General features: G+C 43.3%; 56 protein-coding genes (1 of these 56 running past the window's edge). 23 read left to right on the top strand and 33 right to left on the bottom strand.

The window, feature by feature from the left end:
* On the bottom strand, nt 1–850 hold the start of the coding sequence (locus tag JO154_RS17520) for a transferrin receptor-like dimerization domain-containing protein (protein ID WP_291947880.1). It extends 1,364 nt beyond the left edge of the window; the window shows 850 of its 2,214 coding nt (coding positions 1–850); it begins with the start codon at nt 848–850; its stop codon lies off the left edge, out of view.
* A 232-nt stretch (nt 851–1,082) separates the two neighbouring features.
* Between JO154_RS17520 and JO154_RS17525 the strand changes: the two genes are divergently transcribed.
* Entirely contained in the window at nt 1,083–1,427 is a 345-nt protein-coding gene (locus JO154_RS17525) for a carboxymuconolactone decarboxylase family protein (RefSeq protein WP_291947882.1), read from the top strand.
* A gap of 65 nt (nt 1,428–1,492) precedes the next feature.
* Nucleotides 1,493–2,527 carry a 2-oxoacid:ferredoxin oxidoreductase subunit beta gene (locus tag JO154_RS17530; protein WP_291947885.1) on the top strand — a complete coding sequence of 345 codons (1,035 nt, stop codon included), beginning with the start codon at nt 1,493–1,495 and terminating at the stop codon, nt 2,525–2,527.
* Between the two features lie 175 nt (nt 2,528–2,702).
* On the opposite strand, the gene JO154_RS17535 is transcribed toward JO154_RS17530, so the two are convergent.
* On the bottom strand, nt 2,703–3,341 hold the full coding sequence (locus tag JO154_RS17535; protein ID WP_291947887.1) for a LysE family transporter: 639 nt from the start codon (nt 3,339–3,341) through the stop codon (nt 2,703–2,705).
* Nucleotides 3,342–3,369: 28 nt separating this feature from the next.
* Nucleotides 3,370–4,908, bottom strand: a complete 1,539-nt coding sequence (locus JO154_RS17540; protein ID WP_291947889.1) for a GH3 auxin-responsive promoter family protein — start codon at nt 4,906–4,908, stop codon at nt 3,370–3,372.
* Nucleotides 4,909–5,029: 121 nt separating this feature from the next.
* Here JO154_RS17540 and JO154_RS17545 point away from each other — a divergent pair, with 121 nt between their 5' ends.
* Both JO154_RS17545 and thiL read left to right on the top strand, forming a co-directional pair.
* Complete coding sequence (locus JO154_RS17545) at nt 5,030–5,800, top strand: inositol monophosphatase family protein (RefSeq protein ID WP_291947891.1); 771 nt, start codon at nt 5,030–5,032, stop codon at nt 5,798–5,800.
* 2 nt (nt 5,801–5,802) lie between these two features.
* Nucleotides 5,803–6,837: a thiamine-phosphate kinase gene (gene thiL / locus JO154_RS17550; RefSeq protein WP_291947893.1), complete on the top strand. Its 1,035-nt coding sequence runs from the start codon at nt 5,803–5,805 to the stop codon at nt 6,835–6,837.
* Between the two features lie 60 nt (nt 6,838–6,897).
* Here thiL and JO154_RS17555 read toward each other — a convergent pair whose 3' ends face one another.
* The 6 genes from JO154_RS17555 to JO154_RS17580 form a co-directional block, all read right to left on the bottom strand.
* Nucleotides 6,898–8,562: a glycosyltransferase family 39 protein gene (locus JO154_RS17555; protein ID WP_291947895.1), complete on the bottom strand. Its 1,665-nt coding sequence runs from the start codon at nt 8,560–8,562 to the stop codon at nt 6,898–6,900.
* 33 nt (nt 8,563–8,595) lie between these two features.
* Nucleotides 8,596–9,693, bottom strand: a complete 1,098-nt coding sequence (gene nagA / locus JO154_RS17560; RefSeq protein WP_291947897.1) for an N-acetylglucosamine-6-phosphate deacetylase — start codon at nt 9,691–9,693, stop codon at nt 8,596–8,598.
* An 11-nt stretch (nt 9,694–9,704) separates the two neighbouring features.
* A complete protein-coding gene (locus JO154_RS17565) occupies nt 9,705–10,097 on the bottom strand; it encodes a VOC family protein (RefSeq protein ID WP_291947899.1) in 393 nt (130 codons plus the stop codon).
* A gap of 7 nt (nt 10,098–10,104) precedes the next feature.
* Nucleotides 10,105–10,902: an amidohydrolase gene (locus JO154_RS17570; protein ID WP_291947901.1), complete on the bottom strand. Its 798-nt coding sequence runs from the start codon at nt 10,900–10,902 to the stop codon at nt 10,105–10,107.
* Between the two features lie 62 nt (nt 10,903–10,964).
* A complete protein-coding gene (locus tag JO154_RS17575; protein ID WP_291947903.1) occupies nt 10,965–11,426 on the bottom strand; it encodes a regulatory protein RecX in 462 nt (153 codons plus the stop codon).
* Between the two features lie 9 nt (nt 11,427–11,435).
* Entirely contained in the window at nt 11,436–13,784 is a 2,349-nt protein-coding gene (locus JO154_RS17580; RefSeq protein ID WP_291947905.1) for an ATP-dependent helicase, read from the bottom strand.
* Nucleotides 13,785–13,802: 18 nt separating this feature from the next.
* Here JO154_RS17580 and JO154_RS17585 point away from each other — a divergent pair, with 18 nt between their 5' ends.
* Complete coding sequence (locus JO154_RS17585) at nt 13,803–13,937, top strand: hypothetical protein (protein ID WP_291947907.1); 135 nt, start codon at nt 13,803–13,805, stop codon at nt 13,935–13,937.
* A 191-nt stretch (nt 13,938–14,128) separates the two neighbouring features.
* Here JO154_RS17585 and JO154_RS17590 read toward each other — a convergent pair whose 3' ends face one another.
* The 9 genes from JO154_RS17590 to JO154_RS17630 form a co-directional block, all read right to left on the bottom strand.
* The gene (locus JO154_RS17590; RefSeq protein ID WP_111591376.1) at nt 14,129–14,629 is read right to left on the bottom strand and encodes an RNA polymerase sigma factor; all 501 of its coding nucleotides are present in this window, start codon (nt 14,627–14,629) and stop codon (nt 14,129–14,131) included.
* Between the two features lie 281 nt (nt 14,630–14,910).
* The gene (locus tag JO154_RS17595) at nt 14,911–15,441 is read right to left on the bottom strand and encodes an HdeD family acid-resistance protein (RefSeq protein WP_291947910.1); all 531 of its coding nucleotides are present in this window, start codon (nt 15,439–15,441) and stop codon (nt 14,911–14,913) included.
* 607 nt (nt 15,442–16,048) lie between these two features.
* Complete coding sequence (locus tag JO154_RS17600; protein ID WP_291947912.1) at nt 16,049–17,578, bottom strand: M28 family peptidase; 1,530 nt, start codon at nt 17,576–17,578, stop codon at nt 16,049–16,051.
* A gap of 105 nt (nt 17,579–17,683) precedes the next feature.
* On the bottom strand, nt 17,684–18,142 hold the full coding sequence (rpiB, locus tag JO154_RS17605) for a ribose 5-phosphate isomerase B (RefSeq protein WP_291947914.1): 459 nt from the start codon (nt 18,140–18,142) through the stop codon (nt 17,684–17,686).
* A 54-nt stretch (nt 18,143–18,196) separates the two neighbouring features.
* Entirely contained in the window at nt 18,197–19,057 is an 861-nt protein-coding gene (tatC, locus tag JO154_RS17610; RefSeq protein WP_291947916.1) for a twin-arginine translocase subunit TatC, read from the bottom strand.
* A gap of 613 nt (nt 19,058–19,670) precedes the next feature.
* Nucleotides 19,671–20,933 (bottom strand): hemolysin family protein, encoded by a 1,263-nt coding sequence (locus JO154_RS17615; protein WP_291947918.1) that lies wholly within the window; start codon nt 20,931–20,933, stop codon nt 19,671–19,673.
* Nucleotides 20,934–20,975: 42 nt separating this feature from the next.
* Nucleotides 20,976–21,545, bottom strand: coding sequence for a guanylate kinase (gene gmk / locus JO154_RS17620; protein ID WP_291947919.1), 570 nt, complete (start codon nt 21,543–21,545; stop codon nt 20,976–20,978).
* A 93-nt stretch (nt 21,546–21,638) separates the two neighbouring features.
* Entirely contained in the window at nt 21,639–22,946 is a 1,308-nt protein-coding gene (gene murA, locus JO154_RS17625; RefSeq protein WP_291947921.1) for a UDP-N-acetylglucosamine 1-carboxyvinyltransferase, read from the bottom strand.
* On the bottom strand, nt 22,946–23,656 hold the full coding sequence (locus JO154_RS17630) for a DUF4290 domain-containing protein (RefSeq protein ID WP_291947923.1): 711 nt from the start codon (nt 23,654–23,656) through the stop codon (nt 22,946–22,948). Before JO154_RS17630 ends, murA begins: the two co-directional genes overlap by 1 nt.
* A 208-nt stretch (nt 23,657–23,864) precedes the next feature.
* On the opposite strand from JO154_RS17630, the gene JO154_RS17635 reads away from it, so the two are divergent.
* On the top strand, nt 23,865–24,572 hold the full coding sequence (locus tag JO154_RS17635) for an alpha/beta hydrolase (protein WP_291947925.1): 708 nt from the start codon (nt 23,865–23,867) through the stop codon (nt 24,570–24,572).
* 3 nt (nt 24,573–24,575) lie between these two features.
* Here the strand turns inward: JO154_RS17635 and JO154_RS17640 are convergent, their stop codons facing one another.
* Together JO154_RS17640 and JO154_RS17645 are read right to left on the bottom strand one after the other, a co-directional pair.
* Nucleotides 24,576–25,508 carry a tryptophan 2,3-dioxygenase family protein gene (locus tag JO154_RS17640; protein ID WP_291947926.1) on the bottom strand — a complete coding sequence of 311 codons (933 nt, stop codon included), beginning with the start codon at nt 25,506–25,508 and terminating at the stop codon, nt 24,576–24,578.
* A gap of 52 nt (nt 25,509–25,560) precedes the next feature.
* Nucleotides 25,561–26,028 carry an Lrp/AsnC ligand binding domain-containing protein gene (locus JO154_RS17645; protein ID WP_029465139.1) on the bottom strand — a complete coding sequence of 156 codons (468 nt, stop codon included), beginning with the start codon at nt 26,026–26,028 and terminating at the stop codon, nt 25,561–25,563.
* Nucleotides 26,029–26,556: 528 nt separating this feature from the next.
* Here JO154_RS17645 and trmB point away from each other — a divergent pair.
* The 9 genes from trmB to JO154_RS17690 all read left to right on the top strand — a co-directional run bounded on the left by trmB (nt 26,557) and on the right by JO154_RS17690 (nt 33,328).
* Nucleotides 26,557–27,264: a tRNA (guanosine(46)-N7)-methyltransferase TrmB gene (gene trmB / locus JO154_RS17650; protein WP_291947928.1), complete on the top strand. Its 708-nt coding sequence runs from the start codon at nt 26,557–26,559 to the stop codon at nt 27,262–27,264.
* Complete coding sequence (locus tag JO154_RS17655) at nt 27,236–27,445, top strand: DUF5522 domain-containing protein (protein ID WP_291947930.1); 210 nt, start codon at nt 27,236–27,238, stop codon at nt 27,443–27,445. The genes trmB and JO154_RS17655 overlap by 29 nt, the downstream gene beginning before the upstream one ends.
* A 132-nt stretch (nt 27,446–27,577) precedes the next feature.
* Complete coding sequence (locus JO154_RS17660; protein ID WP_291947933.1) at nt 27,578–28,021, top strand: IPExxxVDY family protein; 444 nt, start codon at nt 27,578–27,580, stop codon at nt 28,019–28,021.
* A 72-nt stretch (nt 28,022–28,093) separates the two neighbouring features.
* A complete protein-coding gene (locus JO154_RS17665; RefSeq protein ID WP_291947935.1) occupies nt 28,094–28,324 on the top strand; it encodes a 4a-hydroxytetrahydrobiopterin dehydratase in 231 nt (76 codons plus the stop codon).
* A 19-nt stretch (nt 28,325–28,343) separates the two neighbouring features.
* Nucleotides 28,344–30,431, top strand: coding sequence for a histidine kinase (locus tag JO154_RS17670; protein WP_291947937.1), 2,088 nt, complete (start codon nt 28,344–28,346; stop codon nt 30,429–30,431).
* A gap of 30 nt (nt 30,432–30,461) precedes the next feature.
* On the top strand, nt 30,462–31,208 hold the full coding sequence (locus JO154_RS17675) for a LytTR family DNA-binding domain-containing protein (protein ID WP_291947938.1): 747 nt from the start codon (nt 30,462–30,464) through the stop codon (nt 31,206–31,208).
* A gap of 295 nt (nt 31,209–31,503) precedes the next feature.
* Nucleotides 31,504–32,109 carry an outer membrane beta-barrel protein gene (locus tag JO154_RS17680; RefSeq protein WP_291947940.1) on the top strand — a complete coding sequence of 202 codons (606 nt, stop codon included), beginning with the start codon at nt 31,504–31,506 and terminating at the stop codon, nt 32,107–32,109.
* Nucleotides 32,110–32,290: 181 nt separating this feature from the next.
* Nucleotides 32,291–32,758, top strand: coding sequence for a hypothetical protein (locus JO154_RS17685; RefSeq protein ID WP_291947942.1), 468 nt, complete (start codon nt 32,291–32,293; stop codon nt 32,756–32,758).
* Nucleotides 32,759–32,803: 45 nt separating this feature from the next.
* Nucleotides 32,804–33,328 carry a hypothetical protein gene (locus JO154_RS17690; RefSeq protein ID WP_291947944.1) on the top strand — a complete coding sequence of 175 codons (525 nt, stop codon included), beginning with the start codon at nt 32,804–32,806 and terminating at the stop codon, nt 33,326–33,328.
* 78 nt (nt 33,329–33,406) lie between these two features.
* On the opposite strand, the gene rho is transcribed toward JO154_RS17690, so the two are convergent.
* Nucleotides 33,407–35,152 (bottom strand): transcription termination factor Rho, encoded by a 1,746-nt coding sequence (rho, locus tag JO154_RS17695; RefSeq protein WP_366935592.1) that lies wholly within the window; start codon nt 35,150–35,152, stop codon nt 33,407–33,409.
* A 465-nt stretch (nt 35,153–35,617) separates the two neighbouring features.
* Between rho and asnS the strand changes: the two genes are divergently transcribed.
* Nucleotides 35,618–37,057 (top strand): asparagine--tRNA ligase, encoded by a 1,440-nt coding sequence (gene asnS / locus JO154_RS17700; protein ID WP_291947946.1) that lies wholly within the window; start codon nt 35,618–35,620, stop codon nt 37,055–37,057.
* Nucleotides 37,058–37,123: 66 nt separating this feature from the next.
* On the opposite strand, the gene JO154_RS17705 is transcribed toward asnS, so the two are convergent.
* The gene (locus JO154_RS17705; RefSeq protein WP_291947948.1) at nt 37,124–37,831 is read right to left on the bottom strand and encodes a hypothetical protein; all 708 of its coding nucleotides are present in this window, start codon (nt 37,829–37,831) and stop codon (nt 37,124–37,126) included.
* Between the two features lie 124 nt (nt 37,832–37,955).
* Here JO154_RS17705 and JO154_RS17710 point away from each other — a divergent pair, with 124 nt between their 5' ends.
* The 3 genes from JO154_RS17710 to chrA all read left to right on the top strand — a co-directional run bounded on the left by JO154_RS17710 (nt 37,956) and on the right by chrA (nt 41,096).
* Complete coding sequence (locus tag JO154_RS17710; RefSeq protein WP_291947950.1) at nt 37,956–38,486, top strand: biopolymer transporter ExbD; 531 nt, start codon at nt 37,956–37,958, stop codon at nt 38,484–38,486.
* 98 nt (nt 38,487–38,584) lie between these two features.
* On the top strand, nt 38,585–39,541 hold the full coding sequence (locus JO154_RS17715) for a 2-oxoglutarate and iron-dependent oxygenase domain-containing protein (RefSeq protein WP_291947953.1): 957 nt from the start codon (nt 38,585–38,587) through the stop codon (nt 39,539–39,541).
* 358 nt (nt 39,542–39,899) lie between these two features.
* The gene (gene chrA, locus JO154_RS17720; protein ID WP_291947955.1) at nt 39,900–41,096 is read left to right on the top strand and encodes a chromate efflux transporter; all 1,197 of its coding nucleotides are present in this window, start codon (nt 39,900–39,902) and stop codon (nt 41,094–41,096) included.
* Here chrA and JO154_RS17725 read toward each other — a convergent pair.
* From JO154_RS17725 to JO154_RS17735, 3 genes are read right to left on the bottom strand one after another with little or no spacing between them, the layout of a single operon-like run.
* Nucleotides 41,085–42,425 (bottom strand): sigma-54 dependent transcriptional regulator, encoded by a 1,341-nt coding sequence (locus JO154_RS17725; protein ID WP_291947956.1) that lies wholly within the window; start codon nt 42,423–42,425, stop codon nt 41,085–41,087. The two genes, chrA and JO154_RS17725, sit on opposite strands and share 12 nt — an antisense overlap.
* A gap of 47 nt (nt 42,426–42,472) precedes the next feature.
* Complete coding sequence (locus JO154_RS17730; protein ID WP_291947957.1) at nt 42,473–43,063, bottom strand: DNA polymerase ligase N-terminal domain-containing protein; 591 nt, start codon at nt 43,061–43,063, stop codon at nt 42,473–42,475.
* Nucleotides 43,060–43,839, bottom strand: a complete 780-nt coding sequence (locus JO154_RS17735) for a Ku protein (protein WP_291947959.1) — start codon at nt 43,837–43,839, stop codon at nt 43,060–43,062. The genes JO154_RS17730 and JO154_RS17735 overlap by 4 nt, the downstream gene beginning before the upstream one ends.
* 109 nt (nt 43,840–43,948) lie before the next feature.
* Here JO154_RS17735 and JO154_RS17740 point away from each other — a divergent pair, with 109 nt between their 5' ends.
* Nucleotides 43,949–44,293, top strand: coding sequence for a hypothetical protein (locus JO154_RS17740; RefSeq protein ID WP_291947961.1), 345 nt, complete (start codon nt 43,949–43,951; stop codon nt 44,291–44,293).
* Between the two features lie 72 nt (nt 44,294–44,365).
* Here JO154_RS17740 and JO154_RS17745 read toward each other — a convergent pair whose 3' ends face one another.
* Complete coding sequence (locus JO154_RS17745; RefSeq protein ID WP_291947964.1) at nt 44,366–44,581, bottom strand: hypothetical protein; 216 nt, start codon at nt 44,579–44,581, stop codon at nt 44,366–44,368.
* 219 nt (nt 44,582–44,800) lie between these two features.
* On the opposite strand from JO154_RS17745, the gene JO154_RS17750 reads away from it, so the two are divergent.
* Both JO154_RS17750 and JO154_RS17755 read left to right on the top strand, forming a co-directional pair.
* The gene (locus tag JO154_RS17750) at nt 44,801–46,264 is read left to right on the top strand and encodes a sensor histidine kinase (protein WP_291947966.1); all 1,464 of its coding nucleotides are present in this window, start codon (nt 44,801–44,803) and stop codon (nt 46,262–46,264) included.
* Nucleotides 46,265–46,328: 64 nt separating this feature from the next.
* Nucleotides 46,329–47,768, top strand: a complete 1,440-nt coding sequence (locus JO154_RS17755) for a hybrid sensor histidine kinase/response regulator (protein WP_291947967.1) — start codon at nt 46,329–46,331, stop codon at nt 47,766–47,768.
* Between the two features lie 13 nt (nt 47,769–47,781).
* Here the strand turns inward: JO154_RS17755 and JO154_RS17760 are convergent, their stop codons facing one another.
* The 3 genes from JO154_RS17760 to JO154_RS17770 all read right to left on the bottom strand — a co-directional run bounded on the left by JO154_RS17760 (nt 47,782) and on the right by JO154_RS17770 (nt 51,920).
* Nucleotides 47,782–49,215 (bottom strand): sigma-54 dependent transcriptional regulator, encoded by a 1,434-nt coding sequence (locus JO154_RS17760; RefSeq protein WP_291947969.1) that lies wholly within the window; start codon nt 49,213–49,215, stop codon nt 47,782–47,784.
* 61 nt (nt 49,216–49,276) lie between these two features.
* A complete protein-coding gene (locus JO154_RS17765; protein ID WP_291947971.1) occupies nt 49,277–49,702 on the bottom strand; it encodes a response regulator transcription factor in 426 nt (141 codons plus the stop codon).
* Complete coding sequence (locus tag JO154_RS17770) at nt 49,647–51,920, bottom strand: glycosyltransferase (protein ID WP_291947973.1); 2,274 nt, start codon at nt 51,918–51,920, stop codon at nt 49,647–49,649. Before JO154_RS17770 ends, JO154_RS17765 begins: the two co-directional genes overlap by 56 nt.
* Before the next feature lie 469 nt (nt 51,921–52,389).
* Here JO154_RS17770 and JO154_RS17775 point away from each other — a divergent pair, with 469 nt between their 5' ends.
* Nucleotides 52,390–52,674: a hypothetical protein gene (locus JO154_RS17775; RefSeq protein WP_291947975.1), complete on the top strand. Its 285-nt coding sequence runs from the start codon at nt 52,390–52,392 to the stop codon at nt 52,672–52,674.
* 140 nt (nt 52,675–52,814) lie between these two features.
* Here JO154_RS17775 and JO154_RS17780 read toward each other — a convergent pair whose 3' ends face one another.
* The 4 genes from JO154_RS17780 to JO154_RS17795 all read right to left on the bottom strand — a co-directional run bounded on the left by JO154_RS17780 (nt 52,815) and on the right by JO154_RS17795 (nt 57,595).
* Nucleotides 52,815–53,837 carry an NAD(P)H-dependent glycerol-3-phosphate dehydrogenase gene (locus tag JO154_RS17780; protein ID WP_291947977.1) on the bottom strand — a complete coding sequence of 341 codons (1,023 nt, stop codon included), beginning with the start codon at nt 53,835–53,837 and terminating at the stop codon, nt 52,815–52,817.
* A gap of 102 nt (nt 53,838–53,939) precedes the next feature.
* Complete coding sequence (locus JO154_RS17785) at nt 53,940–55,301, bottom strand: efflux RND transporter periplasmic adaptor subunit (RefSeq protein WP_291947980.1); 1,362 nt, start codon at nt 55,299–55,301, stop codon at nt 53,940–53,942.
* Nucleotides 55,302–55,325: 24 nt separating this feature from the next.
* Nucleotides 55,326–56,780 (bottom strand): TolC family protein, encoded by a 1,455-nt coding sequence (locus tag JO154_RS17790; RefSeq protein WP_291947981.1) that lies wholly within the window; start codon nt 56,778–56,780, stop codon nt 55,326–55,328.
* Nucleotides 56,781–56,929: 149 nt separating this feature from the next.
* The gene (locus JO154_RS17795; protein ID WP_291947983.1) at nt 56,930–57,595 is read right to left on the bottom strand and encodes an ABC transporter ATP-binding protein; all 666 of its coding nucleotides are present in this window, start codon (nt 57,593–57,595) and stop codon (nt 56,930–56,932) included.
* Between the last annotated feature and the right edge of the window lie 76 nt (nt 57,596–57,671).

Consider the following 57,671-nt stretch of genomic DNA (forward strand, 5'->3'; position numbering starts at 1 on the left):
ATGGAGCCGCATCATGGTAACTGATGGGCAGTACCGGTATCTTCAACAAATTGGTGGCCTCCTCGCGCGAGATACGCTTGGCATCCGCGGTAGCGCCGACGTTAGGTGTTAACGGGTCTCCCGGATAAATTACCATATCCATGATCGATCCTCGTTGTACGCCATATTCATTTTTAAATGCTCCCTTCGGATATACATCACCGGCGAAATAACCGTCATCCTTGGGATCTGAGTAAATAAGACAGCCGATAGCTCCATGCTCCTGGGCTACTTTAGGCTTTGTGCCCCTCCAGGAATGACCATATTTCGCAATAACTATTTTCCCTTTTACGCTGATGCCCAGGCGATCCAGGTAATCGTAATCTTCCGGCAGGCCATAGTTGACAAATACCAGCTCTCCGCGAACATCCCCATCGGCACTCCAGCAGTTATAAGTAGGTAGTTGCCCGTCCTGGCCGGAGGTCGCATCTTCCTTTAATGCCGGTTCTTTCAACAAGGCCTTATATGGCTTGGCGCCTCCCAGCTCTAGCACACGTTCTTGGGGAATCGGGAATAATACCTGGTAGGTCACCAAGGAGGCGTCCCAGCCATAGCTGATAAACCTACGACGGATTTCTTCCGCCACCGCCTTACCCCTGGCGGAACTGATATGATGCGGATACGCAGATAATTCTTTTATGGTAGCCCCAATATTGGCGCTGCTGAGATGCTTGTCAAACTGTTCTTCCAGTTTTAATTGGCTGGCAGCAAGACTATCCGGGAACCCCGACAGTTTTTTGCTCTGGGCGCTGGCTAGGCCGCTGATCAGTAGGCAGACTGTCAGCAAGCGGTTGAAGGGAGAATTGGTCATAATAGATTCAGATCTGTTGGTTGAAGAGATTATTCATTAAGATACAAATAGTCTATCATTTCAATGGACTTTTTTCAGGCCGAAATCACCAGCATAACTTTTTGTTATGATGGATAAATACAGGTTATAGGGCAAATAGTCTACTTACCCAGTAGATTAGTCTATATTTGTAAATCCTTTCATAGCTTTAGAGCTGAATAAATATTTATCACATTATAAAACAGCATATTATATGGGAAAAGGAATAGAGGAGTTTAATGATTACCGAGCGAAGATGAACGAAGTGATACTGGGTAAGCAGAACAAGGTGATAAACCGCCTGTTCAACCTGGATACCAACACATATGCTGAAGGGGCACTGAGCACGAAGACGAAGGAAATGCTCGGGCTGGTGGCATCTATGGTGCTTCGATGTGATGACTGTATCAAATATCATCTGGGGAAATGCCATGAGCAAGGCATCACAACAGATGAAATGTATGAAATCTTTGCTGTAGCCAATATCGTGGGAGGTACCATTGTAATCCCGCATACCCGTAGGGCTGCAGAGTATTGGGAAGAATTGATAGCGCAGTGATAATTTATTTACAGCGATCTGTTGTAACTTTACAATCTATATAAATATATCTTTAATTCGATCAAATGTCAACAGCAACTATAGCTCCGCAGACCTTAACGGCAAAAGACTTTGCGACAGACCAGGAAGTACGCTGGTGCCCTGGATGCGGCGACTACTCTATATTAAAACAGGTGCAGACCATCATGCCTTCACTGGGAGTACCCCGTGAAAACATTGTAATAGTGTCCGGCATTGGATGTTCTTCCCGTTTCCCATACTACATGAATACTTACGGCATGCACTCGATCCATGGTCGTGCTACTGCCATTGCTTCGGGGCTGAAAGCTGCCCGTCCAGAGCTGAGCGTATGGATTGTAACAGGTGATGGAGACGGATTGTCTATCGGTGGTAACCACACTATTCACCTGCTTCGCCGTAATTTCGATGTGAATATAATGCTCTTTAACAACCAGATTTATGGTTTGACAAAAGGACAATATTCACCTACTTCAGAAGAAAATAAAGTCACTAAATCCACTCCTTTCGGTAGTATCGACCATCCATTCAACCCAATGGCCTTGGCCCTGGGTGCGGATGCCACCTTTATTGCCCGCAGTATGGACCGTGATCCCAAACACCTGCAGGAAATGCTGAAACGCAGCCACGCCCACAAAGGCGCGTCTTTCCTGGAGATATACCAAAACTGTAACATCTTCAACGATGGTGCATTCGAAGTATTCACAGAAAAATCCAGTAAACAGGATGAAACCATCTTCGTTGAACAGGGCCAGCCACTCATCTTTGGCGCCCAGAAGAATAAAGGGGTTCGCCTGGATGGTTTAAAACCAGTGGTAGTAGAATTGGGAGACGAATATTCCGCCAGCGATCTGTGGATCCACGATGAAAACGATTTCTACAAAGCACAACTGCTGACACGCATGTTCGATGATCCTCGTATTGAAGGACATTTGCCTCGTCCTTTCGGTGTGTTCTATCAGGCACATCGTCCTACTTACGAAGACATCATGTCCTTCCAGTTATCCGATATCCTGGAGAAAAAAGGTCCTGGGAACCTGGATAAACTCTTCGCCGGGAACGAAACCTGGACTATTAAATGATGCTGCTTTATTCATAATACCCAAGGTCCTGTAACTTCGGTTACAGGGCCTTTTTAAGGGCGCTTGCCCATATAAATGCCTGTGTCCCTGCCAGTGAGCAGGGACAACGAAAAAAATTAAAAAAGGGATTGACGTGCAGACGTCAATCCCTTTTTTTTGATAAAATATGTCTCTTTTAATGACTTAATGGTCCTACATGGAACAGCACTTGGTATAACAACACCATCCCAAAAACGATCATACTGGCGCCAGCAATTTTGTTTAGCCAGCTAACGTTGGTCAGCGTTAGTTTATGCCTGATCTTATCTGCTACAAAAACTTTCATGATATCTGCCGATAAAACCAAAATCAGACAAGTACCATACATTACAATCCGGTAAGATACTGCCGTTGCTGCTGAAGCTATACATACGGGCAGCCAGAAAATAATAACGCCCGGATTCAAGGTATTCATCAGAAAGCCCGCCAACCAGATCTTAAGGTAATCATGGGTCCGGAACATTTCCGGCTTTTCCTCTCCAGTACTGATTTTCACCTTCTTGAACAACAAACCGTATAATCCCATGCAAATCAGCAGTATACCGCCGCAGATCCCAATGACACGGTTATGCCCTTCCAATCTGGATATAAATGAAGTGGAAAGGTTTCCCACTGTTACATACATAATATCGCTGAAAGACACCCCCAACGCAAAGCTGATGCCTGCCTTAAAGCCGTTATTAATGCTGTATTTAATAATCGCGAAGATCACGGGGCCTACCGATAGCGATAGGAATAGTCCTAGCCCCAGACCGGCTACAATTGCTGCTATCATGCTTTAAAATTCCTGGTCCTGTTTGTATTTACTGCTTAACGGTTTTTCCTACAAGGAATTTCTCCCAGTCTTTCAGCTTTTCGCCTTTCATGACGCGGGGGAATTTGTTCATAGCCCCTTCCTTGCCTTTGCAACGGAGGTAGTCGATGAACACATCGTTCGGCATTACTTCTACAAACACATCTTTCAGGGCGGAGGTTCTCTCCACAGCATAGTCGTCATTCACTTCGGCGAGGGTCTGATCAATGATCTCCCTTACCTTTTCTGCATCTACATTCCCATTATCTGTTCCGATATACCAGCGGTGAGCAAACAGATTCTCATAAGGGAATCCCGCCACCGTAAACTCTCTGATGGTAATACCCATTTTCTTCTGCACATTATCGATCGCCTTGTTCATGTTGTCGATACTCATATGTTCCCCACAAAGAGAGAGGAATTGCTTAGTACGACCCACAATCACGATCTCGTGCTCCTTCACAGAAGTAAACTTCACTACATCCCCGATGAGGTAACGCCATGCGCCTGCACAAGTGGAAAGCATTACGGCATATTCCACATCTTCCACCACCTCGTTGATCATGTAAGATTTAGGATTAGGCTTCACTTCTCCTTCTGCATCGAAGTTCTCCTCATTAAAAGGTATAAATTCAAAGAAAATACCTGCGTTCAGTACCAGTTTGATACCTTTTGTTCCCGGACGAGCCTGGAAGCCAAAAGAACCCTCGGAAGCCATATAGGTTTCAATGAAGGTAATCGGCTTTCCGAGCAGCTTCTGGAAGCTTTCTCGGTATGGTTCAAAGGATACCCCACCATGAATATAAATCGCCAAATTTGGCCAGATTTCATGGATGTGCTTGACGCCATGGTATTTAATGATTTCTTCCAGCACAATCTGTACCCAGGCCGGTACACCACAAACGGTGCCCACATCCCATTGAGGAGCCTTACGCACAATCAGCTTAATACGCTGTTCCCAATTAGGTTTGCGGGAAATTTTGCCTCCTGGCTTATAGAAACGACGAAACCAACGGGGGATATTCTTGGCCTGAATGCCACTCATATCTCCCTCGTAATAATCACCTTTCTCATACAGGGAAGTAGTTCCCCCCAACATCAATATTCCTTTTTCGTAAGATCTAGGCGGAATATTAAAGTTAGCCATGGAATACAACTGCTTCACCCCCACTTTCTTCACGGTTTTCAACATATCACGGGTAACAGGTATATGTTTACTAGCTGACTCTGAAGTTCCTGAGCTCAGTGCAAAATATTTGATTTTCTCAGGCCAGCTGACATTCTCTTCGCCCTCCAGGCATTTGTACCACCATTCCTTATGCATCTTCGTATAGTTGTGCACAGGTATTTTGTCCTTATACAGCCCTATGAAGTTAGGGTTGTCCAGGATGTCCTGGAACTGATAGTGGCGTCCGAATTCAGTGTCTTTGGCCTTCTCCAACAACCGATGCAACACCTGCAGTTGGTACTGCCTCGGTGTGCCTAATTTAAATGTGAACTTTTTCCTGATCCTCAGCGACCTGGAAATAAGATTTCCTATAATGGCCATTAATTTCTCTATTAAACTGCAAAAATATCGAATATTATTACGATTTGCGAATAACCGCTTCGTGGGACGGACTAGCTACATTATCTGCTACAATTTCGTAATTCATATTTACCTTTGCCGCATGTTAAAAGCAACATTGCTCAAAGCTACTGAAGCCGGGGGAAAAATACTGCAACAATATTTTAACGGCCCTTTTGAGGTGAGCTCCAAAAGCTCCCTGAACGACCTCGTTACAGAGGCAGATAAAAAGTCGGAACAAGCGATTATTGAAGTGATTCACAACGCCTTCCCAGACCACTTCATCCTCAGTGAGGAAGCGGGTGCCATCCCTTCCAGCTCCAATATTAAATGGATCATCGACCCTATCGATGGTACCGTGAATTTCGCTAACGGAGTACCCCTCTGCTGCGTCTCTATTGGCGTGGAAAAAGATGGTGAAATGATTCTCGGCGCAGTCTATAATCCTTTCATGAACGAACTTTTCGTGGCAGAAAAAGGCAAAGGCGCTACCCTGAACGATAAACCAATCCACGTTTCCGGCAACGGCAACTTCGCGCAATGCCTGCTGGTGACAGGTTTCCCTTATAAATGGGAAGAATCCGCCAACAATCCCCTCGTCATCTTCGAACGTATTATAAAACAGGGACTGCCAGTACGCCGCCTCGGCTCTGCTGCCATAGACCTTTGCTGGGTTGCCTGCGGCCGCTTTGATGGGTTCTATGAACACCATCTCCAGGCCTGGGACTCCGCTGCAGGCTTCCTCATCGTGGAAGAGGCCGGCGGTAAAGTGACCGATTTCAGCGGTGGCAGATACTCCCCTTATCAAAAAACTATATTGGCCACTAACGGCCATATTCACCAGGCCCTTCAGGACCTCGTAAACGGAAAATAGCTATGGAACAGGAAAGAACAGAAATTAATGACCTCGGTGAGTTTGGTCTGATAGACTTCCTTACCCGGAATATTGAAATACAAAATGCCAGCACAGTATTGGGTGTAGGCGATGATGCGGCTGTTATTGACCACTTCGGCAAACAAACCGTTATCAGTACGGATATGCTGGTGGAAGGTATCCACTTCGATCTCATGTACGTGCCCCTCAAACACCTGGGCTATAAATCTGTGGTAGTAAATATCTCGGATATCTACGCTATGGGCGCTACTCCTACCCAAATCACCATGAGCATCGCTTTCTCCAACCGCTTTTCAGTGGAAGCACTGAATGAGTTCTACGAGGGCGTATATGCTGCTTGTGAAAAATATGGAGTGGATTTAGTGGGTGGCGACACCAGTAACTCTCAGAAAGGTTTGATTATCAGCGTTACAGCTATCGGTGAGGTAGCCCCTGATCAGTTTATCAAACGCTCCACCGCTCAAAAAGGAGACCTCCTCTGCGTGAGTGGCGACCTCGGCGCTGCCTATCTGGGTTTGACCCTACTGGAAAGAGAGAAACGCATCTACCTAGACAGCCCAACCGTAAATCCTGATCTGGAAAACCAGACCTATATCATTGGCCGCCAACTGAAACCGGAAGCCAGAAAGGATATCATCGAATTCCTCCAGGAAAGCGATATTAAACCCACTGCCATGATGGATGTAAGCGATGGCCTCAGCTCTGAAATCCTGCATATTGCCAAACAAAGCAACCTAGGGGTAGTACTCTATGAGGAAAAAATCCCGATTGCCCAGGAAAGCAAGGAAATTGCCCTGAAATTTGGCTTAGACCCTACTGCTGCTGCATTGAGTGGTGGTGAGGATTATGAGCTGCTGTTCACCATGAAACAGGAAGATTATGATAAAATCGTCCTGAATGAACAGATTAGCGTAATCGGCTACATGGCGGATATCAGCGAAGGTGCGCATATCATCACCAAAGGTGGTAACAAATTCAAACTCGTTTCCCAGGGCTGGAACGCCTTCCAGCAATAATCCTGCGGCGAAAATATTTGCACAAAAAAGCCCGACGAATTCGTCGGGCTTTTTTAATATCTATTCTACCGTCACTTGTATCACCTGGCTATTATGCGTTGGTGGTAGCGGATCTGAAAACACACTGCACTTCAACTGATAATGCCCCGGTTGATTTGGCATAATCACCTCCATGGTGGTTAATCTCCGCGTGATGGCTTTTGCAAGCGTTACTTTAGTACGTACCGGTGCATAGGCGGAATCCTTGGTAGTAAAACCGTATCCCAATACCGGCTCATTGTTCCAATTGATAGGAACTGATTGAAAATAGTTATTCTCCGGCTGCAAGACAAGCGTATAATGTTCCCCTCTTCTCACTTTCAGTTGATGAGCGGCCGGTTTCAGTTGGATCAGATTATAAGAATAATAAGCACTGTCCCGATAATAATCCCAAGTACCAATGCTGGTCTTAATACTGTCTGTTATAGGGAGATTCGAGCCAAACACGAGCACTTCTTTTCCCCACAACTGCTTTTCCGTATCCCAGAAATTATATTGACTCCTGCGGGAATAGCGGGAATTAAGACTGTAAGAAAGATGACCAGTATAGAACATATATTTCGAAGGCAACTGATAGCTGTTTAGGAAGACAACAGGTCTTTCGCCAGCCACCGCCGCTATTTTCCCAGTCCATTCTTTATTGTTATGGATCTCCGGACGTATTTCCACCCCTGGCATGAAATCCCAGATCATATACACCCTTGTAACCAAGACTAGCAACAGCGTAACCGGTAAAGTATATAGGAAGACACGGCCTTTCCAGCCCTTACGCTTAATCGTTTGATGCGCCAGAATGACCGCTGGTGTAAATAACATCACTGTCCAATTGGCTTCTACTCTCCCTTTGAAAGTACTGATCATAAAAAACACCAACACCCCTATCAGAGAGAATTTCAGCGCTCTTTCGAAGGTGTGTTGTATAGGACAGATGCAGGCATAATAAATCACCAACCACCCTAGCAATGGCCCAAATAGCAATAATTGTCCTCCCAAGTAATCCAGGGTAAAACTAATATCATAACTGGAGGCATTTCTTTCTACCAGGTGATACTGCAATGACGGGAACCCATGCGTATACTGCCATATGATATGCGGCATGAATAACACGGTAGTCAGTATACAGGCTACATAAAACTTGAATACACGGAGCAGATTCAAGTTAGACAGCACGGTAAAGAATACCAACAATACCCCATGGTATTTGCTGTAAAACATCAATGCCATGGCGATTCCTAACAGGATGGTATTTTTCCAGCTTTGTTCGTCCACAAATACTTTGTATGCCCAGAAATATAAGGAGGCAAAGAAAATCAGGGGAACATCAGGCACTGCCAGCATACCACCTATTTGCATGGCCCCCATAGAGCCTATAATCAGGTAGTATAGCCGGTTATCTTCCTTACTAAGCAATTTGGCGGTTACCCAGAGCGTGAGGGTATTAATCATCACAATCAGCAATCGCACACCTAGCTCATTATGAAAAATACCATAACCGATTTTTATCAGCAGGGCAATCATAGGAGGATGGTCAAAGTACCCCCAATCCAAATGGCGAGAATATACCCAGTAATAGGCTTCATCATCCCACAATTCGGAGAAACACGCCTGCAACAGGCCCAGCACCAGCCAGCCCAGTAAAAAAAGATTTCTATATTGATTCTTTGAAAAGAAATGTGGTATGCCCATGCGCGACCTAAAAGTTTGACGCGAAGATACTCATTAAGCGTAAACGACTGTTTCTCCGTCTTTAGGTATCACCAGGAAGGCTGCCCGACAACCAGGTGCGATTCGCCCGATTTCCTGTTCCATTCCCAGGGCCATCGCCGGATACAGCGACCCCATACGGATGGCTTCCCGCATACTGCAAATATTATGTTTTGCACAGTTGCGTACTGCTTGTAGCATTGTCAGGCGAGAGCCAGATAATACCCCGGTACCACTGACAAATCTATCTTTTTCTTTCAGGTAGATGTAATGCCCTTCTTTATTCTCTTCTACCGCGTCTGTAATGAGATAGAGGCGGTTTCCCATTATTTTCTTACTGATACGTATCGTCGCAAAATCCACATGCACACCATCCGCCACGATACTGGCAAATACGCCCGGATGATCGTAGATAGCCCCCACGAGGCCAGGAGCCCGACTTTCCAACGGCGACATGGCATTGAACAAATGGGTGGCATGGTGGATACCATTTTCAAATGCCGTATAGGCTTCCGCGTAAGTAGCGTTACTATGCCCTGCATACACGATGATACCTGCATCCTGCAACTGCTTTACCAGCCTTGGATCACAGCACTCTGGCGCGAGGGTTACGAGTCTCACTACATCACTACCATTCTCCAAAATCCAGTCTATATCTTCCTGTGTAGGTTGTTTGATGAATTCGGGGAGATGCGCCCCTTTCTTAGCTGGATTGATGAAAGGCCCCTCCAAGTGAAGCCCCAACACACCTTTTCTCCCCTGCTGCCAGTACTGGCGCACTGCACGCATAGCTTCCAGCATAATTTCCGGGGCAATCGTAGCAACAGTAGGCATAATGAAGGCAGCCCCACCTTGCTTACTATATTCATAAGTGGCTGTCAGCGATTCCACGCTAGGATACATAGAAAATATCTGACCATTGCCGCCATATATCTGTAAATCAACCAACGCCGGCGCCATATATGCTCCATCTAGGTCAATGATCTCATGATCTTCCGGCACATCTTCTACGGGTAAGATATTAGTAATCAACCCATTGTCGGTAGACACGGCATGACCTTTCAATACTTCCTCTCCGGTAAATACAGTGGCATTAACATATGAAGTGGGCATATCTGGTATTTTTAGCGTGATACTTCGTATAACTCTAAAGGTAGCCCATCGGGATCAGCAAAAAAAGTAAAACGTTGATTTGTGTGAGGATCAATTCGTACAGGCTCTGGGGTAATACCTTTGCTTTGAAGGTCCGCCACTGCTTTATCAATATCAGTAACGGAGAAAGCCAGGTGTCGTAGGCCCTGTGCCTCTGGCCTGCTTACGCGGGCAGGTGGATCAGGGAAAGAAAACAATTCAATTACATATTGATCTCCGATGGCAAGATCCAGTTTCCAGGAATCTCTTTCTTCTCGGTAAACCTCTCTGATAATACGCAACCCAAGCACATCCCGATAAAATGCTTTACTACGTTCGTAATTAGCGCAAATGATCGCGATGTGATGGATGCCGTTTAATATCATGATATGATTAGTCTAAAATAGTGAAAACGTCAGCGTCTTTGAGGAAAGGAATATTCTTTCTTACTTCATTCAGACGCTCACGGGAAAGGGTATACGTAAATATATCCTGGTCGTGTGCTTTTTCGTAAATGATTTCTCCCATTGGATCAATCAGGCTGGTATCGCCGCTATGGTAGATATTATTGCCATCATTACCTACGCGATTTACACCAATTACGTAACATTGATTTTCGATAGCGCGGGCACGGAGCAAGGTTTTCCAAGCGGTATTGCGTCTTTCGGGCCAATTGGCAACATATACCAGCACATCATACGCCGGTTCACCGGTTTCTGACTGAATGGTATTGCGGGCCCATACCGGGAAACGCAGGTCAAAGCAGATATTTAAATTGATTTTCCAGCCTTTTACAGAACCAATCAAACGCTTGCTGCCAGCAGTATAATGTTCATGCTCTCCAGCATATCCGAAGAGATGACGTTTATCGTAAGTGCCATATGTGCCATTAGGCAACATCCAAACAAGACGATTAACATAATGGCCATTTTCTTCAATCATCAGGCTACCCGCGAGAATGATGTTCTTTTCAGCAGACTTCTTTTTCATCCATTGAAAGGCACTGCCGTCCATTGTCTGTGCAAGGTTTTCAGGCACCATGCTGAAACCGGTACTGAACATCTCCGGTAAAAAAACCACTTCCGTCCGTTCTCCTATGCTGTTGATTTTTTCATCGAACATGCGCAGGTTAGCGTCAATATCTTCCCAGGCTAAATCGGACTGAATAAGTGTTACTTTTAAATCTGACATTGTTGAAAATTATAACTACAAATTTACATCCTGCCGCTTTAGAAACTTTTTAAATTATCCCTTTACAACTCCGGATTATTTGCGATTTGTTCAAGCGCCTCACTAATAAGATCCTGTTCATATCCTCGTTGCAGCAGGTATTGTATCGTTTTGAACTTCCTTTTCAGCGGAACTTCCCCACGGAGCGAATGGTATTTTTTCTCTACCTGTTGCTGTAACGCGGCGGTATAATCCTCCTCATCAATTTCCTCCATTCCCTTACGAATACAGTAGGAAGATACCTGTTTTTGCTTCAGTCCAGCCTGTATTTTCTTGCGGCCCCATTGCTTCATCCTGAATTTTCCGCCGGCATAGGCGCGGGCAAATCTTTCTTCATTGAGAAAGTTTTCAGCGATGAGCGCAGCGATGGCCTCTTCTACTTCAGCCCCACGCATGCCCAGTTCCAGGGCTCTGTACTTCACTTCCGAATGACATCTTTCCTGATAGGCACAATACTGCCTCAGTTTCTCCAATGCTTGCGACATGCCTGAAAGTTAACGTACGATACGCAGTTTGGCGTAGTTGAGCATGATTTTCTTCTCTCCGCCGCCTTTAGGGAAAACGACCGAGGCAATACGGTTATTAGGCGCGCCTTCCATTGCCTGAATGGTACCAAAACCGAATTTCTGGTGTTCTACCTGCATACCTGGTTCCATTTCTGCCGGATCATCTGGCGCAAATCCAGGTGTAGGCACATGCGTAGACGCAGCTCCTGAAGAAACTGGCTTAGGTGCAGGACGCGGTTGTGAATTTTGATTTTGTGGAGACGCGGGCGCCTTTTTCTGCATTCTGTCGAACATATTGCTGCCACCGGCTCCCCATCCGCCGCCATTACCGTTGCTACTACCAAAGGCATTACGAATAGCGCCTCCGCCAGCATAGCTGCGGTCAATGAATTTCTCCGGCATTTCCTCCAGGAAACGACTTGGTTCATTCTGCACCAAGTTCCCAAAGCGATAACGACTATTCGCATAAGTCAGCCACAGACGCGCTTTGGCGCGGGTGATGGCTACATAGAACAGGCGTCTTTCTTCTTCCAGTTCTTCCCTGGTATTGATAGACATCCCACTTGGGAACAGGGTTTCTTCCAGGCCCACGGTAAATACTACTGGGAACTCCAGCCCTTTGGCCGCGTGGATAGTCATCAGTTTTACCACATCACTGTCCTCATTTCCTCCCTGGTCGGCATCTGTCAGCAGGGTAATCTGTTGCAGGTAAGAACCCAAGCTCTTATCAAGCAGTTCCCCTTCTTCATCAGGAGTTTCGGTAAATTCCTTGATGGAGTTCAGCAATTCCTGTACGTTTTCGTAACGAGCCAGGCCTTCTGTGGTTTTATCGTTGAAGAGTTCTTTTACGATGTTGGTAGATTTACCCACATTTACCGCGATATCGTAGGCATTGTGTTTTCCCAGCATGGCTTGGAAACTACGGATCATGGTAACGAATCCGTCGATCGCTTCCAGGGTACCGCCTTTGAATCCGAATTCCCTAGCGCGTTCCAGCACTTCCCACATAGTGATATTGTGTTCATTGCTGAAAACAACGGTTTTTTCGATCGTTGTTTTACCGATACCACGCACAGGATAGTTGATTACACGTTTCAGACTTTCTTCATCGCGGGTATTCATGGTAATACGGAGGTAAGCCACGAAATCCTTGATTTCCTTACGTTGATAGAAGGAAACGCCGCCGTAAATGCGGTAAGGGATGGCTTTTCTACGCAGACTTTCCTCAAACGAACGGGATTGCGCATTGGTACGATAGAGGATTACGAAATCGCGGTTATCGTAGTGGTTACGGAGTTTCTGCTCCGCGATGGTATCCGCTACGAATTTACCTTCCTCGTTATCAGTCATGGTACGTACCAGTTTGATGGTATCGCCATCCTGGTTGTCTGTCCAGAGGTTTTTCTCGATCTGGCCTTTGTTATGGGCGATCACCTCATTGGCCACATTCAGGATGGATTTGGTACTGCGATAGTTCTGTTCCAGTTTTACTACGCGAGCATCCTCATAGTCTTTTTCAAACTGCAGGATGTTCTGGATGGTAGCGCCACGGAAGGAGTAGATACTCTGGGCATCATCTCCCACTACGCAAATATTTTCATGCACGGCACCGAGTAATTTGATGATTTCGTACTGGGCAGGGTTGGTATCCTGGTACTCATCGATCATGATGTAGCGGAACTTGTGCTGGTATTTATGGAGTACTTCGGGGAAGCTTTTCAGGAGCACATACATTTTGAACAGGAGATCATCGAAGTCCATAGCGCCGTTTTTAAAACAGCGTTTGGCGTACATATCGTAGATTTTTCCGATGAGGGGTCTGTTGGCCCGCATATCTTCCTGTTGCACGGAATAGTCGTGCTGATATTCTTCTGGTCCCATCAGGCTGTTTTTGGCAGCGGAGATGCGATTATATACGAAGTTGGGTTTATAGTGTTTATCATCAAGGTTCAGTTCATTGATGATGGTTTTGAGCACGCTCTTAGCGTCGTCGGTATCGTAGATGGTAAAATCGTTGGGATAACCGAGGCGATGGGCTTCAGCGCGGAGAAGGCGGGCAAACACGGAGTGGAAGGTACCGATATAGAGGTTACGGGCTTCGTTGCTACCGAGGATTTTCTCCACACGTTCTTTCATTTCGCGTGCGGCCTTATTGGTAAAGGTGAGCGACAGGATATTGAAGGCGTCTACGCCGTTTTGCATGAGGTGGGCAATGCGGGTAGTAAGTACCTTGGTTTTGCCGGAACCGGCACCAGCCACGATCATCAGGGGTCCGTTGATATGAATGACTGCTTCGCGTTGCCGTTCGTTCAGCTCATCTAAATAATTTGCCTTCATCACGAAAAAATGCTGTTTATGAAAAGTTTTTGTATGCTAGATCTGAAGGGTGTAAAAGTACAAAAATCCAGTGGAGAGAAAAAGGAAGAGTTAAGGAAACAGGAAGTAAAAGCAGGAATTACACTCCAGATAACTGAAGCCCGCAAACAATAGAACAACATATGGTCACCACTTGCACCTGCGAGGGATGACAGATACAACAACATGGTTTACCGTCTTGTACTTTTTGCTCACTACAGGGTTGTCATAGATGTAGCGGCGATAAAATAAGATATCGAGGTTTGCAGGCTTCCGTTATCGAAAAACATTATATATAACTACGTTACTAGAATGGTTCTAAGCTATCAATGTCTGGTAATACGGGTTTTCAGCATTTTCCTCGCAAAGTGGATCCTGCTTTTTACCGTTCCCAAAGGTTCGTTAAGAATCGCTGCAATCTCATAGTATTTATACCCTTCGAAGTAAAGCAGAAAGGGCTGTTTGAAGATGATCGGTAGATTATACACCGCCATTTGTACATCTTTCACCCGCAGTTCGGATTCTGCGAAATTACCAACGGCAGAAGGCTGATGGCTCAGTAGATAATCACCCACGGCACTATCCAGCAGTCTATATTGACGGTTTCCTCTGCGGTAATTGTTAATAAAGATGTTGCGCATGATGGTATATAGCCAGGCCCGGATATTGGTGCCTGCCAGATACTTATCGCGGTTAGACAAAGCTCTGAACAAGGTTTCTTGGTAAAGATCCTTGGCTGACTCAGAGTCTTTGGTAAGCGTCACTGCGTACGGACGCAGAAAATCGGCGTTTCCTAGTAACAAATTGTTGAATTCGGTGGATGACATAACGGTTAACTTTAAATTTTTCGAAATACGCTACAGTATAGCAGCTCCAACAGGAGCAGGGAGTTAGGTGAAAGACGGACAGAGATGGTAATCGCCGGGGCTCCACCCAGTGCATCTGCCAATCTTTTGTACCAGCAATCGACAGGAGGTATCAACACCCGGTCAGTGGCCAGTACTGGTCCGTTAATCTGGTGTTTTTAGTTTCATAGTGATGCGTTTTAGTTAGAAAATAAGCTTGCATATGGGGCAATCGAAAAATAAAGGGTAAAATCCGCGAAGACTCAGCGCTTACGGAGCCTAAGAGATAAAGAGATCAACATAATTCCTGATACAACAGCGTAAAAACCAAAAATCCAGGTCAGAGTAATGGCGGCAGCCACCGGATTAGATATCAACACAATGCCAAAAAAGATAGTCAGCAGTCCTCCAGCTATATACCAGCCTTCCCCTGTGATTAATTTCCTCAGCCTGATAGCAATTATCATCTCGAACAATCCGGCAATTATAGCCCAGAATGCAACCAGGTATATGAGGGCATTTCCTGTAGCGAATGGATTAATAATGGTGAGGACCCCTAATATTATACCAACAATTCCCGATAATAGAAAGACTCCCCAGTTCTCAGATGTCTTCCGGGCAGCAAGCGCCCCTGCTATAGCAAATGCACCGGCAATTAAGAGATAAGCCCCCAAAAATACTACCAGTGTGGTGAATGTGGCAACTGGCCAGAAAATGGCCAACACACCCAGTATCAGGGCAAATAAACCCCTCAACAGAAAAATCCACCAATAATCGCTATAAAAACTCGGCATGCATTCCTGGTTTATGGTTTCACAATCCGCTGCAAATAATCGGTAGGTATACGCCAGCGTACAATCAGACTTTTTTTCGATAACAATAACAATCCTTTGAATAATCAGAAACCCGGGTACCAGCTCCCTTTTTACTTTACTTGTTGCTTAAAATAGGCCTTCATTGCATCCACACTATGGAGATTTTACCCCATTTTGTATAAAAGCATAATGGCAGGCGTTTTCATATTCAGTAATCTATACATGTAATCAGTGCTGAGGTACCACAATATTTATGACTAGGCACATAAAATCCTCCCTGAAAACATGAATTACTGCTTGAACAACAACAGGTTAGCTCAAAATGTTTAACGGGTGCCCGACTCTCGAAAAAAATCAGCCTGATGACTTACGACTGATAGCTAAAACATGCTAATAGACTCACATACTATAAACAACACATGCGTTGTTTCATTAAGACTAGGACTCTATTATAAATTTATAAAATTTTGTTAAAATAAACAAAACCTTTTGGGTGGCCGTTTATCGCAATTTCTCAGACCTCACACTAACGCATATACGAAAAACGAAGGTTAACCAGTTGGTAAATTCTATTCGTCCACTTTTATTATTTCTCCGCCTTATCCACTTTCAATCGTGCGTCTCTATTTGCAATCTCCCAGGCAGTGTAAAAAACTAATTGCGCCCTGCGCTGTAACAATGGGAAATCTATCTTGTCTACCGTATCTCCGGGCTGGTGATAGTCCCAGTGGGTGCCATTAAAATAGAAAATAACAGGAATATTTTTTTCTGCAAAATGGTAATGGTCCGACCTCCTGTAAAAATCTTCTGGATCATTCGGATCATTATACTTGTAATCTAATTTGAATCTTGTGTTCCTGTTCGATTGTTCATTGATCCCTCGTAGTTCAGAACTCAGCCTGTTATCCCCTATGATATAAATATAATTAGTATCCTGCTCATGTGCGGGATCTATTCGACCAATCATGTCAATATTCAGATCTGTGACCGTTTTTTCAAGAGGATATATCGGATTTGAAGTATAATACCCCGATCCTAACAACCCTTTTTCCTCCCCAGATACCAACATAAATATCATGCTTCTCCGTGGTCCATGCCCTGCTGCTTTCGCTTGGGCAAATGCGCGCGCAATAGCCATCACAGCCGTTGTGCCAGAGCCATCATCATCTGCTCCCGGATATAATACGCCATCTTGTAATCCCAAATGATCATAATGTGCGGTTACAAACACATATTCATCTTTCTTGTCACTGCCTTCTATCATCCCCAGTACATTGGAGGGATGATATACGATACTTTTTTTCGTTAATTCAATATGGATAGGAGCCTTAACATGTGTGGGTACACGAAAATTATTTTTCTTCGGATCATATAAACTGTCCGAATAGGGTTTCCCCAGTAAATCTGCCGCCATAGCGGGTGTGATAAAGTAAATATTAGGGCCGGCGGAAGTTGGGCCAGGCATATACAATCCTGTATGTCTTAATTGCGATTTGTTGAGCAAACGATAATTCCTAGCATGTGGAGATATCATCAGTAATGCTTTTACCCCAACTGACCTGGCGGCTGCTAGTTTGTTGGAGGAGATGCCATACTCTCTTGGAATCCCGGATGGCACGCCTTCCCGGATTAATACTACTTTCCCTTTTACATCAAGGTTTTTATAATCATCCACACGCTCATTTCTCAAGCCGTAACCAGCAAACACCAGATGGTCTGCATCTAGTTGCTCAGATTTGCTATCCAGTAAATCAGTAATAAAATCCTCCCCGAAATGATATTCTTTATCCTTGATACGTATCAAGCCAGTGAGCAATGTGTCTTCATACATATTATAAAACTGCTCCCACTGACCCGCAGCCCCTGGCTGAAGTCCGGCTTCGCGAAATTGAGATATGATATAAGCTGCTGCTTTGGCTTGCCCGCGGGTGGCAGTTTCCCGCCCTTCCATCTGTGGGCCTGCAATAACTCCCAACCTTTGATGTAACCATCCTGTATCTATGAATGAAGCAAATTGTTTGGCAACAGTAGCATCTGTTGGCGCCGGCTGAGCCTGGCAGGAAACAGTCATGATAATACAAAGCAATTTACAAATGGCTACACGGGTACATCTCATGTGGAAGTATATTTTAACTGGGGATCCAGCAGGTATAACACAAAAAAGAGCCGGGAAGTTTCCCGGCTCTTTAAAATACAAAATTTATCATTGTGGCCGCTGTTACTACAGACAAGCCATTTTACGAACTCTATTCTCATGGCGACCGCCTTCAAATGGGGTGTTGATGAATATATCCACCATTTCGTTGGCTACCGGTACATCTACAAACCTAGCTGGTATGCAAAGTACATTGGCATTATTATGCTGACGGGCAAGCCTAGACAGCTCTTCACCCCAGCAGATCGCAGCACGAATGCCCTGGTGTTTGTTGGCCGTAATAGCCACACCATTTGCACTGCCACAAATCAAAATACCAAATGCTGCTTCTTCTCTTTCCACTGCAGTAGACACCGGATGTGCATAATCCGGATAGTCTACAGAATCTTTCGAATAGGTACCGAAATCTTTTACTTTCAGCCCCTTTGCTTCCAGGAATGAAATCACTTCTTCCTTATACTCAAAACCTGCATGGTCTGAGCCGATGGCCACCGGCAGTGCAAGGTTAAAGGCATTTTTTTCCATAACAAGTAAGTTTACAATTGAATGAAGTTGGCTAATTACCTATCTGTTGTGTGATTAGGACCATTCTTCAACTTCTTCTACAGTTTCATTTTTCTTCTCCCTATCGCGGATTGCTTTCGCTGATATAAAGATACTGATTTCATACAGGAGATACAGCGGCGTAAATACAATCAACTGGTCAACGATATCTGGCGGCGTAATAATGGCTGCCAATACCAAGATCACTACCACTGCATGCCTACGGTAACTACGGAGGAATTTAGGCGTAATCAGGCCGAATTTACTCAGGAAGAATACCAGCACAGGCAACTCAAACAGGAAACCCATACCCAGTACAATCTGAGACATCAGATCAAAATAATCTTCTATGAAAAACTGGTTGACCGCTTTAGTGGTCACCGTATAAGACGCCAGGAAGTTAATGGTAAAGGGCGCCATTAGAAAATAGGCAAAGAAGATACCCAGGAAAAACTGGAAGGATACCCAGAAAATAACGCCTCTGGCTCCTTTCAGCTCTCTTTCTTTCAATGCTGGTTTCACAAAGCGCCAGAATTCCCAGAAAATATACGGGAACGCACATACGAAACCAATCATAAATGCCATTCTGAACTGCAACATAATCTGGCCCACCATCTTGTAATTCTGGAAAATCACAGGCACAGGCTTAATACAAAGGGAATCCCCTAGCCCAAAGAAATGTCCGAGGTTACATAACACTCTGTAAGAAGGGAAACTGGCATTGGTTGGCCCAAAGACCACATTGTCCAATATCTCTGTGGTATAGATAAACCCGAAAGTACTAAATACGACTATGGCTAATACGGATCTAACGATATGCCAGCGAAGGTCTTCCAAGTGGTCGAAAAATGACATCTCTGCCTTATCGTTATTCTTCGAGAAAAATTTCTTTAACATGTTTTACTATTCAAACCAGGTTGAAATCGGTGATCAATTCAGGAGCACAAATATAGCAGTTGAACAGAACAAATAACAGAACTCTTTTACGTGCGGAAATAGTAATTGAAGAGGTTTAGGGAGACACGTTTCCCGCAGAGTTTGCAATATGCTATTTAAGAGAAGTGGAGTGTCAAGGTTGAGGTAGGTACAAAAAAAGAGCCAGCCCGAGAAGAATCAAGAGCCGGCCTTTCATCCATTGTTTGTTAACCCCAAAAAAGTTGAATTCGAGAATGTCTTTGGCTTCCAGATCTACTACCTACCTAATTGATGGCAAGCGTTCAGAATAAGTAAGAATCTCTGGTAGCTTTATTTTGTAATACAAAAATAACGAGAAATATTTTATTATCAATGTTGGAACACTTTTTTTACAACCTTTTAACAAAAATCAAATCATAGTGTTACATCAACGACAGCAAATGTATACATTCCGTGTTAAATTCCTACTACTTTTTTAAAAAACGTTTTAGCAATTTTTGTTATTGTGATGTTAACACAAATATTATGAAAATATATAAATAGTTGTAATTTTTGTGATCAACGGTAAAAAACACTGCAAATTCTGCAATTTTCCCTACCCGAGGATCTTCATCTTCACCATTTCTATCCTTGTGTCCGTCACATTCAGTACATCAAACTCATAATCATCTATTATGATACGCTCCTTAATCTTAGGAATAGTTTCATGGTGATTAATGATATACCCTGATAATGTCTCACTTTCATCCTCTGGAAAATCTAATCCGTACTTCTCATTCAAATAATCAAGCTCCAGCCTGCCGGAGAAAATATATTCTTTCTCTGCAATCTGCTTCTCTACAAACTCTTCTTCGTCATGCTCATCTTTGATTTCCCCGAAAATCTCTTCCAGTACGTCCTCTATCGTTACAATACCAGCGGTTCCCCCAAATTCATCCACTACCCAAGCAATACTTTTTCTTTCTTTATTGAACTTACTCAACAGGTCTATCGCACTCATGGTTTCAGGAACTGCCAGTATAGGGTGAATAATGGTTTTAATATCATCTGGTGCTTTAAACATATCCAATTGGTGAATATACCCCAGGATATTGTCTATACTGCCTTCATATATCACTAGCTTAGAGAGTTTCGTTTCCATGAACTTACTTCTCGCCTGCTCTATCGGACTGTCGATCTCCATAGCTTCGATTTCCTTGCGGGGAATCAGACAGCCACGGATCTTCACATGGGCCAGCGACAACGCATTTTCGAAAAGCTCTGTATTTAATTCTTGGTTCTCACTCACATGCTGCTGCGACTGACGAATGAAGTGATCCACATCCACACGGGTGAAAGATTCCCTATTCTCCAGCAAACGCACGTTGAATAAGTATTTCAGCATCCATTCTGCAATAGACACCAGCATATTACCAATAATATACAGTGGCTTGGCGATAATTGATATCGGCAGGGCAAAGAAACTCAGCAATGCCTCCGGACGAGAACGAAAGATCGCCCTTGGAATAAAGTATCCCAAGAAAAGTATTAATAACGAAGCTAACAGTATCTCCAGGAATATCACCAGGGGTTGTATACTGGCAATTTCAGGAGCTGCTACTACGCCCAGCGGCTGAATAGTACCCGCCATCATTATACTGTAGATAACAATGGTAATGGTAAACCCTACCAGACTCGTAGCCAGTAATCGACTGGGATGCTCATTCAGCGCAGCCAGTATTTTGCCGGTAGTCCTACCCTGCTTTTTCTTGAGTTCAATACTGAGTTTGTTCACATTTGCGAACGCAGCCTCAATGCCAGCGAAAAATCCCGCCAATAAAATCAGGAAGACTAAAATAATAATTGTGTATCCGTCCATCGCATCAAAAATAACAAATTAGGAAAACCAACAATCACTGAGCTATTTTATATGTAAAAAATCTGTTACCAAATTTTTTACTTCTTCATAAGCTCTCTCCAGCACATCATTTACAACGATTTTATCAAATTCATGTGAAAAAGAAAGTTCATACCGCGCCTTCGCCAGTCGCTCTTCGAGAGAAGCCTGCGTTTCTGTGCCCCGCTCGCTTAGTCGCTCTCTCAATGCATCAATAGAAGGCGGCTCAATAAAGATAGTCAATGCCTCCTGATGATATTTATCTTTAATCGATAACGCTCCCTTTACATCAATATCTACCATCGGGAATTGTTCATTACTCCAAATCCGTTCCAGTTCGCTTTTCAGCGTGCCGTAATATTTCCCTGCGTATACCATTTCATACTCTGCGAATGCGTTTTCTTCAATTTTCTGATGAAACTCGTCCAAGGTGATGAAATAATAATCTTTTCCGTTTACCTCATTGGCACGGGCTTGTCTCGTGCTGGCAGAGATGGAAAACGCCAACTGTGGCATCGCTGCCAACAGTTTTTTTACGATAGTTGTTTTACCTGCTCCGGATGGCGCAGTGATAATGATAATTTTTCTTTCCATAAATCCTTTCTCAGCTACCCCAAATACAAAACCCAAAAACCAGAACTTGGTTCCTGGTATTTGGGCTCTGTTGGTGTTATGAACTGTAATATTTTAAACGCGTCTGATATCTGCACCCAGCTTTCTGAGTCGCTCATCGATATACTGATAGCCGCGGTCTATTTGGTCAATATTCTGAATAGTGCTCTTTCCTTCTGCGCTGAGGGCTGCAATCAACAGTGATACCCCTGCACGAATATCCGGACTAGACATGGTTATACCACGCAGTGCATGCTGACGGCCAAGGCCAATCACTACTGCACGGTGCGGATCACAGAGTACGATCTGTGCACCCATGTCGATCAGTTTATCCACAAAGAAAAGGCGACTTTCAAACATTTTCTGGTGAATCATCACACTACCTTTCGCCTGTGTTGCCACTACCAGTACGATACTCAGCAAATCCGGCGTAAAGCCCGGCCATGGATGGTCGGACACGGTGAGGATAGATCCATCCAGGAAAGTCTGGATTTCATATGTTTCTTGGGAAGGAATATAAATATCGTTCCCTCTGATTTCAAGATTAATACCCAGTTGACGGAATTTCTCAGGAATAATTCCCAGATGCTCCACTCCTGCGTTTTTGATGGTGATCTCGCTCTTGGTCATCGCAGCCAGTCCAATGAAGGAACCGATTTCGATCATATCTGGCAGCATGGTATGTTCACAACCGCCCAGGTATTTCACCCCTTCGATGGTCAGCATATTGGAACCGATACCTTGAATTTTTGCACCCATGCGAGTCAGCATTTTACAAAGCTGTTGCAGGTAAGGTTCACAAGCTGCGTTATAGATAGTGGTAGTTCCTTCTGCCATTACTGCCGCCATCAGAATGTTGGCAGTACCAGTAACACTTGGTTCGTCCAGGAGCATGTAAGTCCCCTTCAAGCCAGTTGTTTCCAGGCGGAAGAAATTATCATCTGAATCGTATATGAATTTCGCACCCAATCTTTCAAACCCGATGATATGTGTGTCCAATCGGCGACGACCGATTTTATCACCACCTGGTTTAGGGATGAATGCTTTTCCGAATCTTGCCAAGAGAGGTCCGGCAATCATGACAGATCCACGTAAACGACCTGATTTCTTTTTAAATTCTGGGCTTTGGAGATAGTCCAGGTCAATATTATCTGCCTGGAATTCACAGACATCTCTGCTAACACGGTTAATCTTTACACCAGCATCTCCCAGGAGTTCTATCAGGAGATTAACATCAACGATGTCCGGGATATTAGATATGGTTACCTTTTCAGGGGTAAGCATTACTGCACTGATGATCTGTAAAGCCTCATTTTTGGCACCCTGGGGTATAATTTCCCCTTGCAGACGGTTGCCGCCTCTTACTTCAAAAGCACTGCTCACTACTTATTCCTGTTTTTGTTGAATTTGTTACTATGCTTGTTGCTATTTCCTTTGCCGCTACCGCCTTTGAACTTCTGATTCTGCTGGAAGTTCTTGCGTTTACCGCTGCTGGTACGGAAGTGATCACCACCTTGTGAACCGGAGCCTTGTGAGAACTGCTGTGAACTGCTGCTTGCAATAGCACTTGCAGCACCTGGATGGTATTCCAGTTGATTGCCGGTGATAGACGACAACTCTGCACGGATAGCGTCATCATGTACGCTTTCCTTGTGCCAGTTGGTGTAAGCCAGCTTCATGTAATTGGCAACGGTTTGGGTGAAACCTTCTTTCTTTTCAGGGTTTTCTTCCGAAATGGCTTTGTCAATCACCATTTCCAGATTTTTACCAAAGTGACGATTTCTTGGATATTTTTTAGGGTATTCCAGTCTTTCTGGTCTAGCCTTGAGTGTTTCCTTTGTAGGGATGGGGTAAGGCGACTCTACCTTTAGCGCAAAACCGGAGATATTGAATATATGATCCCACAGTTTATGTCTGAAATCCTCCACATTCTTCAGATGTGGATTCAGCGTACCCATCAGCTCTATGACAGCCATAGCATTACGCTGGCGATCCATATCGTCCTCAATGGTAAGCAGAAATTCTACCATTTTCTGGATATTTCTGCCATACTCTTTCATTGTCAGGTGATTACGCGTGGTATTATATTCCATTACTATTGTTTAAAAAGTATTATTTGATGAGGAGACATCTTTAATGAGAGCTGCAAAGCGCTCAAAAGGGAAGAAGTTAATCGGCAACATCATTGCAAACATAATAAAAAAATATGAGGAACATTTCAGATCTAATCTTTGGTCCTGTTAAAATTAGAGAGCTGGTATGCCTCCATTGACGACAGTTATTTTTTTCTTAGTTTTAACTATGCAGCATCAAAAAATCCCCATTCTATTATTACATGGCGCCCTTGGCGCCGCCCCACAGTTTGACTCCCTGAAAGCCTCTCTGGAACCACACTACGATGTTCATACAGTGGAGTTCAGCGGTCATGGCCAGCAGCCTTTTTCACCAGAAGGATTCAGCATTCCTGTATTTGCCGGGGAAGTATTACGATACCTGGAAGAAAAGGAGCTCGATTTTGTACACATCTTTGGGTATAGTATGGGAGGATACGTAGCCCTCTATCTGGCCCGTCACTATCCAGAACGTATTGGCCATATCATTACTCTTGCCACTAAATTCAATTGGAACGAGGCTACTGCGGCTAGGGAAGTGAAACAACTAAATCCAGAACTAATTGAAGAGAAAGTTCCCGCATACGCCCGGGTGCTGGAAGATCGACATAGCGCATCCGACTGGAAAGAAGTGGTTAACATGACAGCGATCCTGATTGCTGAATTAGGACACCAGTCCCTCTTGAAGGCCAACGACTATGCTATGATTGCATCTCCATGCCTGTTAATGATGGGCGACAAAGACAACATGGTATCTTTCCAAGAAACAATTGAGGCTTACAAAGCATTACCGGAAGCGCAAATGGCTATCCTGCCAGATACGATACACCCACTCGAAAAAGCAGATGTACCGTTGTTGGCATATTATATCAGGCGTTTTACCACACAGAAGATATAGTCTCTATTCTTCTCCCATGGCTATTTTGCCCCAATTATCCAGTTCTTCTTCCGTCCATAGTTCCGGGAAGAATACAATGCGCTTGTTTTTCGGAGGCAGGAATTGCTGCCAGTTGGTACCGCCTGTTGCAGCGATATCTTCCGGTTTCTTGTGCAGGTAACGTACGGCAGACTTATAATGCATCAATGGCCAGCGCACATTGATATTCAGGTCATATTCCCGTAACAGTGGCATTACTTCCTTTTGTTCTTCCGGCGACAACTGTTGGTAACGCAACTGTATGTTATTGGTTTCGTAACTGTGGGCTGTTTTCAGGAAAGTTTCCATGTATTTCAGCTCAAACTGGCGCAGGGTAAGGGTTTTCTTCCCAGTAGCCAGTTCAGTAGCACCACTTCTCCAATAAATTTGCCCCAGGACATCGATCAATTCTTTTCCTTTCAACGCCTCCCTTTGTGACTCATAAGCCAAGTTGGTCAGCGAGGTAGAGCAAATTTCAATCATACGAAACTGTCCGCTCTGGAATCCACTGGCAGGCAGTAAAGCCATACGGAATTTCAGGAATTGCTCCTTGTCCATTCCGTCTACCATGATTTCAAAGGAACTGATCAGGCTTTTGAAATAGTTGTTGATACGCTTCAACTGTGTTTTAAAGATATCCACTGTCAGTTCAGGAGCATGACATACCTGCTCAATCGCTTTGAGCGACAGTTTAAAATACAGTTCCGTAATCTGGTGATACATGATAAAGATGCTCTCATCCGGAAACGGCGTGCGGGGATGTTGCAGGTTCAGCAATACATCCAGTTGAATATAGTCCCAATAAGTAAGGTAATCCGCATACAGTAATCCATCCAGGTAGGAGGATAGATTTTGACCCATCGCGGCATATTTTTCTTCGAGCCGTTGAATTTTCTCGGCTATTTCTGTTGTAACCATGGCGAAATTTAGCAATAAAGGCTGAAATGGCAACTACCATTCCTCCCTATTACTATTCCACCACGTTGATAGTACGATAAAAGCTTTCTTCCAGTGAGATAAGGGTTTCAGTTCTTTCAATGCCTTTGATTTTCTGCAATTCATCGTGGAGAATCCGACGGAGCTGGGTAATGTCTTTACAGATAATCTCTGCGAACATACTATATGATCCGGTAGTGTAATTCAGTCGTACCATTTCCGGAATCTTCCGTAATTCTTTGGCCACTGTATCATACATGGAGCTTTTTTCCAGGTAAATTCCAATAAAGGCAATTACATCATATCCAATCATTTTTAAATCTACATGTAATTTAGTACCTTTAACTATACCCAGTTCTTGCAATTTCTTCATCCTAACGTGGATAGTACCACCGGACACAAACAATTTCTTGCCCAGGTCCGCATAGGAGATTTCAGCATTATTCATCATCTCGCTGATAATCTGCAAATCCAGTTTGTCAATATTCAAATTGTGGCTCATTTTTACAATTTGTTTTTGAATGTTTTAAAGTTATATGCAAATATTTAAAAAATATCGAAAATTCAAAAATTTTTCTTAAAAAATTTGCAAGAAACACCCTTTCTCTTTAGATTTGCATCATAATCATTACTCAAAAGACAGTTAAAAAGTAATTGCTATCGTATTGATTATCATACACTTTGTGGGATGATGAAACTGGCAGACATGCCCTCTTGTCTCGGGGGTGGGGATCACAGGATAAACGTAGTATAATTGGGTTGACCACTAATCTTACTTGTGCTATGGCTAACTGCCTCGTGGAGGTTCGAATCCTTCTCCTACAGCTGAATTGGTTTAAAGAGTCCGTGGACTAGGTCCACGGGCTTTTTTTATGCCCTTTTCACGCAAAGGACGCGATGGAGCAAAGGGCGCAAAGATTTGAAATGTATAGGTAGACACGGTTTCCCCCATCATTCTCTTCATATATCTCCTTAGCGGCCTCCTCTCCTTTGCGTCTTTGCGAGAAAACAATCGTACTTTTGCGGCCAAATGGGACAAAAAAAATTACAACGATTCGCTGAAATAGAAACTTTCCCTAATGTGTTAATATACCCGGAAGGGATGCAGGGAAAATGGCATGAATTCTTTCATAACAATCACCCGGTAACACTGGAACTGGCCTGCGGTAAAGGAGACTATACGGTAGGTATGGCCCGCATGTTCCCGGAAAGAAATATTGTAGGCGTAGACCTGAAAGGGAACCGTATCTGGAGAGGCGCCAAAACAGCACTGGACAATAAACTGAACAATGCTGCCTTCCTCCGTACTCAGATCGATAAACTCAATAACTATTTCGCCCCAGGTGAAATAGGTGAAATCTGGATCACTTTCCCGGATCCATTCCTCCGTCAGTCCAAATCCAAGAAAAGACTGACCCATCCTAAATTCCTACAGTTATACCAACCATTGCTGGCTCCAGGCGCTACCATCAACCTGAAAACAGATTCTGCTGAACTCTATGAGTTCACCAAAATGGTGATTGAATATACCGGATGTACCGTACTGGAGAATATTCCTGATGTATATGCCATGCCGGAAGTGCCTGCACTCCTGCAAATCCAGACGCACTACGAAAAAATGCACCTGGCCGATGGTCGAACTATCCGTTATATTAAATTCCAGTTGCCTGCCGCTCCATTGGACTGGCGCAGCATTAACCTGCCCTCCGATGAAGCAGCCGTTAGTGGAGAATATTGATTTCTATTATAACGAACAAGGTTATATGGTCTTTACTGAAAAGTTTCACCTAGACCGCGGTTCCTGCTGTGGTAATGGCTGCAGACATTGCCCATATGATTTCGAAAACGTGCGCGAACCCAAGAAATCCGCACTCCTGGCTAAAAGACAGGAAGATAAAAATACAAAGGACGAGAGATAGTTGCTACCTAAGCAACTATCGTCTCCCTAAATCATTACCCACTCCCGAAAAAACACCCTCCCAAAAACTGAAATGTGCCACTAAGTTCATAGCTTGTGAACCATTGACACGCTTTCCCCATTAACTTTACGTATGACGATACTTAAACTGAAACTGGACCAGGATCAATTGGTGGAAGACTTCTTCGACAGCTCTCACCTGATAGGTATTGCCTCCACTGCCCGCGATTACCAACTCTGCTGGCAGATTAACCGTCATTTGCATACCAACTTCCGGATTAATAACTCCCTGGAAATTACCTTGTCCAAAAAAAGCAGGTCTTATCATTTCCCGGTTTTTGATTTCCATGAAGCTACCAATGCAGTGATTCACTACTGCTATAACAACCACTGCCAAGCCGAATTCCTGCTACCAGAGCTGAAACAAATCCACTATCTCTGGATGATTAAAGGAGACTATTACCAACTTGGCGATGTAAAAAAAATAGTAGAGGAATTACGTAATGTTCCGCAAGTACAATTAGTATCTTTACTAGATATCCGGGAAATAAAAAATAAGATGAACCTCATTTTTTAGACAGGCAGTTTCCAAAATAATTTAACCAGTCCTCATCGAAAAGCTCATCTGTATTATTAAAAATCTCCTCTTATGTGGGAAGAAAAAGATAATCAATTACACCGGGCGTTTACATTCAAGGACTTCCGGGAGGCTTTTGCCTTTATGACGAAAGTGGCGCTGCTGGCCGAAAAGATGGACCACCATCCTTACTGGACCAACGTGTATAACAAGGTGGATATCTATCTGAATACACATTCGGCTGGCTATACTGTTACTGACCGTGATAAAAAAATGGCAGCAACCATAGACCAATTATTATAGATACCTTATACGCCACTTTGTGAAGCGCATTTTGCTAATGCTGCTGGTTTTTTGCTTTACAGCCCCAGCATCCCTTGCCAACAACAGGACATCCCTGCCTGATACACTCACGATTGAAGCATCTACTGCTCCCATCGTAGCAGACATGCGTCCTTATACCACTGCCCTCGAGGACGTTACCGGCTCCATGACGATCAGCCAGGTAATACACCAATCCTTCAGCCCGAATAAGGAAATATATCATGCCAATCCCAGGAATAATAAACGCCAGAATAACTGCTGGTTGCGGTTTATCATTCACAACCCAGGGAACAACATGGCTAGCTGGCTCCTCTTTTCAGGATGGCACGACTTCATGTACTGGTACGTACAAGCCCCCGAGGATACGCCCCAACTCCTCATGCAAACAGGTCTTATGCTCGATCGCGGAGGCGTGGAAAGATGGAACCATTACGCGTTTGCGGCCGAGGTGCCTGCACATTCTACGAGAACTTATTATCTCCATATCATCAATAAATCATTTAATGAAAGTCCGTTAATCCCTACCCTGTACAATACCAGCGCTTTTGTGAAATTCCAGAATACAGCGGAAGAAGGCTTTCGCCGAGACTCCGTTGTGATATTGGTTTTGCTGGGTATGCTGCTAGTGTTCTTCAGCATTTCCCTTATTAATTATATACAACTACCAGATCGTTCCTATCTATACTTCGCTTTATATATAGTGGGATTGATGCTGTTCTTTGCACTACGACTGGAAAGTAAGCCTTATCAACTGTCGTTCTTTCATCGCTGGCCCATGTTGAAATACTACTGGAATATTCCTGCGCTGTTGTTTTGTTTTTACCTGATGTACTTATTGTTTGGTAGTACATTTCTTAATCTGAAATCGCGCTATCCCTTTATGGCACGGGTTTTCACCTGGGTGGCAGCCGCAGTAGGTGGATTGATTATTATATGTATCTATTGCATCGCAGAAGAACAGTATCACCTGCCTACTATTATTTATGGATACGTATACTTTGGTACGCTCCTACCCTTATTAATCATGTTTATCGCACTAGCCAGACGTTCCCAACATCATCCACTGGTGCGCTTTTTCCTACTCGGATCCGTTTGTCTTTACCTGGCATGTTTGGGTTCATTTTTGATTCACGTGCATCCGTTAGGGTTAGTAGGCGCATTGGAAGAATTATCTGCTCCTACCCTATTGCTGATCGGTGGAATCCTGCTACAGGCCATGTTTGTATTGGCAGGACTCAGTTACAGAAATAAGTTGGTGCATATGGAAAGAACCCGTACGCAGGAAATGTTGATCAAACAGCTCAATAAAAATAAAGAGCTACAACGCAAGCTGAATGAGCAACTCGAAGAACTTGTAAAGGAACAGACCACTGAAATCCTTCGTAAAAAACAAGAACTCGAAGAACAAAGAAAGATACAACTGGAAACAGAATACGTTAAGAAACTGACGGAAATAGAACTGAAAGCCATCAGGGCACAGATAAATCCACATTTCATTTTTAACTGTCTGAACTCTATTCAGTTGTTTGTAATGCAGCGCGACTTTGAGTATGCGCAGAAATACCTGTCTGATTTCTCTTACCTGATTCGTAAGACATTGGATTTTTCCAGAAGAAATTTTATTTCGTTGGCGGATGAAATTACTTATCTTAATACCTACCTGGGATTAGAAAGGATGCGTTTTGAAAACCGCATGGAATATGAGGTAGTGGTGGATCCTGGAATTGCTACTGCAGAGCTAGAAATACCAGCCATGTTATTACAGCCATATGTTGAGAATGCCGTTAAGCATGGTATGACTAATCCCAAACAGGCTACAGGCAAGCTATCTGTTAGGTTTCGGCAGGTGGCATCAGATATGTTAGAATGCATCGTCGAAGATAATGGAATAGGTATAAGTAGATCCCGTGCGCTCCGTACACTACCCCAACATCATCAGTCCTCCGGAATGGAAATCAGTCAGAACCGGGCCGACTTGCTGAACAAGATGTACAACACGGAGATCCAAATAGAAATTATTGATAAGTTCCTCAAAGACGATGAAGACAGCGGTACACTCGTTATCATTCTTATCCCTCAGTTGTAAGTCGAGCGATTCAATTTAAAGCACTCTGTTATGATTAAGGCAATTATCATTGATGATGAAAGAAACAGCAGGGATATTATTGCCCTAATGCTGGCTAAATACTGTCCGTTTGTAACGATTGCCGATATGGCTTCTGATTGTGCAGATGGGATAGAGAAGATTCGCCTTCACCAACCGCAGCTTGTTTTCCTGGATCTTGAAATGCCCGACGGTATTGGATTTGACATACTTACAGGTACGCAGGCAGCTATTCCTTTTGAAGCCATATTTGTAACCGCCTTTGAGAAAAAGTTCCTGCATATTATTCGTTTCAGTGAAATAGAACTCATCCTGAAGCCTATTGATAAAGAAAGTTTACTACAAGCTGTAAATGCAGTATCAGCAAGGATTTCCGCGGGGAGTAGCACCAAGCGTTACGAAGTATTGATGCAAAACTTCAATTACAATCAAGCTACGGACTGGCAGATGATTGTTCTGGATCAGGAACAGGCAGAACATATCATATCTATATCTGATATTAACTATTTTGAAGCGGTAGATGAGTTTACTGTTTTTTATATGGGAGACGGCCAGTCCATCAATGCTGCAGCGGGTTTTCGGTATTATTTGGAGCTGTTTGCCGGACTGCGGTTTTATCAGTTAAATAATTCCCAAATGGTGCAACTCGCCGCTGTGAGCCGGATTTCCAGCGATGGTAGTAAGGTAATCTTACGAAATGGGGCCACTTTAGAGATCACGGAAAGAAGAAAAAAAGACCTGATATTACGCTTACAGTGAATATGACACGTTCCTGAGAATACCCCAAAACACTCTCCCAGACATTATTTCCGCACTTTTTGACCCCTGTAAAAGATTAAAATAATACAAGTGCGCGAAGGATACGTAACAATTTCTTAACAAAAAAATTTGGTTGAATCTGTTTTGCTCGTACATTTGACCTGTGAAACGAAAAAGTCAAATAGTCAGGTTTTAATATATAATCTGATTACAGTCAACCAGGATCGGCACGTAGGTATGTAGAAAAATTAAAGTTAGGAAGCACAGTTTTAATGAATATTTAAATTAACGAAAGATGAAAAAGTTGATTGTAATGGCCGCAGTTGCACTGTTCGGCACTCAAGTTGCAAAAGCACAGATCTCTAAAGGCGATATTTTACTGGGTGGTAACGTTAACGTTACAGCTCACTCCGACAAAGCAAAAGACGCTGACAAGAAAAACACTACTACCTCTTTTGGCATCAGCCCTAAAGTAGGTTATGCACTGAACAATAACTGGGTAGTGGGTGTGTTTGCAGGTACCAATTTCGGTTTTGCAAAAGATATTAATGACAACAAAGCAAAAACATTCTCTATTAACCCTGGTATCTTTGTTCGCAACTACCAAATGCTGGGTCAATCCAAATTCGCTTTCTTTGCTGAAGGTAATGCATCTTATGGTTTCGGTAGCACCAAACTCAACGATGTTAAACAAGGCAGCTTCAACTCATTCAATGTGAATGTTCAGCCAGGTATCGCTTACTTCGTAACCAAACGCTTCATGATTGAAGGTATGTTCGGTGGCGCTAGCTACAACTGGAAACAAGACAAAAATGAATTGAGCGGTGCTAAACACAACTACAGCGACTTCAATTTTAACTTCACCAACGAATTCGCACTGGGCGTAAACTTCAAGTTCTAGTAGTTTTCCATGTGACTTTATGTGAAAATTTTATGGTATAAAAAAGCCTTCCTGCAATGCAGGAAGGCTTTTTGTTTTAGGGCCTGCAGGCAATAAATAATCGCTATTTTTTACATAATTTGTAAATTTAAATTTACAAATTATGTAAATTTTCATATCTTTATTACTCAATTTAATTGTCATGTACATTGAAGATAAATTAACAGGCAAACGATTTGAAGTTGAGATTGAGAGAGTTACAGATAATGATTTCAATGTTATAAAAGAATTGGGTAGGTTTGAATTCGATTGGGATGAATTGAGAAATGATATTGTTTATAAGATAGTTCCAGTAGGTACCAATGATATGGAAGGACTTGTTGCTCTAATAGATCATCCTGAAGACGGCTTTTGCTTTATAGAAGTAAAATTAATAGAGTCCGCAAAGGAAAATGTTGGCGCTGATAAGAAGTATGATAGAGTAGCTGGAACGCTCCTCGCCTTCGCTTGTCGGGAAGCTTTTCGCAAAGGTTACTATGGCGCAGTATTTTTAATTCCTAAGACTAATTTGATTTCATACTATATGGAGAAATATGGTTTTAAGGATATAGGAAGAGGTCTCTGGTTGGATCTTGATTCCTCAATCGAATTAATAAGCAGATTTCAGTAAATTAAGTTGAGATTTGGGAAATCAATATAATACAGGAGGTTAATCATGAAGCGCGAAAAAAAAATTAAGAAAATTTCTCTTGATGAAATGGCAGATGCCCACATTTTATCGGAGAAGATAAGTGAAAAAGAAAGAGCCGAAATTCTAAAGGAGTTTGGGGAAGAAAAGAAAAAGTCGCTTTCTAATTTATCCAATGAGCAAAGAATACTTGCAGCAATTCTTCAATTAAGATTTCAAATAGAGGATTATTTAAAAAAGAAAACATATAATAAAGAAGCAACTTTTAGTTTTTTCTTGAAAGAATATATTTCCCGGCTACAATTAAAGAATAAAGATTTCGCAGAGCAAATAGGAATGGAACCCTCTGAGTTAAGCCATCTCTTAAATAATCATAGAAAACCTAATGATAAAATATTAATTCGCTTAGAACTCCATTCCAATAAAAATATCGATGCTATTCTGTGGTATAAGGTTTTAGAAAGAGATAAAGAATATGAATTATTAACTAACTGTAGTCTCCGCGAAGAAGAAAAGCAGTATGTTAAACAATACTTCTCATCTTCCTGGTAGCTATTTACAAATTATCACATCTCATAAAAAAAGCCCGATGCTAACTGCATCGGGCTTTTCAATATCTGTATGTAATGATTAACCATTCATAGAGATGAGGAATTCCTCATTGTTTTTGGTTCCACGCATATGTTGCAGCATGAAGTGCATAGACTCATCTGTGTTCATATCTGCCAGGTGATTGCGGAGGATATGGATACGTTTCAGAGAATCTTTATCCAACAGCAGATCATCACGGCGGGTAGAGGATGCAGATACGTCGATCGCTGGGAAGATACGTTTGTTAGCCAGTTTACGATCCAGCAACAGTTCCATATTACCAGTACCTTTAAACTCTTCGAAGATCACCTCATCCATTTTAGAACCGGTATCGATCAGTGCTGTAGCCAGGATAGTGAGGGAACCGCCGTTTTCAATTTTACGGGCAGCACCGAAGAATTGTTTAGGTTTCTGCATTGCATTTGCTTCCACACCACCGCTTAATACTTTACCAGAAGCTGGAGCTACGGTATTGTGTGCGCGGGCCAGACGGGTGATGGAATCCAGGAGGATTACTACATCATGTCCGCATTCTACCAGGCGTTTTGCTTTCTGGAGTGCGATAGCAGATACTTTTACGTGTTTTTCTGCAGGTTCGTCGAAAGTAGAAGCGATTACTTCTGCTTTTACGCTACGTTCCATATCAGTTACCTCTTCCGGACGCTCATCGATCAATACTACCATCAGGTAGATTTCAGGATGGTTCGTAGCGATAGCGTTGGCTACTTCTTTCAGCAGCATGGTTTTACCCACTTTAGGCTGCGCTACAATCAAACCACGCTGACCTTTACCGATCGGCGTAAACATATCCATGATACGGGTAGAGTAGTTATTGGAAGTAGTAGTCAGGCGCAGTTTCTCGAAAGGAAACAGCGGTGTCAGGTAATCGAAAGGAACGCGGTCGCGCACTTCTTCAGGAGATTTACCATTGATGGTTTCTACTTTCAGCAGTGCGAAATATTTTTCCCCTTCTTTTGGTGGACGGACAGCACCTTTCACAGTGTCGCCGGTTTTGAGACCAAATAATTTTATCTGAGACGGAGATACATAGATATCATCCGGAGAGCTCAAGTAGTTATAGTCGGAAGAACGCAAGAAACCGTAGCCATCAGGCATCATTTCCAGTACGCCTTCGCTGACAATTACGCCATCAAATTCGATATTGAAGGCTGGTTCTTTTTTAATATTTGTGAATTTATTTTTCTGAGTAGTAGTAGCAGCAACAGTATCGTGCTCTTCCGGCATTACAAAGTCGTCATCTTCGTCTTCTTCTTCCTCTTCCTCTTCTTCTACTCTCGCTACTGGCGCCGGTGTTGCCACTGGTGCTTCTTCTTCCTCCTCTTCTTCTTCCTGCATATCTTCCGTGAATGAAGGGATGATAATATCATCATCATCATCAAATGTCAGGGAAGGAATGCTGTCCAGGTCAATCTCGAAATTTTTTATTTTGGATTTTGGAGCTGGTTCGGAGTGTTCTTCGGTATCTTTTGATTTGCCAGTTATCGCTTTTTTCGCTGGTTTCTTTGCTGCTGGTTTCTCTTCTGTGTGGATGGGTTCTTCAACTACGTGTTCGTCTTCTTTCTTTACAGGTTTGCGTTTGCGTGCTTTCTTTTCTTCGCCATTTGCTTGGCTGTCGGCAGAAGCCATTACCGCTTGTTTATCAAGTATCTTGTAGATAAGGTCCTGTTTGTTCAGTTTCTTCGCGTTGGGAACGTCCAGCTTCTCGGCGATGTCAAGAAGCTCTGGAACGAGCATGTCGTTCAATTGTAAGATGTCGTACATCATCTGAGTTGTCAAATTTTAGAAGTCATGTGAGGCGGGTACCACTGCATACCAACACGCACCAATTACAAATAATTGTTTTGAGTCAATAAATTTAATTTGAAATTAAATTTGATAGGGAATGCTTGAGTTCAGGAACTGCTGATGAAGGTGGTAATCTTTGGACTTGATCAGACAGATTGTATTGCAAGATTAAAACATCTTTTATTATTATCCAAAAAAATTTACCCCCCAATTCGCCCGTCTTTCCTTGTTGCGTCGCGGTTGCAGCCGCCTTAGCATCGTGGGAAACAGCCCGTAGCTAGGGCTCCGTATCTCCCTAAACCCGACACTCGTATTATTATATTATCGAGTTTTTTAACATTTTATTGGCTATCCAAGGCTTGCATTTCTGCTACTGATTGCAGGTAGCCGGGCTATGCACTATGAATATTTCCGCTTATTTTTGCATTCCTAAAATTTATCTATATGAGCCAAAGGGTAAAAGTCAAACAGATCCTGTCCGATGACAGGGCAAACTATGAAGTTACAGTAAAGGGTTGGGTGCGTTCTTTCCGCAACAATCAGTTTATAGCTTTGAATGACGGCTCTACTAATAATATTCTCCAGATCGTAATTGACACAGAAAATACAGATCCTACTACCCTGAAACGTATCACTACTGGCGCTTCTATCAGTGCTACTGGTGAAATCATCCCTTCTATGGGTAAAGGTCAACGAGTAGAACTGAAAGCAAGTACCCTGGAAATCCTGGGCGATTGTGATCCGGAAAAATATCCGCTGCAACTGAAAAATAGACCCAGCCTGGAATACCTGCGCGAAATTGCTCACCTGCGTTTCCGCACCAACACTTTCGGCGCTATTTTCCGCCTCCGCAGCTCCCTCGCATTTGCAGTACATAAATTCTTCAACGAAAAAGGATTCCAGTACCTGCACACCCCTATCATCACCGCTTCCGACGCTGAAGGCGCCGGCGAAATGTTCCGCGTAACCACCCTGGACCTCAAAAATCCTCCACGCACAGAAAACGGTGAGATCGACTTTAAAGAAGATTTCTTCGGCCGTTCCACCAACCTCACCGTTTCCGGCCAACTGGAAGGTGAACTCGGTGCGATGGCGCTCAGCGATATCTATACTTTCGGACCTACCTTCCGCGCCGAAAACTCCAATACAGCCAGACACCTGGCGGAATTCTGGATGATCGAACCGGAAATGGCCTTCTATGAACTGGAAGATAACATGAACCTTGCCGAGGAATTCATTAAATACGTTATCAGATACGCACTGGAAAATAACCGCGAAGACCTGGAATTCCTCGCTGGCAGACTTGTGGAAGAAGAAAAACAAAAACCACAGGCAGAACGCAGCGATATGGGCCTGATCGAAAAATTGGAGTTCGTTGTTAACAACGAATTTATGCGCTTGACTTACACCGAAGCCATCTCCATTTTGAAAGACAGCAAGCCTAATAAAAACAAGAAATTCCAATACCTCATCGAAGGTTGGGGCGCTGATCTCCAGAGTGAACACGAAAGATACCTGGTAGAAAAACATTTCAAAAAACCAGTGATCTTAACAGACTATCCGAAAGAAATCAAATCTTTCTACATGAAGCTCAATAGCGACGGCAAAACCGTTAGAGCAATGGATATCCTGTTCCCTGGTATCGGTGAAATCGTAGGTGGTAGCCAACGTGAAGAAGACTACGATAAATTGGTAGGTCGTATGCAGGAAATGGGCGTGCCAGTAGAAGAACTTAGCTGGTTCCTCGATACTCGCCGTTTCGGTACTGCGCCACACGCAGGTTTCGGTCTGGGCTTCGAACGCCTCGTGTTGTTCGTTTCCGGTATGACTAACATCAGAGATGTTATTCCTTTCCCAAGAACACCGAAGAATGCAGAATTCTAATCATTACACTATACTGTAATCATAGCGAAGGGCCGACGATTGTCGGCCCTTCGCTATGTTACTCAGTTAATAAAAAAGAATGTGTGCGAAAAGTGAGTCTAAATGTTGTCTATTTTTAATATTATTTCCCAATTCAAACAAGTCCCAACCGCCAATAAAAGGACTAAAACCAGCGTCAACAAAATGATGCAGGTAGCCCGGAACATATCGCGGCCGTACGTTTCGCGCTTCCAGTACCTGTTGCTCCTTCCATATCTTTTCCAATACTGTGATCAATGATATTGAATCGATTTTATTAACGGAAGGTAACTGGGCCATGCGCTGCATTTGCGTCTTGGTATATATACGGGTTTGAGTACTGCTTTTTAAAACTTTCTTTGTTTGCCGAACTGCTTCATCCCTCGTTGCATAATTTCCAGTTGCTTTGATAATAAAGATACTGGTATCATTTTCAGTCTGGTTAACAATGAGGGCTGGTGCATAATATAACTTCTTCGTTCCTTTCCTCTCTTCCATTACGAAAAAATACCGCTGATTCTCATATATAACCGTATCCACTTTATTCACAGTTCTTTTTCCATTTAATGTGATTAAATCTTCTTTAAAGCCTGTTTCACTCACATTTCTTGGAGTAATCTGCGTTCCGCCGACATACCATGTATTATCATATTTGACTCCATCTGGCATGAAATAATACGTTCCATAAGGAAACCGCTGGGCACCACAATAATTAGCCACGAATAGCAGGACAGCAAACAGAATAGTCTTTTTCATAAGTATAGGTTTGAAATGAGGTTTTACGAAAATATAAAATATCCTTTATGGAATGTTCGCTTTAAATCATCTATTTACTGAAAGCGCTTTCAACCATTTTTCGTTTATTCTAAACTGTTATACAATGGCTGAAATAAATACTACTTCCTCCGGCAGCAACCGGCATGGCAAAAAAAGATCTGTGAAAAAATCTACTCGTGTGGATATGACGCCTATGGTGGATCTTGGGTTCTTGTTGATCACCTTCTTTATGTTGACAACAACTTTATCACAACCTAAAACTTTGAATCTTATCATGCCCACCGATGATGGTAAAACCCGTACCGCTTTGGCTGAATCCAAAGCACTGACTGTGATTCTTGGTCCGGAAAATAAAGTAGCCTGGTATGAAGGTATGGGCAATGATCCACAACGGCCACCAGAACTGCATTACACCAATTTTGCTAATGCCAATGGCATCCGCGATGTCATCATCCATAAAAAAGGAAGGGTGCAAGATCAATTCCATAAAAACGATCTGACAGTGCTGATTAAGGCTGATAAATCTGCCAATTACAAGAACCTCGTGGATATGATGGATGAAATGCTGATTAACCAGATTGATAGATATGCAGTGGTAGACATCACCCCGCAGGAGTCTCAGTATTTCCACTGAGCCACAGGAGCCATTCCGACCGAAATTCCCCGGGAAACCGGAATGGCTCCCATTTGGGCAGGATTTCCTAACTTTACCGCTCCAAAACAATAGATATTATGGGAATTACTCACTCGATCCCTTCCGTAGATCTTGCGGATTTCACCTCAGGCGATGCCAGTCGCAAGGCTGCCTTTGTGCAACAATTGGGAAAAGCTTATGAAGAAGTTGGATTTGTAGCCGTTAAGAATCATGGAATTCCTGATGAGCTGATCGCAGACCTCTACAAATACGTACAGGAGTTCTTCAAACTCCCATTTGATACCAAACACCAATACGAAATTCCGGAATTGGCTGGCCAACGTGGCTACACTTCTTTCGGTAAAGAGCATGCGAAAGGTTATGAAGCACCAGATCTGAAAGAATTCTTCCAGTTCGGTCAAACCGTAGAAGACAACGATCCTACCGCAGAATTTTACCCTGAGAATGTACAGGTGGCTGAAGTACCAGCTTTCACCCCTACATTCTTCAAGGCTTACCGTGGTTTTGAACAGTCTGGCCGTTACCTGCTGCAGGCAATCGCCCTGTACCTGGGTCTGGACGAAAACTATTTCGACAGTAAAATTCACAATGGTAACTCTATCCTGAGAGCCATTCACTACCCTCCTATCACCCAGGAGCCTAAATCTGCTATCAGAGCGGAACAGCATGAGGATATCAACCTGATTACCCTGCTGGTAGGCGCTTCTGCTGATGGTTTACAGATCCTGGACAAGCAAGATAACTGGGTACCTGTGACTTCCCTGCCTGAACAAATTGTAGTAAACGTAGGCGATATGCTGCAACGTCTTACCAATAACAGGCTGAAATCCACTACCCACCGAGTAGTAAACCCTCCTCGCGAAATGTGGAGCACTTCCCGTTTCTCCATTCCTTTCTTCCTGCATCCAAAATCAGATATGAAGTTGGATAGCCTGGAAAGCTGCATCACCAAAGAAAATCCGCTGGCTTATGAGCCTATCACTGCGGGTGAATACCTGGATGAGCGTCTGCGCGAAATTGGTCTGAAAAAATAATCCTGCAATAGTCATTGCTAAAATGAAAAGTCCCGGAAAGCACAACACTTTCCGGGACTTTAACTTTGGCTCTACTAACAGTAGTTGCTATCGCTTTAATGGTTTTTCAACGTTTGGATATGGTTATGGTGATCTCAGTGCTGTAATAATGCACCGTCATATGAGGCTACTCGATTCCAGAATTAAACGGCATGGACAACGGATAAAAGGCCATAATCACTAATACAGCTCCAGTTTATGCAACTACCGTGCCTGTAATATCACCCTAGGTTGGTTTTATTAGCAACACTGTTGTATTTTGTGCTATTTTGTATCTTAAGAATTGAATTCGCAAAGGCTAACCACCGGAACTAAAACTGTGTTTCTACGTCATATTCCATTTCTAAAAGCAGTGCTTTTACATAGCATCACTGCCTACGGTGGCCCGCAGGGGCACCTGGCGATGATGATGAAAACCTTCGTCCAACAACGTAAGGATATCACTGAACAGGAACTAATGGAATATAATGCCTTTTGTCAGTTGCTGCCAGGAGCATCCTCCTCACAAACACTGACCCTCATCGGCTATAAAAGAGGGGGCGTTATGCTCGCCATACTCACCCTCCTGATCTGGATCACACCGGCCTGCCTCCTCATGGGCTGTCTGAGCTTCCTCCTGCAATACTTTGATACAAGCACCCTGCAGACAGACATTTTCAGATATGTACAGCCTATGGCAGTCGGATTCCTAGCCTATGGTGGTATCAAAGCTTTTAAAATCAGTATCCGAAATACGGCTACCTGTTGTATCATGGTGGTGGCGATGGTTTCTGCCTACTTCCTGAAATCACCCTGGACTTTCCCCGTTCTCATTATACTCGGTGGAATCGTTTCTAACTTCAGTAATAAACGTATCCCTGATATCGAAGATAAACCCAGGAAAATCCAATGGGGCAATATTTGGCTCTTCGTACTGCTATTCGTCTTGGCAGGATTCTTTTCTGAGCTTTCCCGTACCCATAACTGGATAACCAGAAGGCCTTTCAACCTCTTTGAGAACTTCTATCGTTTCGGCAGCCTTGTATTTGGCGGAGGCGATATTCTCATCGCGATGATGCTGGAACAGTACGTATTTCGTGCTAAATCACAGTTCCTGAGTGCAGAAGAATTATTGACGGGTGCAGGTATTATGCGAGCGCTACCGGGGCCAACCTTCTCTATTTCTGCCTATGTAGGCGGTATGGCTATGCGTAGCCTGGGACCAGGCTATCAACTGCTGGGATGTATCCTGGCGCCAGTGGCGATCTTCCTCCCCAGCCTTCTCTTGGTGCTATTCTTCTTCCCGATATGGAATAACCTGAAAAAATATGTGGTCATCTATCGCGCCTTGGAAGGGATCAACGCGGTAGTAGTAGGGATTATGTGGGCCGCCACGTTCATTTTGTTGGGCGCTATCCAGATAAATCCTATCAATATTTTGGTCATCATTTCCACACTAGGACTCCTGCTTTTCAGCAAGGTGCCCTCTCCTGTGATCGTATTGACCTGTGTAGCCCTGGGATGGCTACTCCACTGATATGTTATATTCTTTGATCTTATTGTAAAGTGTAGTCAGACCTATATCCAATAGCTCTGCTGCCTTGGTTTTGTTTCCTTTGACATGTGCCAGCACCCGCGCAATATGGTGCTTTTCCACATCTGCGAGTCGCATAGAGGAGGGCTCTCCAAGTCCCTGCTGGAAATCAAAAGGCAATGCGGAGGTATCCAGTGTATCCGTATCCGTGAGGATAGCTGCTCTTTCAATCACATTCTTTAATTCCCGGATATTCCCTTTCCAAGAATGGCGTTGTAGGGCGTCCAGAAAAGCGGGCGTCATGCCGGAGATACGTTTGTTCAACTTAGGAGCTACCTGTTCAATAAACCAGGACGCCAGCAATGGAATGTCCTTACGGCGTTCATTGAGGGAAGGGAGCACTATCTGGAAGGCGCTCAGGCGGTAAAACAGATCCGACCTAAAATGGCCATCATTGATCTCTTTTTCGAGATTACGATTGGTAGCGGCGATGATACGGACATCTGTTTTGGTGGGTTTGGATTCTCCTACTTTGTAGAATTCCTGCGCTTCCAATACACGTAACATTTTGGCCTGTAATTCCACCGCCATCTCCCCTATTTCATCCAGGAAAATGGTACCTCCCCTAGCTTCTTCAAAAAATCCTTTCTTATCCTTTACGGCGCCGGTAAAAGACCCAGCTACGTGACCAAACAATTCGCTTTCCAGGATTTCCTTGCCAAAGGCGCTACAGTTCACGGCTACAAAAGGAGCCTGACTGCGACTACTCCCCTGGTGGATAGCTTGTGCAAATACCTCTTTCCCGGAACCTGTTTCTCCTAGTAGTAAAACGGTCATGTCTGAGAGGGAAACCTTCCGAGCCAATGCTATAGCGGTGTTTATTTCAGGGGAATTTCCGAGGATGCTATCAAAGCTATATTTCCCTCCCAGCTTCTTTTCCAGGTCGCGGATGCGGAACTGTAATACCGCTTTGTCCATCGCCTTACTGACGAGGGGCAGGATGCGATTATTATCATCTCCTTTGGTGATATAGTCGAATGCCCCGTTTTTTATGGCTTGTACGCCATCGGCGATATTGCCGAAAGCCGTTAGCACAATTACTTCTGTCTGTGGATGCTTACCACGGATCGTTTGCACGAGTTCTACCCCATTCCCATCCGGCAGCTTGACATCGGATAATACGACCTGTATATCCTCTTTATCGAGGATTTTCATGGCGCTGCGGATGTTGGCAGCTTCCAGCATGGTATACCCTTCCAGCGCCAACAGGCGGCTCATCAGCTTACGAAGCTGATCTTCATCATCGATGATTAAGATGTGACCTTTAGACATAGTCCTGCAAAGATAGTGGAAAGCCTCATGCAGGTGATTAGGTAAGATTATTTTTTACGAGTAGCCTTGGCCGTTTCCTTTTGACGAAGACCCTGATCTTTTATGCGTTGTGGCGTATAGTCTTCACTGTTATACTCATCAACAGCATACTTATCATTATGCTTAATCAGCAGCCAAGCATTCTGGTCGCTGTTTTTCATCTTTACTAGCGCAAATTCTCCTTTGAGTTTACGCCCTTTTAAAACCACTTTCACACTGCCATCAGCGATCTCTTTCAACATTTGTTTATCGAAGTTTTTGCCGTCATCATTGAGCAGTGTATACGTGCCTTTATCCCAGATGTAGACGGTGCCGGCGCCATAGTTACCTTCCGGGATTTTTCCCTGGAAATCCTTGTAATCGTAAGGATGATCTTCTACTTCCATGGCCAGCCTTTTATCTGTAGGGTTCATAGAAGGGCCTTTGGGTACCGCCCAACTTTTCAGTACTCCATCTGCTTCTAAGCGGAAATCGTAATGCAAGCGAGAAGCCTGATGCCGCTGAACGACAAACACATGTTGCGCAGTGGACGACTTGCCGGCTGTAGGCTCTGGTGTCTCCCTAAAATCTCTTTTCGCTTTATATTTCTCTAATGTCATGATGCACGTTTTTTACCAGTCTTACCCAGACTGGCTTTCAACTGATCAAACAAATCTGTACCCTTGGTATGCACCACCCGAAGTTTCTTTACCACCGGCTTTTTACCACTAGCTTTCGCTTTGATGATCTTCATCAACTCCGCATTGTATTCATCTTTATAAGCAGAAATATCAAACTTCTCTGTGTATTCCTTTACCAATGCAGCGGCCATATCCAGCTCTTTCTTCTGGAGTTTGATATTTTTAGGGAGATTCAAGTCGCTCGAAGAGCGCACCTCCTCTTCAAAACGAAGCTGTTGCAAAAGCAAATAATTTTCCCGCGGACGAATAACCGCCAGATGTTCAGAGGATCGGAGCACAAAGCTACTGAGCCCTGCTTTCCCTGATTTCTCCAACGTTTGACGTAGTAACTCATAAGCTTTTTCCCCACCTTTTGCAGGCTCTAAAAAATAGGGCGATTCAAAGTAGATATCATCAATATCATTCTCTTCCACAAAAGAGGTGATCTCAATAATTTTACTTTTTTTAGGGGCTGCCGCCTCGAAATCCTCATCCTCCAAGACGATATAGGAATCGTTATAGCGATATCCTTTCACAATTTGTTCCCAGGGTACTTCTTTACCTGTGTCTTCATTTACACGTTTGTACCGAATATGCCCCAGATTTTTGCCATCCAGCATATCTAAACTGAGGTGACTATCCTGCGTGGCGCTGTATAATTTCACTGGTATGTTTACCAGCCCGAAACCTATTGCGCCTGACCAGATCGCTCTCATAGTTCATTCGTTTTGGTGTAATAAACATTAACACATAAATAGTACCATCTGTTTTTAGCACAGACGGCATAACATTTGAAATTTATAGGGTTGACCAAAACCTTTATTTATGGAAAAGTCAGAAATGACAACACTTACCAGGGTACTGGAAAAATTGCATGACAGAGGCTTTGATCATGAACTGAAGATGAGCGACCATGGCCGCATGCAGTCTCCAGACACCAGTAAAATCTATCATCCAGAAGATTTACTGATTGTGAAGACATATCGGTTTGAAGGAGAATCAGATCCTTCTGACTCTTCCGTATTATATGTGTTGGAAGATAAGGATGGAGACAAAATGTATATATTGGATGCATATGGGATATATACTACCCATGATGAAAGTGGATTCAATGAATTTATAAAAAAGATTCCCGTAGAAGATCGGGATGAACAAATATTATTTGGATAAACAGTTGTTGAAATGCCAATAAATGCAGGTATTTCACAAGGAATTACCTGCATTTAACTTAAGGAGCAATGCTCATTTAGTCTGTGGATTAGCGGGTTTATGTGGTACCTGGCGTTCTGGTACTTCCGGAGGAATGGGCGATGTTCCTGGGTCTCTTGGAGGCTCCGTGGGTGGTGGTACAGTCACTGGCGGCGTTTCTCTTTCAGGAATTTCTCGCTCAGGTGTTTCAGGTTTTTCTCGTTCAGGAACAGGCTGTGGTTCCTTCTGTCTTTCAGGTATATTTGCCATAGCTTTCATTTTTAATAGGTTTGCTACCAATTGAAAATCAAAGTTTATTCCAGCAATCGCAATAGTGACGCCGGAATACAGTTATGCACATGTAGAAATTATCAATACATCTGTGGAAATCGTTGCTCAACTATTCGTATGAAAACCAATGTCAACTTTTCGCAATCTCATCCAGAATTCTTAACTTCAAAGGCTTACGCAGTAACCAGCAAAGATCTTATGCATTTATCCGTACACAAGAAAATACAGATTGGATTTTTCATTGCGTTCACGGTAATCGTAATAGCATCCATATTCTCTTATCTCGTTGCAAAAAACCTGCTGGATAATGCAGCCAGGCTCAACCATGCGATTGAAGTATCTAAACGCCTGGAAGTAATCACCAAACAAGTAAAGGAAGCTGAAGCGGCTTTAAGAGGCTATAAACTGACCATGGATAGTACCTTTTTGACACCTTCTATGAAAGATCGTAGTCTTCGGATTGAAAGGGAATACCAGATGCTACGCAAGGTTACTGCCGAAAGTAAAATACAACAACTGCACTTGGATACGCTTCGTCAATTACTGAAAGTAAAATATGAACAGTTACTTGCTAGTAATGCAGACGTTGGTACGGGTATGTTCTCCGTGGAGAAAGCGAATGTACTTGCAGGGGAAAATATCATGGATAAAATTGACCATACCGTACAGGAAATGATACATATCGAGGAGAGTCAAGTACATGAAAAATCAGAGTTGTTCAACTTCTTCTCCGGACTATGGGTACCTATGATTTTTATTTCTTCCTTGGTGGCTATTATCATTGGTATCTATTCCTACATTACGCTCACCAAAGAAGTACGGCTGCAACAACATATTGAATCCAAACTTAAATCCTATCAACGCGATTTACAACAGAATATAACCCTGCTCAATAAATCGAATCAGGAACTGGAACAGTTCGCTTATGTAGCTTCACATGACTTGCAGGAGCCATTGCGTAAAATTTCTACTTTCTCAGACAGGTTGCAAATCAAATACAAGGAAAATCTTCCACCAGATGCCACCCAACTGATTGATAGAATGGTGGCTGCTGTGGCGAGGATGCGGGTATTAATCAATGACCTGTTGATATTTTCCAGAGCCGGTCGTATTGTCCCGGAAAGTATTATTTCTGTCAACATGAATAGACTGATGACCGAGGTGATCAGCGACCTGGAAATTCCTCTGGAAGAGAAAAATGCAGGGATTGTTTTTGCCGACCTACCGGAGATAGAAGGCAATCCAACTTCTTTCCATCAATTATTCCAGAATCTGATCGCCAATGCCATCAAATTTGCGCATCCCGACCGTCAGTTACAAATTGAAATCCATAACGATACAGCCACAGGAAAGGAACTTGGCCTTAATAGAGATAGCAACCACCGCGATGAGAAGTATTGTCGCATTACCATTGAAGACAATGGTATTGGGTTCGATCAGGCTTACGCAGAAAGAATATTTCTGATCTTTCAACGCCTCCATGGCATTAGTGAGTATAGTGGTACAGGCATAGGGCTGGCGATCTGCAAAAAGATTGTAGATAGTCATCATGGATTTATTAGTGCACAGGGGTATCCTGATAAAGGGGCCACTTTCACGGTGATTCTCCCGCTCAGGCAGTCTATAAAAAATGAAGAATATATAGAACCGATCAAAGCTTAGCATCGTTATTGCAGTAAATTTCCAATGAAAGTAATCAGAGGAGCGTTAATTACCTATTACAGCGATGAGTGAAATTCCAGTTAACATTTTGATGATTGATGACGACGAAGATGATTTTTTTCTCGTCAATGAACTTTTGCATGATATTTCACCAGGGCAGTATCAACTGGAGTGGGCGTCTACTTTTGAAAAGGGAAAGGCTGCCATCAACCGCAGAGAACATGATGTTTACTTGGTTGATTACAGATTAGGCCCTTTTACAGGACTAGATATCCTGCACTACTTCCAGCACTTGAGCTTCCAGGCACCGGTTATCATGCTTACAGGGAAAGGCGACTATGCCATTGACCAGGAAGCTATGCAGGCAGGGGCTTATGATTATCTGGTTAAGGGCGATATAACCGCTGATTTGCTGGAAAGGTCCATCCGTTATGCATTAGATGAATACAGTCACTTACGCACTATAGAAGAAAGCGAAAAAAGGTATTTTGGCATCTTTGAAAAAGCCCATGATCTTATATTGCTAGCCGACTCTGATAAAAACATCATCGACGCCAATCCTGCCGCCCTGCGCACTTTAAAGTACCAGAAGGAAGTACTGTTAACCAAGCATCTCCGCGACCTATTCGTCAACAAAGATCAGGCAGAAACCTTTCTGAACCACATCTGCGAAGAAGGCGAAACCATACGGGAATATGATTTCAAGACCAACGATCATCAGAAATTGGTGGTACAAATCAATGCTGTTTTGTTAGATGAAGCAGCACAGATATTCCTCTGTGTGATCCAGGATGTTACAGAACGAAAGCGGGAAGAACAGGAAAAGCAATACCAGGAAAAATTTGTTATCACAGGCCGTATTGCCCGTGTGATTGCACATGAAGTACGGAACCCACTAACCAATATCCTACTGGCGATCAGCCAGTTTAAAGAAGATCCGGCGGTGATGGCTAGTGAAGATGCGTCCTTATACACTGACATCATTGAAAGAAACTGTACACGCATTAATCAACTCATTACAGAACTGCTGCATAGTACGCGTATGATGGAACTGCACGCCAATGCAGTGAGTCTGGATAAACTACTGAGCAATACCCTCGCGCTATCCAAGGATCGTATGAGGTTGAATGAGATTCAGTTGGAACTCCAACTGGACAAGGATGACATTAATGTGATGGCCGATGAAGACAAGGTAGTAATTGCCTTTCTGAATATTATTATCAATGCCATCGAAGCGATGACGCCAGGAAAAGGCATGCTAACGATTACGACTAAACGAATTCAAGATAAGGCCTTCATCAAAATTTCTGATAATGGTCCAGGAATCCCTGAAGAAGTGCAAGCCCGTTTATTTGATCCGTTCTACACCAGTAAGGCGAAAGGTACGGGGCTGGGCCTCACCAGTACGCAGAATATTCTACTAAATCATAAAGGCACTATACATGTAGAAAGCGAAATAGGTAAAGGAACGGCATTTACCATTACTTTACCTATTGCGCAGTGAGGAGTATAAAAACTCAATAATTGATATTGAGCAAACGAAGTTTATTGTACAGCGTTTTGCGGTCAATATTCAGCATTTGCGCCGCTTTGGTTTTATTGTATTTTACTTCCTTCAGTACATTAACGATCTTGTTGTATTCTGCCTGTAAAGCCACTGTTTTCAAGTCATTCTCGTTGGACAGAATAGTCATTTCACCATTCATCGGTACTTCATCCAGGATTTGATTAAATGACTCTTTCATTTCCAATGGCAGTGCACTCATCGTGATATCTTCATTCTCTGGTGTCAGCAGGCACGCACGACGAATGATATTCTTCAGTTCACGGATATTTCCAGGCCAGTTGTACTGTCGGAAGCAATCCCACACCTCAGGTGATATTTTACCGCAAGTTTTATCGAGTTCCTTTTCCACTTGGTGTACGAAGGCCTCTACAAAGAGTGGCAGGTCTTCTTGTCTTTCTCGAAGTGGTGGGATATAGATCGTGAACTCATTGAATCGATGAAAGAGATCTTCTCGGAATTTCCCGCGTTGAACAGACTCGGATAATTTTTCATTGGACGCCACGATAATGCGAACATCCACTGGTATTTCCTTCAGGCTACCTACTCTTCTGATTACTTTCTCCTGTAATACGCGGAGCATGGCCACCTGGATATCATAGGAAAGGTTAGAGATTTCATCTAAGAAGAGCGTACCACCCTGTGCTTGTTCAAATGCACCAATTTTGGTACTAATAGCACCGGTAAAAGCGCCTTTCTCATGCCCGAATAACTCACTGGCTGCCAATTCCTTAGAGAGGCTTCCACAATCGAGTGCAACGAAAGGTTGTTCATTACGTTTGCTGTGATAATGAATCAAATGGGCCACAGACTCTTTACCCGTGCCTGTTTCCCCGAAGATAATCACGCTATAGTCCGTAGGCGCCACCAGTTTAATCTGACGGATCAGTTCCTGAGAATTGGCGCTTTGGCCGTATACATACTTATCGTTTTTATCATTTTGATTGCGTTGCAGGAGTGTTTCTCTCGCCTCTTCTTCGCTGGCAGATTCCACTGGCTGGGAAGCGAGTCTCTCCATTTCTGCATCTTTATGAGCAAAAGCTTTATGTACCAATGTCAGGATTTCATCTGGGTACAAAGGTTTTGACAGATAATCGTACGCGCCATTTTTCACCATTTCCACTGCTACACGTACATCTGTATAACCTGTGATAATGATAACGATGGTATTGGGATTGATTTGACGAATATCCTGCAACAATTGCGCACCGTCAGTATCTTTCAGACGATAGTCGCACAGCACGAGATCAAAGGGCTTCTCCTTCATCATCTTCAACGCTGCTGTACCGGTCATCGTTGTTTCAACGGCAAACCCGTGCTTGGTAAGAAACTTACTAAGCAAAGTGCATATGTTGATTTCGTCATCTATAATCAGAATATTTCTCATACTGGATTTAAAATAATTAAAGGAACAGCTACTTAAAATTACGACTTTAAAATGTGGACTACTAACTTTTTATCCGGTTAAGTAAATCATCTACGCTCCTGACATTGAAGGGTTTAGCGAGGAAAAAAGAAGCTCCTGTGGAAAGGGCTTTTTGCTTCTCCGTATCATTGTCATAAGCGCTGATGGTGATAATGGGCAATGAGGGACATGTCTCCCTGATAACAGGCAGTGCATCCAGGCCTGAGCCATCTGGAAGATGAATATCCAGGAATAGGAGATCTGGCGTATGACTTTGCAGATATTGGATTCCATCCCGCAGGGCATGCACATATTTTACTGCATATCCATGCCGTACAAGACTCAATTGCAATAACCTGCAAATGTCAGGTTCATCATCTATTATCAGGATATTCGATCCTGTTTTACGCGCCTCAGTTGAAACCGATTCTTGCCGGTTCCATGCTGTTGTCTTGTTTCGATGTAACATACTTATGTTTATTCCATTCCTCCATGAGTAGGCGGGCCATTAGATAGCATACAGTCGATTCTGCACCCTGATTCTGATTAACATTGTTTTTTTCTAGGCCATCATAACATCCGAAAGTCAGTGGATTGTATACCAACTGTTTCAGATGGTTGTTGCCCAGGAACCAGCTAAAAGCCAACCTTGAATTTTCCAGGCAGGAACGATCGTTTGTGATATTATAAAATGTATGAAGCGTCAGCATTGTATACGCCACTTCTATAGGTTGTTCACCGCCATCTTCCGTTTTTGGGTTATCACGATGATACCAGGTTTTATTGCTGATCGCTCTCATATGATTATGGTTATAAGTCTTACTCCAGAGAAAAGCCATACTTTCTTCTGCAGTTTTCCGGAAGCGGGCATCTCCGGTAATCTGCCAAGCCATCATCATGGCTTCCGGCAGCACCGCATTCCCATAAGTTAGGGACGATTCGTACCATTTCCAGTCGGCATCCGCCTCGTAGTCATAGGCCGCTTGAATTTTACCTGCCAAAGTACGTACCAGGCTTTCGATATGGTCTCCTTGTCGATACTGATGGTAAAAATGTAATCCCTTGATTGTGAATGCCATAGCGCGTAGCGCCTCTAAACCATCCACCCATTTTAAACAACGCCTAAAAATGGAATTAATTTCCTGGATCAAGTCAAATGGGAGAAAGCGGTGGTTAGACAGGGCAAATCCCAGCGCCCAGATTGCTCTTCCATTGGCATCTTCCAGGTTTACTTCCTCATTCATAGCAGAAAAGGTGCCGTCTATATCTACATAGTTGAGAAATTTCCCAGAAGGCCGCTGACAATAGGCGATAAAGTCAATGTACTTGCGGCATAGCGAGAAAATAAAATTACTGGGTTGAATTTCCCGCATATACATACAGCAGGCAATCAGTGCTCGTGCATTATCATCAAGTGTGTATCCAGATTCCGGATCTGGGATATCAAACTTTGAAAATTGAAGCATGCCAAATTCAGTCGTCATGCGGTCTATATGGTCCAAATAGGGAGCGGGCAAATTGGGGAGTAGCGGTTTATCTTCAGCGAAGATGCTACTGATAATCCCCATATGTGCGATGGCAACATTCTCCCATATAGAACTCCTGGTTTTTTCGATCGCACAGGTACTCATATGTGATCTTAACTGTGGATCTTCGATGAGTCGGATGGCTGATTGCGCTAGCTGTTCATGATCATTGAAATCTATGAGGCAGCCACACCCTTCATCTAACATTTCTCTTGCCTGTACAAAACTGGTGGAGATGACTGCACAACCGGCGCTCATCGCGTAAACAAAAGTGCCGCTTACCGCCTGGTGAGGGTCTTTTGAAGTAAAAAGGTAGATATCAGTAAGGGACAGATAGTCCAGCAAAGTATTTAGGGAGAGATAGCTGTTCACAAAACGCACGTTGTTTTCCAAGCCATATTCCAACACCAGTTGCTCTAGGCTTTCTCGGTATTTTTCTCCTTGGTGACTGGCCACCACGGGGTGTGTTTTACCCAGGATGAGATAAAGCGCATCTGGATGGCGCTTTGCAATTTCTCTCATCGCTTTGATGCCCGTCTCAATTCCTTTGTTTTCACTGAGTAATCCAAAAGTACTGAGCACCATGCGTCCCTTTACATCATATTGATTCTTAAGCGATTCTACATCATCCACAATATGTGCATGGGTACCATGAGGAATATACACTACTTTATTCGCCGGCACATGGTAAACCTCCCCTAGCAACTGTGCGGAGGCCCTGGTCATTACCATTACCTTAGCAGCGAGCGCACTTATCAGGCTTACCACCCTGGTACGTTTAGGATCAGGGAATGGTAATACTGTATGGAAGCGTATAATAAAAGGTTTATCCAGGAGCGAGAGCAATCCCAACAAATTATGGCCATATTCTCCGCCCCATAGGCCGAATTCATGTTCCAAGCATAACAAGTCTATTTTGTTATCATTATTGACTTTCCTCGCAAATGAAATGCAATCGTTGATATCAAAAGGATCCAGTGTGTATGTCACCTTTTGATCCAATGCTGGAAAAGACTTTTCTGCTTCTCGAAGTGCACATACCTCTATATTCAATTTCCCTGCAAAACTCTTCTCCATAGCATTTATCAAATCCTGGGAGAAAGTAGCAATCCCGCATTCACGAGGAGGAAAGGATGTAACAAATAACAATGTTCTGTTCATGATTCACAAGATTTTCGTTTTTGAATTACAGCCGTCTTGGGGGAGATGTTCAAATTTCACTCCCATCCAACTAGTCCCCGTAAATCACCCCTTTTAGCATATTGACAAACAATTATTTGTAGACATTTTTCCACACTTGTAGGGGACAGTGAGGAATTCAACACTTATCCATTCTTGTATTTTTTTTGCAAACGATTAGTTAATCCGGAATAACGTTAACATCCAATAAAGGTTTTATGTAAACAAAAAAGCTTACTTCGTAACACAAAACAAGCGTATAAGTAAAAATACTTACACAATTGTAATCATTTAAGTAAAACTCCATTTACAATACGGGAAGTTTATCCGAACGACGATAATTTTGATACTGGAATAACCACAGCGTCAAACTGAATTCATTATTATCAGGATGAAAGACCAGAATCAAGTGAAAGAAAACCTTCCGTTTAACTTCAAAAACTAGTGTTACATGCGGAACATCTCTTGTACATTCAACGTGGATGGAATACCTACAAAAGTGGTATTAAGAAAATTACCCAAGGAAAGAAGGTTTCAGGCTTCCCTTAATGGCAGCACTACTCCTACAGAGTACATCATCTCCGACGAAACTAATGAAGTCGAGTATTATGATGGTCCTGTGTTAGGTGAATTGTTCTTCTCCAGAGTGGTATGGCTTATCAAGCAATATTTCCCTAATGTCAGGGCAATACTGAAAGCGGGAGAAGACACTTACGACGATTATGATGACTATTAATACCTGCCCGCAGGTGTAAAATACTGTAACAATCATTCATGGGCTGTTTCGCCCCCAATTCAACTAAAAAACAATAGTTTAATCAAAAAAAAGCGGGAGATTATATCTCCCGCTTTTCTGTTATAAGTAATACTTTCAATTTAAATAAAACCCTTCTCCAGCGCCATAAACGCCTCCGTAGGGTGCAACTGTTGCCATAAAATAGCATATACTGCTTGTGCCACCGGCATATATACGCCGATCTCCCTGTTCATCTCATGCAAACATTTAGCGGCATAATACCCTTCTGCAATCATATTCAACTCCAATTGCGCCGCCTTTACGGAATAGCCTTTACCAATCATATTGCCGAAAGTACGATTACGACTATGCAGCGAATAACAGGTTACCAACAGATCCCCTAAATAAGCGCTTGCACTGTAGTTATGAACCGCACAGGAAGTACCTTCTGCCGCTGCCTTGTGTTCTTCGTATTGCTCCAGAAATAATTGCATCTCCCTAAAACAATTCGTTATAAATACGCTCAGGAAGTTATCTCCATATTCCAGACCATGCGCAATACCTGCTCCCAAAGCATAAATATTTTTCAATACTGCAGCCAGTTGCACGCCAATCACATCTGTGTTCACGATTGTTTGCAGATTGCTATTGGTAAATTTATCAGCGATAGCCTGTGTTGTTTCTGGTATCAGACCGGAAAAGGTAAGGTAAGATAGTTTCTCATTCGCTACTTCTTCTGCGTGACAAGGCCCTGTAATCGTGAAATAGCGGTCCAGCGATACCTTAAACCGGTTGGCCATGTATTCATTAATCAAGGAATTAGTACTTGGCACCAACCCTTTAATCGCGGAGATAACATGCTTATTATCAAAGGCATTTTCTGGCAACTCTCGCAGCGCATCTTCCAGGAAAGCGGAAGGTACGGACAATACCAGCTCATCACTGGCACCCACCACGTATTCCAGGTCACTGCTCAGTTCCAGCAGATTAGTATCGAAATATACGGAGGTCAGGTAATGCTTGTTATGATGACGCAATTGCATATGCCTAATGGTATCTTCACTGCGTATCCACCAGTTGATGCGATGACCATTGTCTGTCAGAATTTTTGCCAGTGCGGTAGCCCAACTGCCACCACCGATAATTCCTATGCTTTTCTCCATGCTCACAGGGCGAATTTTTACGCAATGTACTGAAATTGCCTCTATTGAAAACGAAGAAGCCGCACCTGAGGCGCGGCTTCCTACTATTTAAATGCTTTAATACTATTTCTGCGTGGCTTCAAACAACTGCGCTTTAGGCACCACTTTCACTTTTTTACCGTTGGAAAGGGTTCTGGATACTGCACTGTATGGCGCGCTGATAACTTGATCACCCTCTTTCAGACCAGAGAGTATTTCGATATTGGTATCGTCTTGCACACCAGTTGTTACCTGTACCATTTTTACGGTATTATCTGGTTGCAGTACAAACACTACTTCATTGGTTCCTGTTTTACTACTACCCGCAGCGGCATCTGGTTTCTTATCTCCTCCTTTGGTACTATCCATATCACGGGTAGTAACGGCATTGATAGGAATAGCCAAGATATTATTTACGTGGCGCGTCTGGATATCCACACTAGCACTCATTCCTGGACGGAATGGATACACTTTTTTACCACCATTGGTGATGGTCAGCAGATCTGTATAGCTGCTGGAAAGGATGCGGATATGTACGATGTAATTCGTTACTTGCTCAGCGGAACTAGCAGCCGCTGTTAAGGTTGCTGCTCCTTTACTGGAACTGGCAATCTGGGTAACAATACCTTTGAATTTACGGTTATTGTATGCGTCTACTTCAATGATAGCAGTATCGCCGTATTTTACTTTAGGAATATCGTTTTCTCCAACATCCACTTGTACTTCCATTGAATTCATATCAGCGATACGAAGCATTTCTGTACCGGTCATTTGGGCGGTTCCTACTACTCTTTCTCCTTTTTTCACGGAGAGCAAGGAAATAATCCCCCCCATTGGTGCGGAGATGGTGGTTCTACCGAGATTTTTATTGGCTTCTGTCAGGTTGGCTTGAGCACTGGCAACACCAAATTTGCTACTGTTGATTTGTTGAACAGCAGCATTGTAATCGGCCAGGGAAGCGAGGTAAGTAGCTTCAGACGTCTCAAACTCTACGCGGGAAATAACTTTCTGCTCTAGCAGTTCTTTATTACGCAGGTAAGCTGCTTTATTTTGATCCAGACGAGCTTTAAAGGAATTCAGGGAAGCGGTGGTATTGGCTAGTTGCGCCCGTGACTGACTCACAGAGGCCGCAGCCTTGTCTACCATGGAACCGTAAATATCTGCGTAGATACGTGCCAGCATCTGTCCTTTTTTGACAGAGTCGCCTTCCTGTACCAACAGATCAGTGATTTCTCCGGAAACATCGGAGCTTACTTTTACTTCGATTTCGGGATAAATTTTTCCGCTGGCGGTTACGACTTCAATGATATTGTTATGCGCTGCTTTGTCTGCAGCCACTTTAATACCTTCTTCCTTACCGATAACACCAGCTGATTTCAGGGCAATCAGCAGAATAATAAGTGAACCTAGAGTGCCTATGAGCCAATAAAGTGTCTTTTTCTTCATAAAGCAGTTTATTTCCTGAAAAGCCTACAGGGATATTTTCTGATCTCTGTAGAACTCCAGTAATTTCATTTTAAATATATAATCATATTGTGCAGAAACCTTGTCTATCTGGGCTCTGAACAATTTACTCTGTGTTGTAATGTAATCAATGGTATTCATCAAACCAAGGTTGAAACGCTTGGTGGCAAAATCATAGGCTTTCTGAGCGGCATCTACTCCTTTACTAGCGGCATTGAATTTCTGCATAGCAGCCACGGCATTGGCATGTGCGGTATAGATATCCTGACGCAATTTCTGTACGTCTGCATCACGGGTCAGTTGGGCATTTTCCAGATTCAACTGCGCTTTCTTGGAATTTGCTTTAGCCTGCCATCCGTTGAAAATTGGAATACGCAGGTTCAACTGTACATATTGCTGGAAGTTATTATTGATCTGGTCGTGGAAGGGAGTCATGTACATCGCGTTATTCGGGATCTTCACACTCTGATTCAACACGGGTACAAGCGGGCTGGTATTGGCTACAAAACCTACTGTATCAATACCTATTTGGGCTTTAGACAGATCTATACTTTTAATATTATTCGCAAAGGTGGAACCCAGGCCGGCGGTGAGACTCAAACTTGGATACTGTTGCGCTTTTACCGACTTATAATTGTACTCGGCTGAATGGATTTTCAGTTCATCGGACTTCAGGAGTGGATAAGTGGTCGTTGCGGCAGAATACACCATTTCAGGGGCCATTTCGTCCAGGCGGGCTAATGGTAGTGAGAATATATTTTCTGGAACTTCCGGCTCAAAAGGAATCTCAAAGTCGAGATTCAAATAAGCTTTCATCTGGAGGATGGAAGTAGTTACACCATTCTGAGCGGTCACCAGATTTACACTATCTGACGCCAGTTGCGCTTCCAGGTCGGCCTGGTTACTTTCTGGAACAGATCCGGCGATGACCAGTTTACGGGTATTGCTTAGATTGGAATTCGTCAACTTTACCTGTACTTCATTCACTTTTACCTGTTCAATATTCAACAAGATTTGGAGAAACGCGGTGGCCACATTAAAAGCCATATCATTCCTGGCTTTTTCCATCAGGAATATATTGGACTTGTAATCCATAGTATTCGCTTTCACCAGGTTCTGCACAGAAAACCAGTTGAATATATTAACGTTGGTAGATAGATTGCCACCCAGTGAATAGAAAGATTGCTGAATGTAGGCGTTCGTTTGGGGGCTTGGGTTACGACCTTCGTTAAAGGCTCCTTGTAAACCGGCACTCAGCGATGGAATACGACTCAGCTTACTTTGTTTCAAGGTCAGCTCCGACATTCTTTTCTGAATGTCCTGCTGTTTGATTGTTATATTATGTTGCAATGCATAATCCACACAACGTTGCAAACTCCACGTATCCTGCGCTACAGCCTGTGATATATTAGCAAACAAGAATAAAAACAGGAACCAGCCTGTAAAACGGGATAATCTCATAGCATTACAAAAATATAATAATTGTGATGATACTTTCCGCTTCTTAATGACAGAAGGCAAAATTTTAGTAGGTATGGTGGCATACCTCAAAATTTGAGTGTACAACATAGTATTTTTTTATCAGATTCCGCACAATGCTCCTACGAATATTATGACTGTATCTGTCCGTCGTTGATCCGTATAATACGGTTTCCGTAAGTGGCGTTAAGATCGGAGTGGGTTACTTGTACAATGGTGATGTTATCTTGTTGGTTCAACTGTTTAAACAACTCCATAATTGTCTTGGCCTGATCTGAATGGAGATTACCCGTCGGTTCATCTGCCAGGATTACTCGGGGTTCGGCTACCAAGGCGCGGGCAATACCTACCAACTGCTGCTGCCCCCCAGAAAGCTGATTGGGAAATAGATCTTTCTTGGCCACTATATTAAAACGGTCCAATATATCCGCTACCTTGCTTTTACGCTCCGATCCCGGCACGTTCTTATACAATAAAGGCGTTTCAATATTTTCATAAACGGTCAATTCATCAATCAAGTGATAGGCCTGGAATACAAACCCAATCGCTCCCCGATGCAAGTTGGTTCGTTTCTTCTCATTCATACTGTCTACCCGCTCCCCCTGGAATAGATAGCTCCCAGAAGAAGGTTCTTCCAGCAAACCCAAAATGTGCAGCAGTGTGGACTTCCCTGAACCGGAAGGCCCCATGATAGAAACAAATTCACCCTCCTCAATCTTCAGGTTAATATTCTTCAGTATTTCATTCTTTCCAAAGCCTACGGGATAGTGTTTGGAGATGTCCTGTAACTGTATCATAAATAAGTTTTTTTCACAGTGTTGCAGGATAACAAGTACTTTAAAAAAACAGGCGGTGTAAAAACACTACCCGGTT

Origin of the sequence: Chitinophaga sp. (genome assembly GCF_019236475.1) — a bacterium.
GTDB lineage: Bacteria > Bacteroidota > Bacteroidia > Chitinophagales > Chitinophagaceae > Chitinophaga.

Excerpts from the sequence above, each read along its gene's own strand:
- JO154_RS17525 (WP_291947882.1), top strand. The coding sequence starts at position 1,083 with ATGGGAAAAGGAATAGAGGAGTTTAATGATTACCGAGCGAAGATGAAC.
- JO154_RS17530 (WP_291947885.1), top strand. The coding sequence starts at position 1,493 with ATGTCAACAGCAACTATAGCTCCGCAGACCTTAACGGCAAAAGACTTT.
- JO154_RS17535 (WP_291947887.1), bottom strand. The coding sequence starts at position 3,341 with ATGATAGCAGCAATTGTAGCCGGTCTGGGGCTAGGACTATTCCTATCG.
- JO154_RS17540 (WP_291947889.1), bottom strand. The coding sequence starts at position 4,908 with ATGGCCATTATAGGAAATCTTATTTCCAGGTCGCTGAGGATCAGGAAA.
- JO154_RS17545 (WP_291947891.1), top strand. The coding sequence starts at position 5,030 with ATGTTAAAAGCAACATTGCTCAAAGCTACTGAAGCCGGGGGAAAAATA.
- thiL (WP_291947893.1), top strand. The coding sequence starts at position 5,803 with ATGGAACAGGAAAGAACAGAAATTAATGACCTCGGTGAGTTTGGTCTG.
- JO154_RS17555 (WP_291947895.1), bottom strand. The coding sequence starts at position 8,562 with ATGGGCATACCACATTTCTTTTCAAAGAATCAATATAGAAATCTTTTT.
- nagA (WP_291947897.1), bottom strand. The coding sequence starts at position 9,693 with ATGCCCACTTCATATGTTAATGCCACTGTATTTACCGGAGAGGAAGTA.
- JO154_RS17565 (WP_291947899.1), bottom strand. The coding sequence starts at position 10,097 with ATGATATTAAACGGCATCCATCACATCGCGATCATTTGCGCTAATTAC.
- JO154_RS17570 (WP_291947901.1), bottom strand. The coding sequence starts at position 10,902 with ATGTCAGATTTAAAAGTAACACTTATTCAGTCCGATTTAGCCTGGGAA.
- JO154_RS17575 (WP_291947903.1), bottom strand. The coding sequence starts at position 11,426 with ATGTCGCAAGCATTGGAGAAACTGAGGCAGTATTGTGCCTATCAGGAA.
- JO154_RS17580 (WP_291947905.1), bottom strand. The coding sequence starts at position 13,784 with ATGAAGGCAAATTATTTAGATGAGCTGAACGAACGGCAACGCGAAGCA.
- JO154_RS17585 (WP_291947907.1), top strand. The coding sequence starts at position 13,803 with ATGAAAAGTTTTTGTATGCTAGATCTGAAGGGTGTAAAAGTACAAAAA.
- JO154_RS17590 (WP_111591376.1), bottom strand. The coding sequence starts at position 14,629 with ATGTCATCCACCGAATTCAACAATTTGTTACTAGGAAACGCCGATTTT.
- JO154_RS17595 (WP_291947910.1), bottom strand. The coding sequence starts at position 15,441 with ATGCCGAGTTTTTATAGCGATTATTGGTGGATTTTTCTGTTGAGGGGT.
- JO154_RS17600 (WP_291947912.1), bottom strand. The coding sequence starts at position 17,578 with ATGAGATGTACCCGTGTAGCCATTTGTAAATTGCTTTGTATTATCATG.
- rpiB (WP_291947914.1), bottom strand. The coding sequence starts at position 18,142 with ATGGAAAAAAATGCCTTTAACCTTGCACTGCCGGTGGCCATCGGCTCA.
- tatC (WP_291947916.1), bottom strand. The coding sequence starts at position 19,057 with ATGTTAAAGAAATTTTTCTCGAAGAATAACGATAAGGCAGAGATGTCA.
- JO154_RS17615 (WP_291947918.1), bottom strand. The coding sequence starts at position 20,933 with ATGGACGGATACACAATTATTATTTTAGTCTTCCTGATTTTATTGGCG.
- gmk (WP_291947919.1), bottom strand. The coding sequence starts at position 21,545 with ATGGAAAGAAAAATTATCATTATCACTGCGCCATCCGGAGCAGGTAAA.
- JO154_RS17630 (WP_291947923.1), bottom strand. The coding sequence starts at position 23,656 with ATGGAATATAATACCACGCGTAATCACCTGACAATGAAAGAGTATGGC.
- JO154_RS17635 (WP_291947925.1), top strand. The coding sequence starts at position 23,865 with ATGCAGCATCAAAAAATCCCCATTCTATTATTACATGGCGCCCTTGGC.
- JO154_RS17640 (WP_291947926.1), bottom strand. The coding sequence starts at position 25,508 with ATGGTTACAACAGAAATAGCCGAGAAAATTCAACGGCTCGAAGAAAAA.
- JO154_RS17645 (WP_029465139.1), bottom strand. The coding sequence starts at position 26,028 with ATGAGCCACAATTTGAATATTGACAAACTGGATTTGCAGATTATCAGC.
- trmB (WP_291947928.1), top strand. The coding sequence starts at position 26,557 with ATGGGACAAAAAAAATTACAACGATTCGCTGAAATAGAAACTTTCCCT.
- JO154_RS17655 (WP_291947930.1), top strand. The coding sequence starts at position 27,236 with ATGAAGCAGCCGTTAGTGGAGAATATTGATTTCTATTATAACGAACAA.
- JO154_RS17660 (WP_291947933.1), top strand. The coding sequence starts at position 27,578 with ATGACGATACTTAAACTGAAACTGGACCAGGATCAATTGGTGGAAGAC.
- JO154_RS17665 (WP_291947935.1), top strand. The coding sequence starts at position 28,094 with ATGTGGGAAGAAAAAGATAATCAATTACACCGGGCGTTTACATTCAAG.
- JO154_RS17675 (WP_291947938.1), top strand. The coding sequence starts at position 30,462 with ATGATTAAGGCAATTATCATTGATGATGAAAGAAACAGCAGGGATATT.
- JO154_RS17680 (WP_291947940.1), top strand. The coding sequence starts at position 31,504 with ATGAAAAAGTTGATTGTAATGGCCGCAGTTGCACTGTTCGGCACTCAA.
- JO154_RS17685 (WP_291947942.1), top strand. The coding sequence starts at position 32,291 with ATGTACATTGAAGATAAATTAACAGGCAAACGATTTGAAGTTGAGATT.
- JO154_RS17690 (WP_291947944.1), top strand. The coding sequence starts at position 32,804 with ATGAAGCGCGAAAAAAAAATTAAGAAAATTTCTCTTGATGAAATGGCA.
- rho (WP_366935592.1), bottom strand. The coding sequence starts at position 35,152 with ATGATGTACGACATCTTACAATTGAACGACATGCTCGTTCCAGAGCTT.
- asnS (WP_291947946.1), top strand. The coding sequence starts at position 35,618 with ATGAGCCAAAGGGTAAAAGTCAAACAGATCCTGTCCGATGACAGGGCA.
- JO154_RS17705 (WP_291947948.1), bottom strand. The coding sequence starts at position 37,831 with ATGAAAAAGACTATTCTGTTTGCTGTCCTGCTATTCGTGGCTAATTAT.
- JO154_RS17710 (WP_291947950.1), top strand. The coding sequence starts at position 37,956 with ATGGCTGAAATAAATACTACTTCCTCCGGCAGCAACCGGCATGGCAAA.
- JO154_RS17715 (WP_291947953.1), top strand. The coding sequence starts at position 38,585 with ATGGGAATTACTCACTCGATCCCTTCCGTAGATCTTGCGGATTTCACC.
- JO154_RS17725 (WP_291947956.1), bottom strand. The coding sequence starts at position 42,425 with ATGTCTAAAGGTCACATCTTAATCATCGATGATGAAGATCAGCTTCGT.
- JO154_RS17730 (WP_291947957.1), bottom strand. The coding sequence starts at position 43,063 with ATGACATTAGAGAAATATAAAGCGAAAAGAGATTTTAGGGAGACACCA.
- JO154_RS17735 (WP_291947959.1), bottom strand. The coding sequence starts at position 43,839 with ATGAGAGCGATCTGGTCAGGCGCAATAGGTTTCGGGCTGGTAAACATA.
- JO154_RS17740 (WP_291947961.1), top strand. The coding sequence starts at position 43,949 with ATGGAAAAGTCAGAAATGACAACACTTACCAGGGTACTGGAAAAATTG.
- JO154_RS17745 (WP_291947964.1), bottom strand. The coding sequence starts at position 44,581 with ATGGCAAATATACCTGAAAGACAGAAGGAACCACAGCCTGTTCCTGAA.
- JO154_RS17750 (WP_291947966.1), top strand. The coding sequence starts at position 44,801 with ATGCATTTATCCGTACACAAGAAAATACAGATTGGATTTTTCATTGCG.
- JO154_RS17755 (WP_291947967.1), top strand. The coding sequence starts at position 46,329 with ATGAGTGAAATTCCAGTTAACATTTTGATGATTGATGACGACGAAGAT.
- JO154_RS17760 (WP_291947969.1), bottom strand. The coding sequence starts at position 49,215 with ATGAGAAATATTCTGATTATAGATGACGAAATCAACATATGCACTTTG.
- JO154_RS17765 (WP_291947971.1), bottom strand. The coding sequence starts at position 49,702 with ATGTTACATCGAAACAAGACAACAGCATGGAACCGGCAAGAATCGGTT.
- JO154_RS17770 (WP_291947973.1), bottom strand. The coding sequence starts at position 51,920 with ATGAACAGAACATTGTTATTTGTTACATCCTTTCCTCCTCGTGAATGC.
- JO154_RS17775 (WP_291947975.1), top strand. The coding sequence starts at position 52,390 with ATGCGGAACATCTCTTGTACATTCAACGTGGATGGAATACCTACAAAA.
- JO154_RS17780 (WP_291947977.1), bottom strand. The coding sequence starts at position 53,837 with ATGGAGAAAAGCATAGGAATTATCGGTGGTGGCAGTTGGGCTACCGCA.
- JO154_RS17785 (WP_291947980.1), bottom strand. The coding sequence starts at position 55,301 with ATGAAGAAAAAGACACTTTATTGGCTCATAGGCACTCTAGGTTCACTT.
- JO154_RS17790 (WP_291947981.1), bottom strand. The coding sequence starts at position 56,780 with ATGAGATTATCCCGTTTTACAGGCTGGTTCCTGTTTTTATTCTTGTTT.
- JO154_RS17795 (WP_291947983.1), bottom strand. The coding sequence starts at position 57,595 with ATGATACAGTTACAGGACATCTCCAAACACTATCCCGTAGGCTTTGGA.